Annotated in this window: 55 protein-coding genes and 1 riboswitch (1 of these 56 cut by a window edge); of the genes, 26 read left to right on the top strand and 29 right to left on the bottom strand. The window is 66.3% G+C overall.

What is annotated here, in order from left to right; genetic code table 11:
- A protein-coding gene (locus tag ACIBW7_RS23055) for an ESX secretion-associated protein EspG (protein WP_397049424.1) crosses the window boundary here: on the top strand, window positions 1-706 show its 3' portion. It extends 35 nt beyond the left edge of the window; the window shows 706 of its 741 coding nt (coding positions 36-741); its start codon lies beyond the left edge, outside the window; its stop codon occupies window positions 704-706.
- A 405-nt stretch (window positions 707-1111) separates the two neighbouring features.
- Here ACIBW7_RS23055 and glyA read toward each other — a convergent pair whose 3' ends face one another.
- Both glyA and ACIBW7_RS23045 read right to left on the bottom strand, forming a co-directional pair.
- Entirely contained in the window at window positions 1112-2407 is a 1296-nt protein-coding gene (glyA, locus tag ACIBW7_RS23050) for a serine hydroxymethyltransferase (protein ID WP_397049961.1), read from the bottom strand.
- A gap of 113 nt (window positions 2408-2520) precedes the next feature.
- Window positions 2521-2605: riboswitch (ZMP/ZTP riboswitch) on the bottom strand.
- A gap of 34 nt (window positions 2606-2639) precedes the next feature.
- Window positions 2640-3209 (bottom strand): TetR/AcrR family transcriptional regulator, encoded by a 570-nt coding sequence (locus ACIBW7_RS23045; protein WP_397049422.1) that lies wholly within the window; start codon window positions 3207-3209, stop codon window positions 2640-2642.
- A 95-nt stretch (window positions 3210-3304) separates the two neighbouring features.
- On the opposite strand from ACIBW7_RS23045, the gene ACIBW7_RS23040 reads away from it, so the two are divergent.
- On the top strand, window positions 3305-3751 hold the full coding sequence (locus tag ACIBW7_RS23040; RefSeq protein WP_397049420.1) for a PaaI family thioesterase: 447 nt from the start codon (window positions 3305-3307) through the stop codon (window positions 3749-3751).
- Between the two features lie 12 nt (window positions 3752-3763).
- Window positions 3764-4210 (top strand): nitroreductase family deazaflavin-dependent oxidoreductase, encoded by a 447-nt coding sequence (locus ACIBW7_RS23035; RefSeq protein WP_397049418.1) that lies wholly within the window; start codon window positions 3764-3766, stop codon window positions 4208-4210.
- 313 nt (window positions 4211-4523) lie between these two features.
- Here the strand turns inward: ACIBW7_RS23035 and ACIBW7_RS23030 are convergent, their stop codons facing one another.
- A complete protein-coding gene (locus ACIBW7_RS23030; protein ID WP_397049416.1) occupies window positions 4524-5720 on the bottom strand; it encodes a DUF885 domain-containing protein in 1197 nt (398 codons plus the stop codon).
- A 177-nt stretch (window positions 5721-5897) separates the two neighbouring features.
- Between ACIBW7_RS23030 and coaA the strand changes: the two genes are divergently transcribed.
- On the top strand, window positions 5898-6830 hold the full coding sequence (gene coaA / locus ACIBW7_RS23025) for a type I pantothenate kinase (RefSeq protein ID WP_397049414.1): 933 nt from the start codon (window positions 5898-5900) through the stop codon (window positions 6828-6830).
- A 3-nt stretch (window positions 6831-6833) separates the two neighbouring features.
- Here coaA and ACIBW7_RS23020 read toward each other — a convergent pair whose 3' ends face one another.
- Window positions 6834-7430, bottom strand: a complete 597-nt coding sequence (locus ACIBW7_RS23020; RefSeq protein WP_327093649.1) for a hypothetical protein — start codon at window positions 7428-7430, stop codon at window positions 6834-6836.
- A 29-nt stretch (window positions 7431-7459) separates the two neighbouring features.
- Window positions 7460-8278, bottom strand: a complete 819-nt coding sequence (locus ACIBW7_RS23015) for an isoprenyl transferase (protein ID WP_397049411.1) — start codon at window positions 8276-8278, stop codon at window positions 7460-7462.
- Between the two features lie 93 nt (window positions 8279-8371).
- Here ACIBW7_RS23015 and ACIBW7_RS23010 point away from each other — a divergent pair, with 93 nt between their 5' ends.
- The 3 genes from ACIBW7_RS23010 to ACIBW7_RS23000 all read left to right on the top strand — a co-directional run bounded on the left by ACIBW7_RS23010 (window position 8372) and on the right by ACIBW7_RS23000 (window position 13108).
- Window positions 8372-9061, top strand: a complete 690-nt coding sequence (locus ACIBW7_RS23010) for a hemolysin III family protein (protein ID WP_397049959.1) — start codon at window positions 8372-8374, stop codon at window positions 9059-9061.
- Window positions 9062-9233: 172 nt separating this feature from the next.
- Window positions 9234-11531: an MMPL family transporter gene (locus ACIBW7_RS23005; protein WP_397049409.1), complete on the top strand. Its 2298-nt coding sequence runs from the start codon at window positions 9234-9236 to the stop codon at window positions 11529-11531.
- Window positions 11528-13108, top strand: coding sequence for an adenylate/guanylate cyclase domain-containing protein (locus tag ACIBW7_RS23000; protein WP_397049407.1), 1581 nt, complete (start codon window positions 11528-11530; stop codon window positions 13106-13108). The genes ACIBW7_RS23005 and ACIBW7_RS23000 overlap by 4 nt, the downstream gene beginning before the upstream one ends.
- A 183-nt stretch (window positions 13109-13291) precedes the next feature.
- Here the strand turns inward: ACIBW7_RS23000 and ACIBW7_RS22995 are convergent, their stop codons facing one another.
- The 6 genes from ACIBW7_RS22995 to ACIBW7_RS22970 all read right to left on the bottom strand — a co-directional run bounded on the left by ACIBW7_RS22995 (window position 13292) and on the right by ACIBW7_RS22970 (window position 21753).
- Complete coding sequence (locus tag ACIBW7_RS22995; RefSeq protein WP_397049405.1) at window positions 13292-13816, bottom strand: AAA family ATPase; 525 nt, start codon at window positions 13814-13816, stop codon at window positions 13292-13294.
- A 100-nt stretch (window positions 13817-13916) separates the two neighbouring features.
- Complete coding sequence (locus ACIBW7_RS22990) at window positions 13917-15980, bottom strand: thioredoxin domain-containing protein (RefSeq protein ID WP_397049403.1); 2064 nt, start codon at window positions 15978-15980, stop codon at window positions 13917-13919.
- Between the two features lie 217 nt (window positions 15981-16197).
- Window positions 16198-17787 (bottom strand): MDR family MFS transporter, encoded by a 1590-nt coding sequence (locus tag ACIBW7_RS22985; RefSeq protein WP_397049957.1) that lies wholly within the window; start codon window positions 17785-17787, stop codon window positions 16198-16200.
- A 52-nt stretch (window positions 17788-17839) separates the two neighbouring features.
- Window positions 17840-18307, bottom strand: a complete 468-nt coding sequence (locus ACIBW7_RS22980) for a MarR family winged helix-turn-helix transcriptional regulator (protein WP_397049401.1) — start codon at window positions 18305-18307, stop codon at window positions 17840-17842.
- Window positions 18308-18442: 135 nt separating this feature from the next.
- Window positions 18443-21244 carry an ATP-binding protein gene (locus tag ACIBW7_RS22975; RefSeq protein ID WP_397049399.1) on the bottom strand — a complete coding sequence of 934 codons (2802 nt, stop codon included), beginning with the start codon at window positions 21242-21244 and terminating at the stop codon, window positions 18443-18445.
- Window positions 21229-21753 (bottom strand): hypothetical protein, encoded by a 525-nt coding sequence (locus tag ACIBW7_RS22970; RefSeq protein ID WP_397049397.1) that lies wholly within the window; start codon window positions 21751-21753, stop codon window positions 21229-21231. Before ACIBW7_RS22970 ends, ACIBW7_RS22975 begins: the two co-directional genes overlap by 16 nt.
- A 447-nt stretch (window positions 21754-22200) precedes the next feature.
- Between ACIBW7_RS22970 and ACIBW7_RS22965 the strand changes: the two genes are divergently transcribed.
- Together ACIBW7_RS22965 and ACIBW7_RS22960 are read left to right on the top strand one after the other, a co-directional pair.
- The gene (locus ACIBW7_RS22965) at window positions 22201-23166 is read left to right on the top strand and encodes a helix-turn-helix domain-containing protein (RefSeq protein WP_397049395.1); all 966 of its coding nucleotides are present in this window, start codon (window positions 22201-22203) and stop codon (window positions 23164-23166) included.
- A gap of 43 nt (window positions 23167-23209) precedes the next feature.
- Entirely contained in the window at window positions 23210-24157 is a 948-nt protein-coding gene (locus tag ACIBW7_RS22960; protein WP_397049393.1) for a LysR substrate-binding domain-containing protein, read from the top strand.
- Here the strand turns inward: ACIBW7_RS22960 and ACIBW7_RS22955 are convergent.
- A complete protein-coding gene (locus ACIBW7_RS22955; protein WP_397049955.1) occupies window positions 24109-25011 on the bottom strand; it encodes a serine hydrolase in 903 nt (300 codons plus the stop codon). The two genes, ACIBW7_RS22960 and ACIBW7_RS22955, sit on opposite strands and share 49 nt — an antisense overlap.
- Window positions 25012-25117: 106 nt before the next feature.
- On the opposite strand from ACIBW7_RS22955, the gene ACIBW7_RS22950 reads away from it, so the two are divergent.
- Window positions 25118-25672 carry a GyrI-like domain-containing protein gene (locus tag ACIBW7_RS22950; RefSeq protein ID WP_397049391.1) on the top strand — a complete coding sequence of 185 codons (555 nt, stop codon included), beginning with the start codon at window positions 25118-25120 and terminating at the stop codon, window positions 25670-25672.
- A gap of 21 nt (window positions 25673-25693) precedes the next feature.
- On the opposite strand, the gene ACIBW7_RS22945 is transcribed toward ACIBW7_RS22950, so the two are convergent.
- From ACIBW7_RS22945 to mca, 4 genes are all read right to left on the bottom strand, one after another.
- Complete coding sequence (locus tag ACIBW7_RS22945; RefSeq protein ID WP_397049389.1) at window positions 25694-26260, bottom strand: TIGR03086 family metal-binding protein; 567 nt, start codon at window positions 26258-26260, stop codon at window positions 25694-25696.
- Between the two features lie 235 nt (window positions 26261-26495).
- The gene (locus ACIBW7_RS22940) at window positions 26496-27806 is read right to left on the bottom strand and encodes an FAD-binding oxidoreductase (RefSeq protein WP_397049387.1); all 1311 of its coding nucleotides are present in this window, start codon (window positions 27804-27806) and stop codon (window positions 26496-26498) included.
- 135 nt (window positions 27807-27941) lie between these two features.
- The gene (locus tag ACIBW7_RS22935; RefSeq protein WP_397049953.1) at window positions 27942-28211 is read right to left on the bottom strand and encodes a hypothetical protein; all 270 of its coding nucleotides are present in this window, start codon (window positions 28209-28211) and stop codon (window positions 27942-27944) included.
- Window positions 28211-29077 carry a mycothiol conjugate amidase Mca gene (gene mca, locus ACIBW7_RS22930; RefSeq protein WP_397049951.1) on the bottom strand — a complete coding sequence of 289 codons (867 nt, stop codon included), beginning with the start codon at window positions 29075-29077 and terminating at the stop codon, window positions 28211-28213. The genes ACIBW7_RS22935 and mca overlap by 1 nt, the downstream gene beginning before the upstream one ends.
- A gap of 142 nt (window positions 29078-29219) precedes the next feature.
- Between mca and ACIBW7_RS22925 the strand changes: the two genes are divergently transcribed.
- Window positions 29220-29660, top strand: coding sequence for a DUF4307 domain-containing protein (locus tag ACIBW7_RS22925; protein WP_397049385.1), 441 nt, complete (start codon window positions 29220-29222; stop codon window positions 29658-29660).
- A gap of 297 nt (window positions 29661-29957) precedes the next feature.
- Window positions 29958-30452, top strand: a complete 495-nt coding sequence (gene greA / locus ACIBW7_RS22920) for a transcription elongation factor GreA (RefSeq protein WP_040695247.1) — start codon at window positions 29958-29960, stop codon at window positions 30450-30452.
- Between the two features lie 72 nt (window positions 30453-30524).
- On the opposite strand, the gene ACIBW7_RS22915 is transcribed toward greA, so the two are convergent.
- A complete protein-coding gene (locus tag ACIBW7_RS22915) occupies window positions 30525-31670 on the bottom strand; it encodes a cystathionine gamma-synthase (protein WP_397049383.1) in 1146 nt (381 codons plus the stop codon).
- Between the two features lie 100 nt (window positions 31671-31770).
- Between ACIBW7_RS22915 and ACIBW7_RS22910 the strand changes: the two genes are divergently transcribed.
- Window positions 31771-32946 carry an acyl-CoA dehydrogenase family protein gene (locus ACIBW7_RS22910; RefSeq protein WP_397049381.1) on the top strand — a complete coding sequence of 392 codons (1176 nt, stop codon included), beginning with the start codon at window positions 31771-31773 and terminating at the stop codon, window positions 32944-32946.
- 116 nt (window positions 32947-33062) lie between these two features.
- Here ACIBW7_RS22910 and ACIBW7_RS22905 read toward each other — a convergent pair whose 3' ends face one another.
- A complete protein-coding gene (locus ACIBW7_RS22905; protein WP_397049379.1) occupies window positions 33063-33926 on the bottom strand; it encodes a hypothetical protein in 864 nt (287 codons plus the stop codon).
- A 606-nt stretch (window positions 33927-34532) separates the two neighbouring features.
- Here ACIBW7_RS22905 and ACIBW7_RS22900 point away from each other — a divergent pair.
- Window positions 34533-35006: a DUF4254 domain-containing protein gene (locus tag ACIBW7_RS22900; protein WP_397049377.1), complete on the top strand. Its 474-nt coding sequence runs from the start codon at window positions 34533-34535 to the stop codon at window positions 35004-35006.
- A gap of 95 nt (window positions 35007-35101) precedes the next feature.
- Here ACIBW7_RS22900 and ACIBW7_RS22895 read toward each other — a convergent pair whose 3' ends face one another.
- Window positions 35102-36484, bottom strand: a complete 1383-nt coding sequence (locus tag ACIBW7_RS22895) for a cystathionine beta-synthase (protein WP_397049375.1) — start codon at window positions 36482-36484, stop codon at window positions 35102-35104.
- A 95-nt stretch (window positions 36485-36579) separates the two neighbouring features.
- On the opposite strand from ACIBW7_RS22895, the gene ACIBW7_RS22890 reads away from it, so the two are divergent.
- The 3 genes from ACIBW7_RS22890 to ACIBW7_RS22880 all read left to right on the top strand — a co-directional run bounded on the left by ACIBW7_RS22890 (window position 36580) and on the right by ACIBW7_RS22880 (window position 39312).
- Window positions 36580-37053, top strand: a complete 474-nt coding sequence (locus ACIBW7_RS22890) for a hypothetical protein (RefSeq protein ID WP_397049373.1) — start codon at window positions 36580-36582, stop codon at window positions 37051-37053.
- 78 nt (window positions 37054-37131) lie between these two features.
- A complete protein-coding gene (locus ACIBW7_RS22885; RefSeq protein WP_397049371.1) occupies window positions 37132-38022 on the top strand; it encodes an SGNH/GDSL hydrolase family protein in 891 nt (296 codons plus the stop codon).
- 69 nt (window positions 38023-38091) lie between these two features.
- On the top strand, window positions 38092-39312 hold the full coding sequence (locus tag ACIBW7_RS22880) for an acetyl-CoA C-acetyltransferase (protein WP_397049369.1): 1221 nt from the start codon (window positions 38092-38094) through the stop codon (window positions 39310-39312).
- A gap of 60 nt (window positions 39313-39372) precedes the next feature.
- On the opposite strand, the gene ACIBW7_RS22875 is transcribed toward ACIBW7_RS22880, so the two are convergent.
- Together ACIBW7_RS22875 and ACIBW7_RS22870 are read right to left on the bottom strand one after the other, a co-directional pair.
- Window positions 39373-40218: a Bax inhibitor-1/YccA family protein gene (locus tag ACIBW7_RS22875; RefSeq protein ID WP_397049367.1), complete on the bottom strand. Its 846-nt coding sequence runs from the start codon at window positions 40216-40218 to the stop codon at window positions 39373-39375.
- A gap of 194 nt (window positions 40219-40412) precedes the next feature.
- Window positions 40413-41561: a methyltransferase gene (locus ACIBW7_RS22870; RefSeq protein ID WP_397049365.1), complete on the bottom strand. Its 1149-nt coding sequence runs from the start codon at window positions 41559-41561 to the stop codon at window positions 40413-40415.
- 128 nt (window positions 41562-41689) lie between these two features.
- On the opposite strand from ACIBW7_RS22870, the gene ACIBW7_RS22865 reads away from it, so the two are divergent.
- The 4 genes from ACIBW7_RS22865 (at window position 41690) to ACIBW7_RS22850 (ending at window position 44234) form a co-directional block, all read left to right on the top strand.
- Window positions 41690-42268 (top strand): hypothetical protein, encoded by a 579-nt coding sequence (locus ACIBW7_RS22865; protein ID WP_397049363.1) that lies wholly within the window; start codon window positions 41690-41692, stop codon window positions 42266-42268.
- 64 nt (window positions 42269-42332) lie between these two features.
- A complete protein-coding gene (locus ACIBW7_RS22860) occupies window positions 42333-42737 on the top strand; it encodes a DUF6153 family protein (RefSeq protein ID WP_397049361.1) in 405 nt (134 codons plus the stop codon).
- Window positions 42738-42818: 81 nt separating this feature from the next.
- A complete protein-coding gene (locus tag ACIBW7_RS22855; RefSeq protein WP_397049359.1) occupies window positions 42819-43469 on the top strand; it encodes a DUF305 domain-containing protein in 651 nt (216 codons plus the stop codon).
- Between the two features lie 222 nt (window positions 43470-43691).
- Complete coding sequence (locus tag ACIBW7_RS22850; protein ID WP_397049357.1) at window positions 43692-44234, top strand: hypothetical protein; 543 nt, start codon at window positions 43692-43694, stop codon at window positions 44232-44234.
- A 52-nt stretch (window positions 44235-44286) separates the two neighbouring features.
- On the opposite strand, the gene ACIBW7_RS22845 is transcribed toward ACIBW7_RS22850, so the two are convergent.
- The 3 genes from ACIBW7_RS22845 to ACIBW7_RS22835 all read right to left on the bottom strand — a co-directional run bounded on the left by ACIBW7_RS22845 (window position 44287) and on the right by ACIBW7_RS22835 (window position 45997).
- Window positions 44287-44619 carry a hypothetical protein gene (locus tag ACIBW7_RS22845; protein WP_397049355.1) on the bottom strand — a complete coding sequence of 111 codons (333 nt, stop codon included), beginning with the start codon at window positions 44617-44619 and terminating at the stop codon, window positions 44287-44289.
- 92 nt (window positions 44620-44711) lie between these two features.
- Window positions 44712-44957: a hypothetical protein gene (locus ACIBW7_RS22840; RefSeq protein WP_397049949.1), complete on the bottom strand. Its 246-nt coding sequence runs from the start codon at window positions 44955-44957 to the stop codon at window positions 44712-44714.
- Between the two features lie 89 nt (window positions 44958-45046).
- Complete coding sequence (locus ACIBW7_RS22835) at window positions 45047-45997, bottom strand: GlxA family transcriptional regulator (RefSeq protein WP_397049353.1); 951 nt, start codon at window positions 45995-45997, stop codon at window positions 45047-45049.
- Between the two features lie 178 nt (window positions 45998-46175).
- Here ACIBW7_RS22835 and ACIBW7_RS22830 point away from each other — a divergent pair, with 178 nt between their 5' ends.
- Window positions 46176-46838 (top strand): DJ-1/PfpI family protein, encoded by a 663-nt coding sequence (locus tag ACIBW7_RS22830; protein WP_397049351.1) that lies wholly within the window; start codon window positions 46176-46178, stop codon window positions 46836-46838.
- Between the two features lie 9 nt (window positions 46839-46847).
- Window positions 46848-47291 (top strand): hypothetical protein, encoded by a 444-nt coding sequence (locus tag ACIBW7_RS22825; RefSeq protein WP_357467947.1) that lies wholly within the window; start codon window positions 46848-46850, stop codon window positions 47289-47291.
- Window positions 47292-47299: 8 nt separating this feature from the next.
- Here the strand turns inward: ACIBW7_RS22825 and ACIBW7_RS22820 are convergent, their stop codons facing one another.
- The 4 genes from ACIBW7_RS22820 to ACIBW7_RS22805 form a co-directional block, all read right to left on the bottom strand.
- Window positions 47300-48340 carry a medium chain dehydrogenase/reductase family protein gene (locus ACIBW7_RS22820; RefSeq protein WP_397049348.1) on the bottom strand — a complete coding sequence of 347 codons (1041 nt, stop codon included), beginning with the start codon at window positions 48338-48340 and terminating at the stop codon, window positions 47300-47302.
- 98 nt (window positions 48341-48438) lie between these two features.
- Window positions 48439-49011 carry a TetR/AcrR family transcriptional regulator gene (locus ACIBW7_RS22815; RefSeq protein WP_397049346.1) on the bottom strand — a complete coding sequence of 191 codons (573 nt, stop codon included), beginning with the start codon at window positions 49009-49011 and terminating at the stop codon, window positions 48439-48441.
- Between the two features lie 244 nt (window positions 49012-49255).
- The gene (locus tag ACIBW7_RS22810) at window positions 49256-51307 is read right to left on the bottom strand and encodes an ArnT family glycosyltransferase (protein WP_397049344.1); all 2052 of its coding nucleotides are present in this window, start codon (window positions 51305-51307) and stop codon (window positions 49256-49258) included.
- A gap of 120 nt (window positions 51308-51427) precedes the next feature.
- On the bottom strand, window positions 51428-52651 hold the full coding sequence (locus tag ACIBW7_RS22805; RefSeq protein WP_397049342.1) for a lipase family protein: 1224 nt from the start codon (window positions 52649-52651) through the stop codon (window positions 51428-51430).
- A gap of 181 nt (window positions 52652-52832) precedes the next feature.
- Between ACIBW7_RS22805 and ACIBW7_RS22800 the strand changes: the two genes are divergently transcribed.
- From ACIBW7_RS22800 to ACIBW7_RS22790, 3 genes are all read left to right on the top strand, one after another.
- Window positions 52833-53753: an esterase/lipase family protein gene (locus ACIBW7_RS22800; RefSeq protein ID WP_397049340.1), complete on the top strand. Its 921-nt coding sequence runs from the start codon at window positions 52833-52835 to the stop codon at window positions 53751-53753.
- A 118-nt stretch (window positions 53754-53871) separates the two neighbouring features.
- The gene (locus tag ACIBW7_RS22795) at window positions 53872-54996 is read left to right on the top strand and encodes a metallophosphoesterase (RefSeq protein ID WP_397049338.1); all 1125 of its coding nucleotides are present in this window, start codon (window positions 53872-53874) and stop codon (window positions 54994-54996) included.
- Between the two features lie 34 nt (window positions 54997-55030).
- Complete coding sequence (locus ACIBW7_RS22790) at window positions 55031-56209, top strand: permease (protein WP_397049337.1); 1179 nt, start codon at window positions 55031-55033, stop codon at window positions 56207-56209.
- On the opposite strand, the gene ACIBW7_RS22785 is transcribed toward ACIBW7_RS22790, so the two are convergent.
- Window positions 56189-56767 carry a TetR/AcrR family transcriptional regulator gene (locus ACIBW7_RS22785; protein WP_397049336.1) on the bottom strand — a complete coding sequence of 193 codons (579 nt, stop codon included), beginning with the start codon at window positions 56765-56767 and terminating at the stop codon, window positions 56189-56191. The two genes, ACIBW7_RS22790 and ACIBW7_RS22785, sit on opposite strands and share 21 nt — an antisense overlap.
- Window positions 56768-56796: the final 29 nt, after the last annotated feature.

Raw genomic sequence — 56796 nt, 5'->3', positions numbered from 1 at the left:
CGCGGCGGCCTGGTTCGGCACCGGCCTGGATCGCATGCCCTTTCCGTTCCGCTTCACCAGCCGCTTTCCCGGACTCCATGAATATCGCGCCTACCAGCGGCAATTCCGCGCGGAGCTGGACCGTGAGGACAATGCGTCGCTACAGCGCGCCATCGGGGTGCTCGCCAAACCCGAGTGGCGCATCGAACTGTTCGGCATCGATAACACCCGCGGCGCGATCGAACTGCGCGCCATCGGCTGCGCCACCCGCACCGGACCGGGCGTCATCGCGCTGCAGGCTGCGGCTCCGGATGGTGGCAAGGTACGCCTGCGCCGCGTCCGCGTCGACCAGCTCGCCACCGAACTGATCCGCCTGCTCCCCGATCCGCCACCCGGTACCGCGGCCGAAAAGAGCTACCTCCTCGACGATCTCAACGACGACCGCCCCGATCCGTTCGGCAACTCCCCCTCCCGCGCCATCCAGGACCGCTACCGCCGCTTCTGGCGCCAACCCTGCGACACCAGCGGCACCGTAACCGTCCTGGTCGGCCCCCGCAATGCCGAACCCCTGCGCACCGGAAAACTCCGCTGGATCGACACCAAGGCCGGCCGCTACTGCGAAGTCCCCGCCAACCGCGCCCGCATGATCCGCCCCGCCACCAGCGCCGACATCACCCGCTACCTGGACGACTCCATCGTCCGAGCCAAAGCCCGCGTCGACCACTAGGACCCGCGGGGCGGAGCCGGGCAGAGCCTCGGGCGAGGCGAAGAATTCAAGATGGCGAAGAATTCAAGATCAGGTGACACTGGTGGCGGGGGCTTCTTCAGGCGATGCCGCCATGGATTCCACTTGATTTTGGCTTCTCGGCGGTGGACAGGTTAGCGATCTTCTCCATCGCGTCGATGGCGACCGGGACGTAGGCGCGCTGTTGACCAGGTGGCGGCGGGCCCACACCAGTCGATACGAATCATGCCGCGGCCGAGCCGAACTCGGGGTACGGCAGGAACCGCCCAGAAGTCCGGCGACGGAGCGGCTTTTCGACCGCACTCACGGACGAATTCGCCTGGGAACCCACGCGCACCAACGAATACCGTTGGCGCACAGCTGGATTCCCAGGCGAATAAGAGTTGCTCAGCCGAGCAGGTGCCAGTCCTCGAGGCCGTTGTAGAGCGGCAGGTCCCGAGCCAGCTTGGTGACACGAGCGCGCAGGGCGTCGACATCGGAGCCCCCAGCCAGTGCGGTGGCGATGATGTCGGCGACCTCGGTGAACTCGGCATCACCGAAACCACGGGTGGCCAGGGCGGCGGTGCCGATACGCAGGCCGGAGGTGACCATCGGCGGGCGCGGGTCGAACGGAACGGCATTGCGGTTCACCGTGATTCCGATTTCGTGCAGCAGATCCTCACCCTGCTGACCGTCGATCTCGGAGTTGCGCAGGTCGACCAGCACCAGGTGCACATCGGTGCCGCCGGTGAGGACGCTGATGCCCTTGTCCTTGACATCCGCGCCGCCGAGCCGCTCGGCCAGAATCTTCGCACCGGACAGGGTGCGCTCCTGACGCTCCTTGAATTCGGCGCTCGCCGCGATCTTGAACGCGACGGCCTTGGCGGCGATCACGTGCATCAGCGGGCCGCCCTGCTGACCCGGGAACACCGAGCTGTTGAGCTTCTTGGCGTACTCCTGCTTGGCCAGGATCAACCCGGAGCGCGGACCGCCCAGCGTCTTGTGCACGGTGGAGGACACCACATCGGCGTAGGGCACCGGCGATGGGTGCAGACCGGCGGCGACCAGGCCGGCGAAGTGCGCCATATCGACCCACAGCCTCGCGCCGACCTCGTCGGCGATCTCCCGGAACGCCGCGAAGTCCTGGTGCCGCGGGTAGGCCGACCAACCGGCGACGATCACCTTCGGACGCGAGCTGAGCGCGGTTTTGCGCAGCTCCTCCATATCGATGCGGTGGTCTTCCTTGCTGACCCCGTAGGAGTGCACCTCGTAGAGCTTGCCGGAGAAGTTCAGCCGCATACCGTGAGTGAGGTGACCGCCGTGCGCGAGGTCGAGGCCGAGCAGCCGGTCGCCCGGCTCCATCAGCGCCATCAGCACCGCGGCATTCGCCTGCGCGCCGGAATGCGGCTGCACATTGGCGAATTCGGCGCCGAAGAGTTCCTTGGCGCGATCGCGTGCGAGGGTCTCGACGACATCGACGTGCTCGCAGCCACCGTAGTAGCGGCGGCCCGGGTAGCCCTCGGCGTACTTATTGGTGAGCACGCTGCCCTGCGCCTGCAGCACCGCGCGCGGTACGAAGTTCTCCGAGGCGATCATCTCGAGGGTGTCGCGTTCGCGGGCGAGTTCGCCTGCCATCGCGGCAGCGAGCTCCGGATCGAGCTCACCGAGGGATTGGGTATTGACAGAGGCGGTCGTCTGCGTCACCTGGCCGAGTCTATTGGCCGTCCGCGCCGCGCCGATCAGGGGGTTCTGTGTCTCGGTCTGCATCGCAACCTCCGTGGTCCGGGTGGCCCGGAGTGCGCACCCCGGGGCCATGAGCCCGGCACCCAGGCGCGCGGTGCGGGGCGAGGGTGCTTCCCGGTGGTTGCTTCCACCTCGAGTGCGCCAGTCGCGGTCCCATCATCTTATCCGGGGGCCGCCAACGGCCCGCGATCCGTCAAGCCCCGGGGACGACGGCCCGTAATAAGGCGGTGAGGTGCACTTGCGCGTCGTCGAGCGGCCGAGTGGATTTCAGCGCGCGGGATTGAATGATGGCGCCCTCCAACGCACTGATGACGAACCCGGCCAGCGACCGCGCCTCCTCGGCCGATAAACCCTTGGCGCGCAATCCGTTAGCGATCTGGTCGGTCCATTCGGTGAACACGGTGCCCGCAGCTGCCTGCACCCCCGGCTCGGATTCGGCGAGTGCGGCGCCGACGATCGGACATCCCGTGGCGAACACGGACTTTTCCAGCGTGCGCCGCCACCAGCCGACGAGCGCGACGATCCATTGCTCGGCCGGTCCGGAGCCGGTGATCTTGTCCGTCACTGCGGCGAGACGCTCACCCGCCGTCTTGGTCGCAACCTCGACCAGCTCGCTCTTGCCGGATGGAAAGTGCTGGTAGAGCGAGTTGCGGGAGGCGCGGCTGCGCTCGAGCAGGGCGGCGAGCCCGGCGGCGTGCACGCCCTGTTCGCGCACCAGATCGATGGCGCTCTCGATCAGTCGGTCGCGCGGACCCAAGGTCATCGCCGTCCTCCTCGTCCGTGCTTGCGTGAACCGATCGGTCCATGCTCCAATCATGACAGATGTGGACCGATCGGTTCACCGAAAGGACGGGATTCATGAGCGCACCGACCGATCTGGCGCAGCTGTCGGGACTCGAACTGCTGCGCACCACGATGACGGCCGACTCGCGGCCGCCGTTCATCGGCGATCTGCTCGGCCTGGAGGTCGAGGAACTCGAGTTCGGCAAGGCCGTCTTCGGACTCCGCACCCGGCCCGATTTCGCCAATCCGCTCGGGACCACGCACGGCGGCATCTGCGCCACCCTGCTCGATTCGGTGATGGGCTGTGCGGTGCACACCACGCTCGACGCCGGTGTCGGCTACACCACGCTGGAGCTGAAGATCAACTACATCCGCGCGGTCCCCACCGACGGCCGTCGCCTGATCGCCACCGGCACCACCATCCACGTCGGCCGCACCACCGCCACCGCAGAGGGCCGCGTCGTCGACGACCAGGGCAAGCTGGTCGCACACGGCTCCACGACCTGCGTCATCTTCCGCTGAAGGAGCACAGCTATGAGTCAACGCAGCACTGAAGCCGCCGCGCGCAAGTTCCGTCGGGAACGTCTCATCGGGCGCTATCTCGCCAATCCCGCTGTCGGACTGCTGGATCGAATCGGCATACGCTCCTCGATGCTCGCCGAATTGGAGACCATCGGCGCCAAATCGGGTCAGCCGCGCCGCGTGCCGGTCACCGTTTCGATCGATGACGAGGGCGCGTGGCTGATCTCCCAGCACGGCCACCGCGCGGGCTGGGCGCGAAATATCGCCGCGAATCCGCAGGTCCGGCTGCGCCAGGGCAAGCGCTGGTACACCGGCACCGCGGCCTTCGTCCCCGATGACGATGTGGTCGCCCGCGCCCGCACCTTCGCCAAGGGCAGCGCCGCCGAATCCGCAACGGCCTGGACGATCAAGGCACTGGAATCCGACCCGATCTCGGTCCGCGTCACCTTCACCGCGTGAGGATGTGCCTCGCGCGCGCCGAATGGGTCACGAGCCAGTGCAAGCCGGTACTCCAGCGCACTGTTCCGCAAGAAGCCGCAGGTCGAGCGTGCCCATTGTTCAAGGGGCGCGAGTTTTCGGGGGCAGACAGGCGTTAACGCCAGGGCCGATATCACCGGTTTCACGGGCAAGTCCGTCCACATCGCTACCCCGAGGAGACGCCATGCTGAATCTGGTCTCGGTCCCGACATCGCCTCTCGATGCCCTCCTGCGGACGCTGTCCCAGTTGATCTGCACCATCTCCAGCGGCGGCGGTTGCGTCGTCATCCAGTAATCACATGACGCGCAGTGCACCGGGAGTGAGGGGTTCGTCGAGGAGGCGGCGGAACCGGTCGGCGCGGTCGGCGGCGTCGACGGCGTGGTCCAGCCAACTACCGAGCAGGCGATAGCCCTCCACGTAGGTGCTGATGTAGGCGCGCCAGAGGGGCGAGGACAGGAATCGCAGGGATTGGCGGGCGCGTTCCTGGGTGGTCAGGCTCCAGCGCTGCAGGAATTCGGCGACCTCATCGGCGTCGCGGCGCCGATCGTGCAGCAGCAGCGCGGCATCCTGCCTGACTCCGAGCAATTTGGCCGAAGCATTCGAAAGCTGTTCGGCGCGTTCACCTTCGAAACGCAGACCCAGATCGGCATAGATCTCCTGCGCCCATTTGCCCCAGCCGGATCCGACGATCGAGCGCAGCGCCAGATCCGCCAGCCCCTCCGCCATCAGGCACTGCGGGGTATTCACCAGGAACAACGTCTGCTCGGCCTGGCCGTTCGCGACCAGACCGGCCTCCTTGCGGCAGTGCTCGGTGTGATGTCCGGGATAGGCCTCGTGCGCGATGAGGCCGGGCAGATGCGCCATATGCTGTTTGAGATCGGAGTTGATCGCCACCCGGGAGTGGTAGTTGCCCAGGTAGTAATTGAAGCCGGACCAGGGCTTATCCCCCACCACCTCATAGGTGACGTGCTCGTGGTCGGGCAGTGGATAACGCTCGCGCACCCGTTCCCGCAACGCACTCGAGAACGCCTCGACGCAGACACTCAACCGCTCCGGCGGAATCTCATCGGCCTTGCGGAATGCGGTCACCCGTTCGGCGAGCGGGCCGTCACCGGGCAGCACCTCATCCATCTGCCGGTGCGCGTCGCGGTAGTCCTCGACATCGCCGGGTGCGATATCGACATCGAAGTACGCGCGCACCTCGTCGACGAAACCGATGTCGTCCCCGGCGAACTTGCGTCCGGAACATTCCAGCGCGCGCAGATGCACATCGAGGAATTCGGTCCGCTGCCGTGCCAATCCGGCCGAGGGCAGTTCCGCACGCAATGCCGCCGCCCGCCGCGCCAACTCGCGCGGCTCGGGAGCAGGCGCGTTCTCCACCTCGCGACGCAACGCCGGATCGCCGGTATAAGCGTCGACGAAACCTTCCTCCAGCCGGTCGAATGCCAAGCCGAGCCGCAGGTACTCGGTCACGAGGGGATGCGCTTCCATGTCCGCCGACATTAGCCGCTGAAGGCCATGTCATCGACCGGTTACCACCCGGTATCGGCACCCCCCGTTTCACACGATGTTGACGCAGAGCAGAATTCGGCTATGCGAGAGCTGGACCGAATCTCATGCAGTCGGCGCGCGACGTATGCGTGTTTGCCTGAACGGAGTGTCGGGTAAGTGGCACGAATGAGCGAGCCGAGTCCCTATGTGGAATTCGACCGGAAACAGTGGCGGACCCTGCGTAAATCGACTCCCCTGGTGCTCACCGAGGAAGAACTGATCGGTCTTCGCGGCCTCGGCGAACAGATCGATCTGGAAGAGGTCGCCGAGGTCTACCTCCCGCTCGCTCGGCTCATTCACCTGCAGGTCGCCGCACGTCAGCGGCTATTCGCCGCGACCGCGACCTTTCTCGGGGAGACCCATCCCGATGAACAGGTGCCATTCGTGATCGGTGTCGCGGGCAGTGTCGCGGTCGGAAAATCCACCACCGCCCGCGTACTACAGGCACTGCTCGCGCGATGGGATCACCATCCGCGTGTGGATTTGGTCACAACCGACGGATTCCTATATCCCACCGCGGAACTGACTCGGCGCGGCATCATGCACCGCAAGGGTTTTCCGGAAAGTTATGACCGCCGCAAACTCCTGCGCTTCGTCACCGAGGTGAAATCCGGTGCGGCCGAAGTATGTGCGCCGGTGTATTCACATATCTCCTACGACATCGTGCCGAGCAAGTTCCACTGCGTGACTCAGCCCGACATTCTCATCGTGGAGGGTCTCAATGTGCTGCAGACGGGTCCGCGGTTGATGGTCTCGGATCTGTTCGACTTCTCGATCTACGTCGACGCGCGCATCGAGGACATCGAGAACTGGTATGTGCAACGGTTTCTCACGCTGCGCGAGACCGCCTTCGCTGATCCGAACGCGCATTTCCACCACTACGCGGGCTTCACCGACGACCAGGCGACGGCCACCGCGAAGGAGATCTGGAACTCCACCAACCGGCCGAATCTGGTGGACAACATTCTGCCCACCCGTCCGCGCGCGACGCTGGTGCTGCGCAAGGACGCCGACCACAGCATCAACCGGCTGCGGTTGCGCAAGCTCTAGCCGTCACAGCTTCCAGGCCGCGTCCAGCCGGGCGGCCACATCGATATCGCGCACCGCGGCGATATGCGGTTTGCGGATTTCGGTGGCGAGGTAGCGCGCGACGAAACGCCGGATCTCGTGGTCGACGCTGGCCAGAATGCGCAGCAGCTGTCCGCGTTTGGTGGCGGTGGCCACATTGATGCGCACATCGCTCGGCCGCGGCTCGGCGATATCGATGACGACTCGTAGCGGTTCGGCGGTGCGCACAGTCAAATGCAGGTGGATGTTCCCGTCGATGTGGAAGCGGTGCCGGTCGACGGCGAGATCGAGCAGCAGATCGACATCGAGCGGAATGACCAGCTCGAAGGAGATGACCTCGTCGACGTACCGTTGCAACTTCGGCTCTCCGAGTCGCACCTGCGCGGCGACCTTCGCCAATTTGGCGGGCCCGACGCCGATCGGGCCGAAATCGAAGGCGGCACCGGTCAACTGGGCGAACGCACCCGAGATGCGCTGTTCCGAGGCCGCGTATTCCAGGAAGCGCCGACCGAATTCCGCATAGCCGATATAGGACATCTGCTCCCCCTTCGGCCCGGGCACAGCACTCGTCGACTCGTCCACAAACCGGACGGTACGCGAATGTCGTTGCGTCAGATACCGAAGCGGCGATGTCGAGCGGCGTAGTCGCGCAAGGCGCGCAGGAAGTCCACCCGTCGGAATTCCGGCCAGTAGGCCTCGGTGAACCATATTTCCGAGTATGCGCTCTGCCACAGCAAAAACCCGGAAAGACGCTGCTCACCGGAGGTGCGGATGACCAAGTCGGGATCCGGCTGGCCGGAGGTGTATAGGTGCTGGCCGATGGAGTTCACGGTGATCGACTGGACCAGATCCTCGCCGGTCTCCCCCGCCGCGATCTCCTGGCGGACCAGCTTGCGAACCGCGTCCGCGATCTCCTGCCGACCGCCGTAGCCGACCGCGACATTCACGTGCACACCGTCGCGTCCGATGGTGCGTTCGGCCGCGGTGCGCAGCCGCTTGGCGACCAACTCCGGAAAGCCGTCGAGGGTGCCGACGATGCGCACACTCCAGTTCTGCTCCGGTGCGGACAGCTCCTCGACGACATCGGTGATCACCTCGAACAGGGTCTCCAGTTCGTCGGGATCGCGCTGCAGATTCTCGGTGGACAGCAGATAGACGGTCACCATCTCGATGCCCTCGTCCGCGCACCAGCCGACCAGTTCGGCGATTTTCAGTGCGCCGACCCGATGCCCGTGGGTCACATCGGTGAAACCGTTTTCTCTGGCCCAGCGCCGATTACCATCGCACATCACCGCGACGTGCCGAGGATGTTGTTTGCCGGCCAGCTGCTTGGACAGCCGCGCCTCGTAGATGCGGTATGGCAAACCACGCACCTGACTCGGAAGCTCCACGGCGACCAACCCTACGCCCCAGCGGCGCGATACCGGCATCGACTGTGGTTCCGGGTACAGTGACGAGGTACCGCAACTTACGGTACCGTAGGTTACCGGCGGGTATCACTAGGAGGTAACTCGGTGTCCGAAATGATCGGCACGACCGATGCGACACCTGTCGCGATCCCGGGCACGTCGACACTGATCAAGCCGCGGATGCGGGGCTGGATTCACACCTGGGCGGTCGGCATCGCGGCAATCGCGGTGCTCGTTTTGGTCTCGAAGGCCGCCGGCGTCTCGGCGACGGCAGGCTGGTCCACTCTGGTCTACGGGCTGACGGTGTGCGGATTGTTCGGCATCAGCGCCGTCTACCACCGGGTGACCTGGGCCACCGCGAAGGCGCGCATCCAGATGAAGCGGGCCGATCATTCGATGATCTTCCTGTTCATTGCGGGCAGCTATACGCCGTTCGCATTACTCGGCCTGCCGGGACGAACGGGTCAGATACTGCTGCTGGTCGTGTGGCTCGGCGCGCTGGCCGGTGTGGCGCTGAAACTGTTGTGGCCGACCGCGCCCCGTTGGGTCGGGGTGCCGCTGTATCTGCTGCTCGGTTGGGCGATCGTGCCGGTGGCCGGGCAGCTCAATACGAATATCGGCATCGCGCCGCTGATCCTGCTGCTCATCGGCGGTCTGGTCTACAGCGGTGGCGCGATCCTCTACGCGACCAAATGGCCGAACCCGTGGCCAACCGTCTTCGGCCACCACGAGTTCTTCCACGCCGCGACGGTGCTCGCCGCCCTGTGCCACTACGCAGCGATCTGGTTGGTCGTGCTGCGCTGAGTGCATCCGGGCGCCCCGCCCGTGCACCGGGCACCCGCACAGCGGGCGCCCGGCTCTGACATGGGGCCCGGTGCGTACGAGCCGGGCAACCGGAACATCGTCGGTATGCCGAATTGCTCTTTGCGGCAATAGAGTTGGGGACGGATGCGGATCCGGAAAATGGCGGGGCGATATGGCACAGCAGACGATCGAGACCGGTAGACAGCAGGCGGGGCGAGAGCGGGGTATCGGCTACCGCTGGGGCGTGGCGATGGCACAGCATCGGCGGATCGTCGTCGCGGTGTGGCTGGTGCTGATCGCCGCGTGCGCGGTCGCCTACCCACAGCTCAACGGCCGCCTGGAGGCCATGGAATTCCACGCCGACAAGGCGGAATCGACGCGGATCACCGAACTGCTCGCCGCGCACTATTCCGATCTGGGAGCCGAACAGCTTGCGCTGGTCTTCGAGTCGGAGCAGCGGACCGTCGATGATCCGGCCTACCGGGCGATCGTGGAGCGGGCGGTCGCGGATCTGCGCGATGTGCCCGGGGTGCGGGTCGCGGTTGGGCCGTTCCAAGGGGATCAGAAGTCGCAGATCTCGGCGAGCCGGCATGCGGCGCTCGCGGTCGTGGGGATCGACGGCACGATTCCGGAGCGGGCAGAGCTGGCCGGTGAGCTGCAGGAACGTGCGCAACAGTTCTCCGGGGACGGGGTGACCGTCGGGCTCACCGGCTTCTCACCCGTGCTGCGCGACCTGATGGAAATCGAGGTGGCCGATTCCGCGCAGGCCGAGGCGCTGGGCCTGCCGGTGGCGTTCGTGCTGCTCATCCTGGCGCTCGGCACGGTGGTGGCCGCATTGGTACCGGTCATGGTGGCGCTGAGCGGGCTGTTGCTCGCATTCGGCGGACTGTTTCTGCTGTCGCATGTGATGGCGACCAGTTCGCTGTTGCTGGCCGTCGCGACGATGATCGGCACCGGCATCGGGCTGGACTATGCGATGTTCGTGGTCAGTCGGTTCCGCGAAGAGCTCGCGAAGCCGGGCGGGAGTTCCGCGGCCGGTGTGGCGCATGCCTGCGGGATCGCGATCGCCACGGCGGGTAAGACGATCGTCGCCTCGGGCTTCATCGTGATGATCTCGCTGTGCTCGCTGGTGGTGGTGCGAGCGCCGGTGTTCCGTGGTATCGCCGTCGGCGTGGTGATCGCGGTCGTGGCCGCGCTTATGGTGGCGCTGACGCTGCTGCCCGCGGTGCTGGCGATGCTCGGGTCGCGGGTGAATCGCGGTGCGCTGCCAGCTCGGTGGCAGCCGTTGGAGACCCGGGCGGGATCGGATGCCGATCCGGCGAGCGGGCGGTGGGCGCGGTGGAGTCGGATCGTGATGGCACGGCCGGTGGTATTCGGTATCGCGGCCACGCTGGTGTTGCTGGTGGCGGCCGCGCCGCTGACCGGAATTCGCCACGGCATGGATATGGGCACCGCGGCGATGGGCGATACCGCGTCCGGCAAGGCGAGCAAGGTCGCCTCGGAGAATTTCGCGCCCGGGCTGCTCGCGCCGATCACGATCGTGGTGACCGGTTCCGGTGATACGCCGCTGAACGCCACGGCGACCGGCGACGTGCAGAACTTCCTGACCGCACTCCGCTCGGATGAGCGCATCGAACAGGTACTGCCGATCCAGCGGGACGGGCGGATCTTCGCGATGGTGGTGGCGAAGTCCGCATTCGATTCCACCGAGGCCGATCAACTCGTCCGGGAGATCCGCGACCGGGCCACCGCACTGCCCGGTGACGTGCTGGTCGGCGGTGCGACGGCGGAGTTCGCGGATATGTCCGACGAGATCACGGGGAAACTGCCACTGGTCGTCGCGCTGGTTCTATGCTGCTCGTTCGTGTTCCTCATTGCTGCCTTCCGCAGCATCGCGCTACCGATCAAGGCAATACTGATGAATCTGCTGGCCACCGGCGCGGCCCTGGGCATCACCGTGGCGGTGTTCCAGTGGGGTGTCGGCGAGTCACTGCTCGGGTTCCACAGCACCGGGTTCATCCAGGTATTCCTGCCGACCATGGTCTTCGCGATTCTGTTCGGGCTGTCGATGGACTACGAGGTGTTCCTGATCCGCCGGATCAAGGAGTTCTGGGAGAACTCCCCGCGCACCGCGGCCGATAACGAATACGCCGTGGCGGCCGGGCTCCAGCACACGGCCCGCCCGATCAGTGCGGCGGCGGCCATCATGGTGGTGATCTTCGGTAGCTTCCTCACCGCAAGCGTGCTCGAGCTGAAGCAGGTCGGGTTGGCGCTCGCGGTGGCTGTAGCGATCGATGCGGCACTCGTGCGGTTGGTCTTGGTGCCCGCGCTGATGAAACTGTTCGGAACCTGGAACTGGTGGCTGCCCGGCTCGGGGACGCCCGTGCGCGTCGGGGTTTCGGTGCGCACACCCGCGCCGGCGCAGGCGGGCGCGGCGAAGGTAGCGCCTCCGGACATCGGGGCGCCGTGATCACCAAGCTGATTGTTTGGGCGCTGAAGGCGCGGTGGGGATTGGCGGCGGTGGTGATCGCCGCGAATCTCGGTGGCCTCGGCGTGATCGTGACCGAGCTGTGGCTCAGTGGATTTCTCGGCCGGATCGGTGATGACTGGCGGCGAATCATCGTGCTGGTGTCGATCTATCCAATGGTGGGTTTCCTGGCCGGGGTCGGGCTGGCCGTGCGGGATCGCACCGCGTACTTCGGGTGGCTCGATGAGGGGCGCAAGCCGACCGTCCACGAGGCGCGACGACTGCTGCGCCTACCTATCGCGATCACCGCCCGAGCGCTGGCGATATGGCTGCCCGGCGTGATCGTGGCGGCAGCGATGCTCTCACATCTGTCCGAGCACAACAGCGCGGCGGTGACCGCGGCCCTGTTCACCCTCGGCGCGCTGGAATCGGCCGGGTTCACGTTCCTGATCGTCGACCGGCTGATCCGCCCGACCATTCCGGTGGTGTCCGGAGTGCTCGGCCCCACCGCGCACTGGAGTTCCTCGGTGCTGATGCGGGTCGTGATGACCTGGGCGGTGGCAGGTGCGATGCCGCTGCTCATGCTGATCACGGTGCTCGCCGATCCGGCCTCCGGCGCACCGGACCGCATCCGCGCCGCCATCTACCTCTCCATTGTCGGCATCGCGGCCGGTGTCCTCGCGACCGCGATCCTGGCCCGTTCGGTCGCGATGCCGATGCGTACGCTGCGCTTGGCGCTCGATCGGATCACCAAGGGCGAGTTCGATGTTCGGGTTCCTGTCGGTAGCACGAGTGAGATCGGGCGGCTGGAGAATTCGGTCAATGAACTCGCCGCCAATCTGTGTGAACGCGAGCGGATGCGGGATGTATTCGGCCGTCACGTCGGCGCGGAGGTCGCCGAGCGGGCATTGGCGGGCGGGGTCGATCTGACCGGCGATGTGCGCGAGGTTTCGGCGTTGTTCGTCGATGTCACCGGATCCGTCGAGCTGTCCAGCGGTCTGACGCCGCATGATTTCGTGGCCAAGCTCAATCGACTGCTCGCGATCGTGGTTGCGGCGACCGAGGAGAACAACGGGCTGGTCAACAAGTTCGAGGGCGATGCGGCGCTGTGCATCTTCGGTGCGCCGATCGCATTGCGCGACAATGCGACACCCGCGCTGCGGGCCGCGCGGCGCATTCGTGATGAGGTCACGGCCACCGGCGAACTCGATATCGGCATCGGCGTCGCACGTGGGCGGGTGTTCGCCGGTGATATCGGCTCCGATACGCGATTGGAGTACACGGTGATCGGCGATGCGGTCAATGAGGCGGCCCGGCTGACCACCGAAGCGAAGGAGGTGCCGCGCCGAATCCTGGTGAGCGGTGCGATCATCGAGGCGGCGGCCGAGCACGAGCGCGCCAAATGGGTTCTCTACGACAACATTCTGCTGCGCGGAATGCCCGAAACCACCGCCTGCTGGACCGATGTGGCGGCCGCCCCGACCTCCAATGGGGTCGAACCCGACACCGACGCGGCCGCCATCAGTGCGATCGCCGAAGTACGTACCGCAACAACCGAATCCCGGTCGCAGAAGCACTGATCGCCGGATCGCGGCGCCTCGGCCGGGTTCACGGCACCAGCCGGTCGGGGGCGAGGATCGAATCCGTCGCAATTCGCGATCGCCGTCTCGCGGTGTCTTCAGCCGAGTTCAGACCAACCGGCCGGCCAGCGCGGCTCGAATCCCCGTCGGGATCAATGATCGGTGGACCGCGGTCGCGAGCGTTCAACACAACCAGCCGGTCAGGGCGACAACCTCCGCGGCGATATCGGAGACCTCACGGCCATCGGTGCCGACCCGATGCACCCGATCCGGAGCTTCGGCATCCAGTTTTGCCGCCATCACCCGGCCGCGCTCGATGTGCTCATCCAGCGCACTACCGATCTCCCGGCCCGCGAGCCGCTCGGCCGCTACCGCATCCGTGCAGGTCAGCAGGACCGCGGTGACCTCCGGCTGCTCCCCCATCGCCGCGACGAGTTCACCGAGCACCCCCTCGAACACACTCGCGACATTCGTGTAGACCATCCGCCGATACCCGAGCGCACGGTAATTCGCCCACATCGCAGCAAGATTCCGCTCCGCGAGACCGTGCTCCCAAGGCGCGGGATACGCCAGATCCAGATTGTCCCCCTCGATCAAACAATGCCGCACCCGCGCAGCCGAAAGCCGCGCATGAACCTCGAACGCCACCGTGGTCTTCCCGACCCCGGATCGACCACCGATGAACAAAGCCTGACAACGCAAGGTCACCCACCAACTCTGCCGCAACGAGTCCCGTCATAGTGGGCGCATCGGCGCATCTCGGCATCAACTGACCGCCGATGCGCGGTAGGCAAAGGAGCGGGCGGGGCTAGGGGCGATTCAGGGCGGCGTACAGATCGGATGGGGTCGTTACGGGGAGGTCGCAGACCGAGCCGCGGCAGACGTAGGCGGAGGGGGCGCCGTCGACTGGAGTGCGGTCGGTCAGGAGCGGGACCGAGTTGGTGGTGGCGGCGATGACGACCGTGCCGCCGGGCGCTTCGGCGCGGGCGGTGGCGATCAATTCCGTTGCCGCGGTTGAGGTGTCGGGTAGGGCGATGGCTACTTGGAGGGGGCCGCGGAGAGCGGGTTCGGCGACGGTGAGCCATTGGCCTGCCGAGCGTGGAGCGCGGGCGAGGACGACGGCGCCGCGTTGGAGGGTCTGGTCGGCCAGTTCGCGGTAGCGCAGGGCCGGTTCCGGGGCGCTGGTGGCGGCGGCGGTGAGCAGGGCTTCGGCCAAGGCGGATGCTCCTGCGGGGGTTGCGCCGTCGATGGGATCGCGGGGGCGGGCGACGAGGGTTTCGGCATCGTCGGCGGTGTCGAACCAGCTGCCGGGCGCAGTGTCGTCGGCGAAGTGTTGAATTGCCTTGTCCAGCAGTCGTTGTGCGTGCTCGAGCCAGTCGATTCGGCCGGTGGCCTGGTGTAGGGCCAGCAGGCCGGTGACCAGCCAGGCGTAGTCCTCCAAGACGCCTGGAGACGTGCCGACCACGCCACCGAGCGAGGCCCGGCGCACCCGGCCGTCGACCACATGTTCGGCCAGCAGGAAGCGGGCGCAGCGAGCGGCGGCTTCCACCCAATCATCTTGCCGCAGTGCGGAACCCGCCTCGGCGAGTGCGGTAATCGCCATGCCGTTCCAGGCGGTCACCACCTTGTCGTCGCGGTCCGGCTGTGGGCGTCGCGCACGGGCCTCGCGCAGTGTGGCGCGGGCACGTTCGAAGCGTTCGCGGGCAGTCCCGTTATCGGACAACGCATCCGGATCGACATACCGGGTGAGCACCGAGGTGCCCTGTTCGAAATTCCCGGCGGTAGTTACCCCGAAAACCTCTGCGGCCCAAGCACCTTCGATAGGACCGAGTTCGCCGATCAGCTCGGCGGGTGTCCAGACATAGGTCGCGCCTTCGACACCCGGTCCGCCCGGCTCCAAATGGGTGTCGGCGTCCAGCGCGGACGCGAACCCACCGTGGTCGGTGCCGAGGTCATCGAGAATGAACTGCACCGTCTCGCGAGTAACCCGGTGCGCCAATGACTCCCGCTCAGGGCTTCGGCGGGCGAGATGCGCATAGGCGCGCAGCAATTGCGCATTGTCATAGAGCATCTTCTCGAAATGCGGCACCAGCCATGCGGCATCGACGGAGTAGCGCGCGAACCCGCCGCGCAACTGGTCGTAGATACCACCGCGTGCCATGGCTTCGGCCGTCCGATTCACCACATCGAAGGTCGCGGCATCGCCGGTGCGCTCCCAACTACGCAGCAGGCCCTCCAACAGCGCCGACGGCGGAAACTTCGGCGCACCACCGAATCCGCCGTGCTTGTGGTCTTCATCGCGCAGCACCGCGGCGACCGCATGATCGAGCAGTTCGGCCGAAATCGTCACATCCGCATCGGGCAGCCCGGCGGCCTGCGCACGCAGTGCGTCGGCCACCTGCGCGGAAGCCTTGTCCACCTCATCGCGCCGGGTGTTCCAGGTATCGGTAACGGCCGTGAGCAACTGGGTGAACGACGGCATCCCACCGCGCGGCACCTTCGGGTAGTAGGTACCGCAATAGAACGGCTCGCCATCCGGCGTCAGAAAGCACGTCATCGGCCAGCCACCCTGACCGGTCATCGCCACCGTGGCATTCATATAGACCGCGTCCAGATCCGGACGCTCCTCACGATCCACCTTGATGCATACGAAGTTGTCGTTCATCTGCGCCGCCGTCCGCTCATCCTCGAACGACTCGTGCGCCATCACATGACACCAGTGGCAACTCGCGTACCCCACGGACAGCAGGATCGGCACATCCCGCGCACGCGCCGCGGCCAAGGCCGCGGGATCCCACTCTCGCCAATGCACCGGATTATCCGCATGCTGTCGCAGATACGGTGAGGTCGCGCTACCCAGCAGGTTCACCATCTCAGCCTCTCACGTCCACTCGAACCGACCACTCGAGGAGGTACCCGATTCAGACCGGCCATCACACTCGCGGGGTTGCCGGCGGGATACTCACGCAGGCGAGGATCTCCCGGCCGCTGGCACCGAGCTGGCCGAAATGGACCTCTCGGTACGCCCGCCGCTGGAACAAGGCCCCCGGATCCGCTCCGGGGGCCTTGTTCATTCAGCGCTCGATTCCCTAGCGCAGCGCCGGTTCCGCAACCCTATGCGCGGAGGCCACGTCATCCTCGAGCGTGGAGTCCGCATCCGAATGCATCGGGTCGAGGGCAGGGTCGATATCGACCGTGCGGCGCAGCGGGCGGTTCGGCAGGAACGTGGTCGCGATGAGGGCGACGACCGTCGCGGCGGCGGCGATCAGGAAGATCCGGCCGGTCGCGTCGCCGTAGGAGGCACGCACGATGGTGGCGATGGGTCCTGGGAGGGCATCGAGATCGAGGTTGCCGCTGCCCGAGGAACCGGTCTGAATACCGAGCTCGGCAAACCCTTGCTTGGACAAATCGCTGACCCGGGTTGCCAGCACCGAGCCCAGGACCGAGACGCCGATCGCACCGCCGAAGGTGCGGAAGAAGGCGACGCTGCTGGATGCCGCGCCGATATTGTGCACGCTCACGGTGTTCTGCACGGCCAGCACCAGATTCTGCATCATCATGCCGACGCCGAGCCCGACAACGGCAATGTAGATGCCGACCAGCCACAGGTTGGTCGCGTGGTCGATCGTGGACAGCAGCCCGAAACCGACCACCAGCAGCGCACCGCCGCTGACGACGAAACTCTTCCACTTGCCGAACCGGGTGATCAGCTGGCCGGAGCCGACCGAAGCGGTCAGCATGCCCGCTACCAGCGGGATGGTCAGAACACCCGCGACGGTCGGCGAGTAGCCGCGCGCGGTCTGGAAATACTGGCCGAGGAAGGTGGTGGCGCCGAACATGCCGACACCGACCGCGATCGAGGCGATGATCGCCAGACCCGTGGTGCGTTCGGTGACGATGGGCAGCGGGATGATCGGCGACTTGGCGCGGGACTCGACCCACACGGTCGCGATCAGCAGCAGCACACCCGCACCGACGTAGAGCGCCGATTCCGTGGAGATCCAGGCGTAGTAGTTCGCCTTCCCGGCGAACGACACCCAGATCAGCAGCACCGAAACACCGGCGGTCAGCAGCGCCGCGCCGAGCCAGTCGATGGACACGTCCGCCTTGCGCTCGGTGGGCAGCCGCAGCGTCCGCTGCAGCAGCACCAGCGCGACAACCGCGATGGGCACGCACACGAAGAAGCACCAGCGCCAGCCGAGCGGGCTGTCGACGATGACGCCGCCGAGGATGGGACCTCCCGACATCGATACCGCCATTACCGCGCCCATGTAGCCCGAGTACCGACCACGTTCGCGAGGCGCGACGATGGAACCGATGATCGCCACGACCAGCGCGGTCAACCCGCCCATGCCGATGCCTTGGATGACGCGCGCGACCAACAGCACCGGCACATTGTGCGCGAGTCCGGCGATGATCGAGCCGGCGACGAAGATGACGATGGCCGTTTGGACCAGCAGCTTCTTATTGAACAGATCGGCGAACTTGCCCCAGATCGGGGTGGATGCGGCGTTGGCCAGCAGCGCCGTGGTGATGACCCAGGCGTATGCGGTCTGTGATCCCTGCAGATCGCCGATGATCGTCGGCAGCGCGGTCGAGACGATTGTGGTGCTGAGCAGCGCCGTGAACAGCGCGGCCAGCAAGCCGGTCATCGCTTCGAGGATTTCGCGGTGGGTCATTTCCCGCCGCGGTGGCGCCTGGACTGATGTGGACATCTACTACCTGACTCTCTTACAAAACCGGCTGGTGCTCGTCGGTGCGGTGGATATGTGCGACGAGTGAGTTCCTGAGCTTGTGCACTGCCGCACATGCCTGCTCGGCCTCGTGTTCGTCCCAGTCCGCGAGGGCGGTCTGCAGGCCTGCGGCCCGTGAGGTCCGAACTCGTTGCAGCAGTTCGCATCCCGCGTCGGTGATCCGGACGAGGGAAGCACGACCGTCGGTTGGGTCGGCCTGCCTGCTGATGTATCCGGCGGCGACCAATTCGGCGACGTGCCTGCTCAATACCGACGCGCTGAGGCACAGGTCGACGGCCAGGTCCACCTGTCGGCACGGCCCTTTGACCTCGAGGGTGCCCAGCACCGCGACCCCACCGGGGAGCATGTCCCCTTCTTCGGGATGGATGAGGGCGAGGCGGATCGCCCGGCCGATCAGATACAGCTCCTTGATCAGGCTCTGCGCGGTATCGGGTGAGACTGCCATGCCGACTCCCAGCAGGAGGTTAATTGCTTGCAGTAAGCAACTATATATTGATTGCTTGCGCTAAGCAACTATTGGTCCGGCATCGGCAGGCGAAAGACAGATATCGACTCGAACAGGATCTCGGCGGGCGGCCGGTTACATATGCGGCATGCTCGCGGCGACCTCGCGCCGCGATCGCAGCCCGAGCTTGGCGAGGATGTTCGATACGTGGGACTCAACTGTGCGGCGCGACAAGAACATTTGCGCCGCGATATCGGAGTTGGTGCAGCCTTCGGCAACGAGCGCGGCTACCTTGCGCTCGGTATCGGTCAGCGCCGCCCAGCCGGATTTGGGCCGGTTGCGTCGACCGCGTACACCTCGCCGAATGTCGTACGGTCGCAGGCGCGCGACCGTACGGGCGGTGTCCCACGATGCGCCGAGGCGGCTGTAGATCCCGATCGCGGTGTCCAGCGAACGGCGGGCATCGACATCGCGTCCCGCAGCGGCGAGCAGCACGGCGGCGTTCTCGTGAGCCTGCGCTTGGTAGAGCAGCCGTCCGGACCGCCGGAAGGCCCGGGCCGCCGCCAACAGGCTATTGGAATCGCGCTCGGCCAGACCTCGACACAGTAGCGCTGTCCCGATCCTGGAGGCGGTCGGCTGTCGCGCTACGAGTTCGTCGGCACCGACCACTACCGACCGGGCCGCATCCGCATCGGCGAGGTCCGCGGCCAGTCGGGCGATATCCGGGAAGATGTAGTACAGCGTCGCCGCGGCCGAATGGTCGGCGAGTCGCTCATGGGTGTCGACGAGCAACTTCAAGGCGAGGTCCGGATGGCCGCGGGCCTCGTGCGTCAACGCCTTGGCCCACATATGCAGGTGCGCGTAGCCTGCGCTGCCCGCGAGGTCGTCCGCGATGGGAATACTGTCCACATCAGGCAGGAACGTGCCGCGGTGAATACCGATGAGCGCCGCGAGGCTACCCGCGACCGTCGAGTACCCGAGCACGTCCGGCGCCGCGCCGGCGCCGCATTCGGCCACCGCGTCATCCCAGCGACCGTTCAGCAGGTAGAGCCGTGCCTTGGCGACCAGGTTCGCGGACTGGGACACGCCAGGGACACGGTGGTTGTGCGCAATCGCCTGATTCAACACGTCTTCGGCATCCGTCAGGCGATCGAGCTCGATCAGACAAAGCGCCCGCAGCGCGTATGGATCGATTTGGTCCGGACCGGTACCGACGGTCGAGGCGATGGGTATCCGAGTGCTCAACTCCAGTGCCTCGATGAGATCGCCTCGGGTGTACCGGACCGCGCCCACGGCGCTGAGGCCGTACCCGATAGCGCGGGGATCCCCGCTGGATTCCCCCATCGCGATCGCAATTCGACCCGCTCGCTCGGCCGTATCGAACCGCTCGAGGAATACATTGTCCACCGCGTACATGCCGTGGAAGCGGCCCGCCGCCCCGACATCGAGATCCATTGTGCTCAGCGCCGTTTCGGCGATATCTACGGCATCGGCGATTCGGCCCCGGGCTCGGCAGGCCTGGGCGAGCAGCCAGCGCATTTCGATATCTTCGCCGTACTCCGACCGCGTCGAGAGCGCAACGCGCACTTCGGCCTCCGCCTCGGCAGCTCGACCGCTCCTCAGCAGTGCCTCGATATACCGGCGGATCAGCGGTGGGTTATCGGACTCCGTCGTCGCGCGCCGCAACAGCCGCACCGCCAGCTCGGGCGCTCTGAAAGCCAATTCATCGGCTACCGCTACCAGCCAGTCGACGCTGGTGTCATCGAGTTCGTAGTCGGCGACCGCCAGATAATGTGCGATCCGCTCGATTGACGCGTTGGTCGTCTGCAGTACCCGACCAGCCGTGCGCAGCAGACCAGCGCGCACCGTGGCAGGTAGCTGATCCGACAGCACCCGCCGGATCAAGTCATGCCGGAACACCACTTCGGAGTCGACAAGTGCGAGCACTCCGGTCGCCATCACATCACTGACGACACTCCATACATCCAGGAGAGAGCGGTCAAGAACCGCTGCCAATTCCGTGACGTCGACGACCGGGCCGAGCGCGGCGGCAGTCGCCAGCACGTGCCGGGTCCGGCGCGGCAGAAAGTCCAACCTCCGTGAAATCGCCTGCGCGAGTGTGGCGGACGGGCGCTGCCCGGCGACCGCCTCGGGGATGTCGGCGGTGTCGGCGAGCACCGTGATCGCCTGCTCACGCAGCAAGGCGGCCACCAATTCGGTGATGTAGCGCGGATTTCCGCTCGCACACGCCACCTCCCGCAACAACCCCGGGCCGGGGGTGGCACCGACGATATGCGACACCAATTCCGCCGCTGCCCCGGCGGATAACCCGCCGAGTCGTATCAGCGGGGCGCGGCATGCGAGGAGTTCAGCCGATAGTGCGGTGAACGCCGAGTCCTGAGGCTGTGGGCGGGCACCCAGCAGCAGCAGTAGCGGTAGCTCATCGATGCGGGTGCACAACCGCTGCAACACCGACACGCTCGACGCGTCGGCCCAGTGGACATCGTCCATGATCAGCGCGAGTGGGCCGGTAGCGCACCAGGTCTCGACGTCATCGAGGATCGCCTCGGCGACGACGATCTCATGCCTTGCCTCGGCGTCGCGCGCCCGAAAGTCGCGGTCGAGCAAGGCAGGGATCGGATCTGCGCCTGGCGTGTCGGCGTCGAGCCAGGAGCGCAGCGCGGCGAACGGGACGGTCTGCCGTAGTTCGGTGGCGGCCCCGAGCCGAATATGCAGGCCCGCCGCCACGCACCGCACCCTGGCCGCGTCCAACAGAGACGTCTTGCCGATACCTGGTTCGCCCGTCACCAGCACGACGGCCCCCCGCCCCGCGGCGACCCGTCCCGCGAGCGCCGCCAGCATCTCGATCTCGCCATCACGACCGATGACCACCGAGGTGCCGGATTCCGGGGATGGCCGGGTCAACGAACCTGGCATGCCAGAGCCCGATCACCGATTCCGACTGGATCCGGCACCACCTCGACATCCCCGGAGGGGGAGACGGCAACGGATGGCAAATCCCATTGTCGTGCCGATTTTTCGGCGCGGCAGGCGACATTCCATCCGAACGGCATCAGGTGGACACGTTCCCCGTATTGCCGCAGTTGCGCGGCAAGGTCCGAAAGCACGTCCAGTGTGTCGGCGATGTGGGTGAGGACATCGAGTGGATCGGCCTCCGGCGTGAACCGACTACCCGAGGTTGTGCAGTGCGGGATTCCGGCGATAACGATGTGGGCCGCCTCGCTGACGAGGCACAGGTACCGGATCGCGCGGACGGCCTCGGCGGTCAAGGGACAATCGCCAGGTTCGACGACGACTCGCACTACCAGGCAATCGACGAACCTCTGCGTCGACCCCACCGTCGCCGGGTCGACGGCTACGGCACAGGGGCCGGCCGCCACCAGGACATATTCGAAACTGCGCCAACGACTTCCGACGCCCCTCATCCAAGGGACCTCCCCCGCGGACGCTGCAGAAGGTCGGTCATGCCCGCGTCGGCACCTTCTGGTCGGCGACGCCGCAGAGGGTGTAACAGAGGCAGCGCCGATGTCAGCGGGTCGACAGTGTCATCCGCCAGCACCCGCCCCTGTCCGGTTCCATTGTCGCCGATCACGATTCTGCGCATATGAACTCCTGAATATCGTCCGCAACCAGCAGAATCGGGTCGGCGCCGATGGCCACACCGGCCGATCCTGTCCTCAGCTATCCGGACCGTATCCGCCGCCCGCGCAGACCCGCTTGTCCCGATGCGCATGAGCATTGTCCGAATGCGCAGACCTCGAAACCCGGCCATGCTTGCTCCACCGGTGATCCGGACGGTTCTGCACTAGGCTCTTCCAGAGTTGGGGCCGTCGCCCGGGCCACCGATGATCGTCGAATCGGAGGCGATATTGATGAACCAACCGGTTATCGCCGACTCCACCACGACAAGTGTGGTGGATCCACATGAGCGAGCCGAGTACTGGGCCGATCTGATCAGCACATACCACTGTCGGCTCGGCTACAGATTCCCGAGCAGCACCGACTTCCAAGGGCACACGCAGCTGCGGCGAACCGACGCCTACCAGCTCGTCGGGTGGAAATCGGATGCTGTCACCTACCTTCGCAACCCGAGCCATATCCGCGCCGACCCCGATGACGACTACCGGCTGATCGTTCCGTTGACCGGGCGACTGTCCTTCCGCACCGACGACGGGTACGGGATCCTTGCCCCGGGAACAACGGCCCTGGTTTCCGTCGACCGCCCCTACGCGATGTCCATGTCCGACGGCACGCGCGGGATGATCATCACCATTCCGCGCAAGGAGATCAACCATCGCCTCAACCGCGTCGTTCCACCCGACCACCCGCTGGATCTCACGACCGGGCTCGGGCGGGTGACCGACGGTATACTCCGCGGCCTGCACAGCGAATCCGCCGCACTCACCGATCTCCAATTCGACAGCGTCTCCGAACGGCTGGTGGATCTGCTCTGCATGCAGATCCTCGGCGAACCGGCGAACTCGCCCACCCAGCTCGCCCATGTAGAAGCGACCGCTCGCCGGTATATCCACGACCGTGCCGGAGATCCGGACCTCAACGGCACGCGCGTCGCCGTTGCGCTCGGCTGGTCACTGCGGCAAATTCAACTGGCGTTCAGCAATGCCGGAACCACGCCCAGCGATGTCATCCGGGAAGAACGCCTGCGACTGGCGCGCGACCGCCTGCGCAGCCCCGCCTACCAGCATCGAAGTATCACCGATATCGCATCGGACCTCGGCTTCGGTTCGATGAGCAGCTTCAGCAAGGCCTTCCGCCGTCGCTTCGACGCCACACCCGGCCAGTTCCGCGAGGACCTGCGGGCCGCATCCGACGGCTGATTTCAGCAGCTATCGGCTAGCACGGTCACGCTATCGTCGCTGCGTGGACTCCCTGCGCCAGCTGCGGTACTTCGTCGCCGTCGCCGAAGAACTGCATTTCGGGCGGGCCGCCGAACGCCTCGGCATCGCACAGCCGCCGCTGAGCCAGCGCATCCGCAAACTCGAGCAGGATCTCGGCGCACGGCTCTTCGACCGGGACAGCCGGCGTGTCGAACTCACCGAGGCGGGCCAGATCCTGCTCGTGGAAGCCCGCGATCTGCTCGCCCGCTGGGACCGCGCGCAACGGCTGGTGGGCAAGGCGCATCGGGGTGAGATCGATGCGCTGCGGGTCGGTGTCCCACCCGAACTGGCCGGGCGGGTGCTCGCGGCGATCCTCACCGCATTCGAAAGCCGTGACGTCCAAGTCGATCTACAGGAACTGACCACCGCTGAGCAGATCCGACTGCTCGCCGACCGCCAACTCGATGCCGGACTGCTGCAACATCCGGTCGATGTGGTCGGCCTCGAGCTCGGCCCCGAGGTGGAAACACCACTCGGCGTGGTGCTGCCACGCGACTCGCCGCTGGCCACGCGCTCCGCACTCACCCTCGCCGACCTGGCCGGACTCGGTCTGGTGATCTTTCCGCGGGCCGCCGCGCCCGGACTCTACGACGCGACCCTGCGCACCTGCTGGGAGCACGGCTTCCGACCCACCCGCGTCCAGCACGCCCGCAACCCCGAATTCGTGCTCGGCATGGTGCTTTCCGGCCGCGGCATCGCCTTCGATCAGGGCATGGTCGCGCAAAAGGAACCGCGCGTCGTCTGGCGACCGCTGACCGGTGCACTGAGCTGGCGACTCTCGCTGGCTTGGCCGGCCGCGGCGCCGCATCCACTGGTCCGGGAGCTGGCCGAGTTGATCGTGACGGTCATCCAGGGCGACGGCGCGTCGCGGCCCGCACCCGCTCAGGAGGTAGCGCAGCGGCCGTGGAATGTCGTATTCGGCCGATCGTGACGGATGCGGTGAATCGCCAGCCGCGCGGCCTCGCCGATCGCATGATCCACCTCGGGCAATCGCTGGGCCAGCGTATCCGCCCTGGTGAATACCGCTACGGCATAACGACTTCCACCGGGATAGGCCACCACCCCGATCTCATTGCGAATGGCGGGCAGTGATCCGGTCTTGCCCCACACCGACACCTCGGACGGGAACGCCGCGGCGAGCCGGTGCCAGTTGAGCTGCTGGCCCATCAGCTCGCGCACCCACCGGCACGCGGCGGGCTGGGCCGCGCGGTCCTGGCCGAGCAGGGTGAGCAGCCGGGTCATATCGCGCGGCGTGCTCGCGGTCGTGCGCAGCGGGTCCATGGCCCGGGTGGCGAGCACTTCCGACACGCTCAGGGTCGGGAAGCGCCGCGCGAATTCGGCGGTATCGGATGCGCCGATATCCTCAGCCATGGTCTGCACGACATACCTGGGCGAGCCGACGATCCGCGTCTCGGTGAGCCCCAATTCGCGCACCAGCGAGCGCACATTGTCCAGGCCGACGCGATCGAAGAGCAGGTCGGCGGCGGTGTTGTCGCTCACGGTCAGTGCGAAGAACGCCGCATCGCGCAAGCTGAACTCGACATCGTCCAGACATCCGGCGGTGCCGACGCCACCGAGCCGGTCCGCCGCGCTCGCCCGCACCCGATCGGTCGGGTCGAGCTGACCCGCGACCACCTGACGCGCGAACTCCAGCACCAACGGCACCTTCACCACCGACGCCAGCACCACCGGTTCATCGGCGCCGAGCCCGACCTCACCGGCGCAATCGAAACATCGGGCGTGCACCCAACCGCGCACACCGGCTTTACGGAAGATCTCCTCCACGACTGCCAAACTTCCACACCGGACTGCTCCGAGTCAGCTTGACTCTCCCGCCGATGGAGGGTTCACGCTCGTCACCGTCCGAGATTTCGATACCGAAGGGCTCACGATGAAACTCGATCTGGCCAAGAGCGACCCGCACTACTACGACGCCACCCGGGAACCCGAACTGCGTACCTTCGACACCTACGGCTATCTGACGGTCACCGGCTTCGGCGCACCCGGCGGCGAGCGGTACACCGAGGCGGTGCAGACGCTGTACCGAGCCGCGTACGGCGCCAAGAAGATCGCCAAGGCGGACGACCAGGATTTCGTGGTGCCGAAGCTGGAGGGCCAGTGGTGGGTGAACTCCGACGAACCGCCACTGTCGGTGCCGCGCGAGCAGTGGCAGTGGCAGCTGATGATCCGCATGCCCGAGGTGGTCACCGCGGAGATGGTGTCCGGTGCGACGTTCGAGCGGTTGACCGAGGGGGTGGCGATCCAGGTCATGCATATCGGACCGTATGCCACCGAACCGGAGACGCTGGCCAGGATGGAAGCGTTCATGACCGCCGAGGGGTTGCTCATGAACGGCCGCCATCACGAGATCTACCTCTCGGATCCGCGCAAAACCCCCGGCGCGAATACCCGTACGATCCTGCGTCATCCCGTGCGTCGCGCCTGAGATCTACTCTGCGGCAAGCGGTTACCAGGCTCGTCCGAGATAGCCGAGCAGCCGACGGTGCGCGGGCGCGTCCGCGGGTACCGTAACCTCCTCGTCGAATATCCCCGGCTTGCGGAAACCGTCGAGTCCGCCCATGGCGTGCATGGTGGTCAGCAGTTCGGCGCACAGTTCGTCATCGGCGAGGTCGGGGCGATCGATGGCCACCGCGATATCGACGCCGTGCGCGACGACCTCGGTGAGATGGACCATGGCGGCCGCCGGGCCGGGGAGTTCGCCGAGTGCCATGCGCACGGTGCCGGTCAGGGCGTCGGGGCGATGCCAGGCGGCGCGGTCCACCTCGGCGGCCGCGGCGAACGCGCCCTGCGGGTCGATGCCGAGCCAGTCGTCCTCGAGTCCGGCACCCGCATCGGTCCCGCTCACCCCCGCCGCGAACCGGTGCATATTGCCGACGGCGTGATTGAGCACCGCGTGCACATCCCAGTCCTGACATGGCGTCGGCGCCGCGAGCCGATCGCCGTCGACGGCGGCGACCACGATCGCACCCGTCATATCCAGTGCACGGTCGATCTGTCCGATCACATTGTCCATGGGCATCCTTCGCTCGAAGCGTCAGCAGAAGAGGTAGCACAACCGGGTGACATCCAAACTCGATCCAACGCCGCCCGGATAACGGAATCCAGCACGACAAGGACCCAAAAGGGTTGCGCCGATTCCTTTCCGGATCGAATGCACCGAGATGTGAACGGCCTTATCCAATTCCGCCCAGCAGTGCGGACCGCCAGCCGCTAGGGCCGACGGTCCGCAGTGACGAATGCGAAATCCGTTATCCGAGAACCGGATAGTTGGCGCGGATCAGCGACCGCGGATCGCGCGCCCGCTTGATCTCCCGCAACCGCGCCAATGTCGACGAGTCGAATGCCGCGGCTGCCGTCTCCTCCGGAGTGAGGAAGGTGTAGGGCTTGAGCCCGCTGATGTGCGCACCGATCGCATCGACGATCTCGGCCCGCCGGGCCTTGACCGCGTCGGCGATATGCGGAAGTCCGAGTCCCAATGCGTAGAGCAGATAGGGCTCGGTGACCGGTCCGCGCGCGCCACCGTCCACGCCCGCCCTGGCGAATGCGCCGCCGAGATGACGGATCTGGATATCGACCAGCGGCGCGACCGGCTCGTCCAGCAGGGTCTTGACGACCGCGTCGCCGAGGTCGGTGAGCAGTTCGGCGCGGGAGAGGGATGGGCTGGGATCGGTTGGTTCCGCGGTGATTTCGCCGAGATTCGCCACCGACAGCGCGCCGCGCTTATCGGCGAGCGGCCCGTCGATCGCGTCCAACCGGGTCAGCAGGGACCGACCGACCTCGGGATCGCCGAGGTAGGTGACATCCACCGCGACCATCGGCGGCGCATCCAGGAACTGGAACCGGTGGAACCACACCGACAGTTCGTCGGGTGCGTCGGCGGTGATCTCCTGGAATGCTTCGAAGACTTCCGCCGTGCGCGCACCGTGCCACATCACCCGCCCGCCGTAGAGTCCCGGCGCCGGGAAGAGGTCGAATTCGATTGCGGTTACCACCGCGAAATCGCCGCCGCCGCCACGCAACGCCCAGAACAGCTCCGGATCATTCGCGGCGGTCACCCGAGTTCGTGCGCCCTCGGCGTCGACGATCTCGAAGGCGCGCACCGCATCCGAGGCCCAACCGTGCTTGCGGCCGAACCAGCTCAGCCCGCCGCCGAGCGTGTATCCGGTGACGCCGACCACCGGATTGCTGCCTGCGAGTCCGGTGAGTCCGTGCGCTGCGGCCGCGGCCTGCACCGAGCCCCAGTTCGCGCCCGCGCCGACCTTCGCCACCCGCCGCTCGGCATCGATCTCGACACTGTCCAGTCCCCCGGTGCGCAGCAGGATCGCGTCCTCCACCCCGCCCGCGGCGCCGTGCCCGGTCGGCTGCGCGATCACCGGCACCCCCGTTCGACGAGCGTGTGCCACGGCCACCGCGACGTCATCCGCGTCGCTGGCCCGCACCACCGCGGCGACCGGCTGGGTGACCGTCAAGGTCCACGGCCGCGCCGCCGCCTCGAAGCCCGCGTCACCGGGCACCAGCACCCGGCCGGATAGTTCAGCGCGCAGATCCTCGAATGTCATTGGTATGTCCTCACTTCGCAGCTGTGCCCGAAAGCACCTGCGGCCCGTGGATCGTGCCGCGACTACCCCAATGACGAAACAGGAGCGGCAAATGTAACAGCGGCCGCCCGAGATTCTCGGACGGCCGCTGCGAAATCAGGTTTTATCAGGCCCTTCGTCGGACTCGACGTCCTTCCTGTCGAGCCGGGCGATACCGGGTTCGGTGCCCTCGTCGGCCGCCTGATCCGGTTCCGGATGTTCGGGCTCGAAGGTCGCGGGCAGGCCCTTGATATGCCGGTTCATCGACCGCACCAGCAGGATGGTCCCGGCGAGCAACACCAGAATGATCACCAGACCGAGCGGCGACGCCTTGCCGAATTCGGGTCCGGTGGGCGTGCCGGGAGATTGCGCGAGGAGAACCAACATCACCGGTGCTCGTCTTCGATACCGGCGAACAGATCGGTCTCCGGCCGCGCGGAGTCGACCCTGGACTTGGCCAGTTCGAACTCCTCGGTCGGCCACAGCCGCTGCTGCATTTCCATCGGAATCGCGAAGAACGCGCCGTTGGGATCGATCTGGGTGGCATGCGCGCGTAGAGCGTCATCGCGCTGCGGGAAGTACTTGGCGCACTCGATCTGGGTGGTCACCCTGGTCATGCCGTCCGGACGGCCCTGCCGGTAGGCGCGCGTCCGTTCCAGCCACTCCTGCAGCGGAAACGGCTCACCGATCCGCTCGTATTCGGCGGCGAAGACATCCAAGCGGGCCATGGTGAAACCGTGGTCGTAGTAGATCTTCAGCGGCTGCCACGGCTCGCCCGCATCCGGGAAACGCTCCGGATCGCCCGCCGCGTCGAACGCGGCCATCGACACCTCGTGGCAGCGGATGTGATCGGGATGCGGATAGCCGCCGTTCTCGTCATAGGTGGTCATCACATGCGGCTTGAATTCGCGCACCACGCGGACCAGCGCCTCGACGGCTTCTTCCAGCGGGACCAGCGCGAAGCAGCCCTCGGGTAGCGGCGGCAGCGGATCGCCCTCGGGTAGGCCGGAGTCGACGAAACCGAGCCAGGTCTGACGCACACCGAGCGCGGCGGCCGCGGCCTCCATCTCCTCGCGCCGGATCTCGTCGATCCGCTCCAACACGCCGGGGGTGTCCATCGCAGGGTTGAGGATGCTGCCGCGTTCGCCGCCGGTCAGCGTGACGATGAGGACATCGTGGCCCTCGTCGGCATACCGTGCGGTCGTCGCGGCACCCTTGCTGGATTCGTCGTCGGGGTGCGCATGAACCGCCATGAGCCGAAAGCCACTCACGTCTCGTTCACCTCATCAACCACCGTCATACCTCGTACTCTCCGCCGCCGGGGTCCGATCTGCCTGTCCCTATAGTTCCATTCGACAGACTTTTGTTCCGACGTACCCCCCGGAGTGAGACGGCATGAGTGAAACGCCCGGTGACACGCCGATCGAGCGACGTGCCGACCGGTACGGAACCACGCCACGCCCGACGCGCCGCTGGATTCCGTTCGCACTCGGCGCGGTCGTGCTCGTCGCGGGCCTCGGGGTCGCCTACGTGGGCTTCCAGAAGTACGGACCGGAGGATATCGACGCCGAACAGCTCGGTTACACCGTCGTCGACGACTCGACCATCTCGGTCCATCTCAAGGTCACCCGCAAGGATCCGCAGCAGCCGGTGGTGTGTTTCGTCCGCGCGATGGCCAGGGACGGGTCCGAATTGGGCCGCCGCGAGGTGCTGATCGAACCGTCCGGCAGCGGCACCATCGAGCTGACGACCACCGTGCGCGCCTCTGCCCGGCCGGTGTCGAGCAGCATTTACGGCTGCAGCGATGATGTGCCGAAGTATCTGCGGGCGGGCTGATTCCGGGCAATACGCCACTGAGCGGTCTGCAAAATGAACGCCGACCTGCATGTTTGTGATTCATGCTAAAATAGCGTGATACACGGTTCCGGGGCTCGGAGCCGTGTTTGCTGCATTGGCGGCCAGCGCTGTCAGTTCCGGGTTAGTGAGTTTGCCGGACCTGAGGCCTGTCGGGGTTCGATGAACTTCCCCAGGATGGCACTAGCCGTCGGCTGGTGCGTGCCCGCCCCCTGTGGGCACTGCAGCGGATCAGGGAACCCGGCCTCGGCCGGGAACAACTACTAGGGAGTGATCGAGATGACTGAGACGCAAGTGACTTGGCTGACCCCGGAGTCGCACGACAGGCTCAAGGGTGAACTCGACGCGCTCATCGCCAATCGTCCGGTCATCGCCGCCGAGATCAACGAGCGCCGCGAAGAGGGCGACCTCAAGGAAAACGGCGGATATCACGCCGCGCGTGAAGAGCAGGGTCAGCAGGAAGCGCGCATCCGGCAGCTGCAGGAGCTGCTGAACAACGCCAAGGTCGGCGTCGCGCCCACCAAGTCCGGCGTCGCATTGCCGGGTTCGGTCGTCAAGGTCTATTACGACGGTGACGAATCCGACACCGAGACCTTTCTCATCGCAACCCGCGAAGAGGGTCTCAACGATTCCAAGCTCGAGACCTACTCGCCGAATTCGCCGCTCGGTGGCGCGCTCATCGATGCGAAGGTCGGCGACACCCGTGAGTACACGCTGCCCAACGGCAAGACCATGAAGGTCACGCTGGTCAGCGCCGAGCCGTACCACAGCTGATCTCAGGCCCGAAGCCATGAAGAACGGCCGCATCCGGAAAGTACGGATGCGGCCGCTCTTCGTTTCCATAATCTAGTTCGCCAGTGCCTGTTCGACGTCGGCCAGCAGATCGCTGACGTCCTCTATGCCGACCGAGAGCCGGACCAGATCGTCCGGCACCTCGAGCTGCGAACCAGCGGTGGAGGCGTGCGTCATGGCGGCCGGATGTTCGATCAGCGATTCCACGCCGCCGAGCGATTCGGCGAGGGTGAAGATCTTGGTGCGCGAGCACAACTCGTGCGCGGCATCTTTGCCGCCGTTGAGCCGCACCGAGATCATGCCGCCGAAGCGCTTCATCTGCTTATCGGCGATGGCGTGGCCCGGATGCTCGGCCAGACCGGGGTAGATGACCTGTGAGATGGCCGGATGCCTGGTCAGGAATTCGGCAATGGTTTCGGCGTTGTCGCAGTGCCGATCCATCCGCACCGCGAGGGTTTTGGTGCCGCGCAGGGTGAGGTAGGCGTCGAACGGGCCGGGCACCGCACCCGCACCGTTCTGCAGGAAAGCGAATGCCGCATCGAGTTCCGGATCGTTGGTGATCAACGCACCGCCCACGACATCGGAGTGTCCGCCGAGGTACTTGGTGGTCGAATGCGTGACGATATCGGCGCCGAGCAGCAGCGGCTGCTGCAGGTACGGCGTGGCAAAGGTGTTGTCCACCACCAGTTTCGCGCCCGCGACATGCGCGACCTCGGCGAGCGCCGGAATATCACCGATGCTCAGCAGCGGGTTGGTGGGGGTTTCGATCCAGATCAGCTTGGTGTTGGGGCGGATCGCTGCGCGCATCTCGTCGACATTGAATACATGCGCGGGCGAATGCTCGATGCCCCACTGGCTGAACACCTTGTCGATCAGCCGGAAGGTGCCGCCGTAGGCGTCGTCCGGGATGACGATGTGGTCACCGGGGCGCAGCGTCGCCCGCAGGGCACAGTCGGTGGCGGCCATGCCGGAGGCGAATGCGCGTCCGTAGCGGCCCGATTCGAGCGCGGCGAGGTTCGCCTCGAGCGCGGTCCTGGTCGGGTTGCCGGTGCGGCCGTATTCGTAGCCTTCGCGCAACCCGCCCACCCCGTCCTGGGCAAACGTCGAACTCGCGTAGATGGGCACGTTCACCGCACCGGTCCGCGCTTCGGGTTCGTATCCGGCGTGCACGGCTCTGGTGGAGAATCCCAGCTCACTCATGGGGTCAGCCTAAACCCGGGCGATCGGCGGGCTATCGGCCGGATCATCTGTTGTGACCCGATCCCGGCTTTCGCGACGGCGACGGCGGTAGGTTGAGCTCATGCTGAGCGTTGATGAACTGTTCGCGATCGATGCCCTGTTGACCGAGGACGAGCGCGAGATCCGCGATACCGTCCGCACGTTCGCGAATCATCGGCTGCGGCCGCAGATCGCGGAATGGTTCGAGGCCGGGACATTCCCGGCCCGTGAGCTTGCGCCGGAACTCGGCAATATCGGGCTGCTCGGTATGCACCTGGACGGCTACGGATGCGCGGGCCTGTCGGCGACCGCCTACGGTCTGGCCTGCCAGGAGCTCGAGGCGGTCGATTCGGGTGTGCGCAGCATGGTTTCGGTGCAGGGTTCACTGGCCATGACCGCGATCCACAAGTTCGGCTCCGAGGAGCAGAAGCAGCAGTGGCTGCCGGATATGGCGGCCGGGCGCGCGCTCGGCTGCTTCGGACTCACCGAACCGGATTTCGGCTCGAATCCGGGTGGCATGCGGTCCAGGGCCAAGCGCGACGGCACCGACTGGGTGCTCAACGGCTCCAAAATGTGGATCACCAACGGATCGGTGGCCGATATCGCGGTGGTGTGGGCGCAGACCGAGGACGAGGGCAGGCAGGTGGTGCGCGGCTTCCTGGTCCCGGCGGACGCGCCCGGATTCACCGCGCGCGAGATGCATCACAAGTTGTCGTTGCGCGCGTCGGTGACCGCGGAGCTGGACTTCGACGACGTGCGGCTGCCCGCCGATGCGGTGCTGCCGCAGTCGCGCGGACTGAGTTCCCCGCTCGCGTGTCTGAGCGAGGCGCGGTTCGGTATTATCTTCGGCGCGCTCGGCGCGGCGCGCGACTGTCTGTCCGCGACCATCGAGTACGCGCGGACCAGGGAGGTATTCGACAAGCCGCTGGCCGCCTACCAGCTGACCCAGGCGAAGCTCGCCGATATGGCGCTCGAGTACGGCAAGGGCCAGCTGCTCGCGCTGCAGGTCGGCAGGTTGAAGGATCGTGGCGAGGTGCTGGCCGAGCAGATCAGCGCGGGCAAGTTGAACAGCACCCGGGAGGCCATCGCCATCGCCCGCGAATGCCGGACCATCCTCGGCGCCAACGGCATCACACTGGACTATCCGGTGCTGCGGCATGCCAACAATCTCGAGTCGGTGCTCACGTATGAGGGCACGGCCGAGGTACATCAGCTGGTGCTCGGAAAGGCGCTCACCGACTCGAATGCGTTTCGGTAACAAACCTCGCCCGCACGATTGGCCTCTCGACATTCGCCGCCAACAGCGCATGGTGACCACTCGTCCAACCCGGTGACAGCCGCTGGCCCGGCCCGCGGTGGGCGTCGGGGAGGGAGTCAGCGCATGTCGCGGGGGTCGTCGTATCGCATGTATTCCCCGGTCCGGGAGAAGCCGCCCTGGTGCGAGTAGTCGTCTTGGATGGCGTCTGTCCAGCCTTGGCCGCGAGCGGCTTGCTGGTCCATCCAGATTTGTTCGCGGACGGCGTCTTCGCGGCCGCGCTGGTAGGCCTGGGCGTGGCCCCTGACGGCGGGCATTTCGCTTTCGAGATCGCTCATCCAGCCTTCCCAGCGCTGCTGCATGGGACGGATCATGCCGCCGCCGTCGACCACCAGGATGCCGCCGCTGGTGGCGAGCACGGCAATGAGGATCGGCATGGTTACCGAGGTCGCCACCCCGACCTGGTCGAGTGCGGCGACGATGCCGGCACCCCAGATGAATACCGCCCCGATCCGGCCGATCATTGCCCCATAGGACAGGCCACCGAGCATATTCGTGACCATTTCGCGCACGCCGTGCGCGATGGCGCCGGCGACCACCACGATGACGATCGCGACAGCGGCTTCGGGCAGCCAGGAGACGATGCCACTGAGCGTCGCGCTGACCGGATTCGGGCCGAACACCCCGAAGCCGAGTTGCAATGCGATCAGCAGGATCGCGTAGTAGGCGAGTTTCGCCAGCAGATCCGAGGCGTCTTTGCTGCTGCGGGCGAGCATCTGCTCGAGACCGCCGCGGTCGACCAGTCGGTCGAAGCCGACCCGATCCAGCACGCGAACCACGATCGCGGCGACCATCTTCGCGATGATCCAGCCGATGAGCATGATGACCAGGAATCCGGCCAACTTGGGGAGAAATGTCGCGATAGAGCTCCAAGCGTCGGAGAACCCTGTCTGGAAATCGCTAGCCGGACTGGACGTGTGCACGGCCCTTCCCTTCGCTATCCGATTACGCCGAGGCGGTTTGCCGAAACGGCTTCGAGGCCGGTTATACACCGCGCCCACCACCCGGATTGCCTATTTGCGAAGAATTTGCCACGTTCGGACAATCGGGGCACAACAGTCAGGCATTGTCCGATATATTCCCAGCCACCCATGTGCCGAACCCGCACTCGGATCAGCCGCAACGGACGCGCGCCACTATGAACCGTCCATAAAGTTGCGAATTCCGAGAGAGGATGCGGCGGCGAGATAGGGTGCGGCAGTCGGGAGACCGTCCAGTCAGCCGTACTGCCGCCGGATGCCCGATGCCCGATGCCCGATGCCCGATGCCCGATGCCCGATGCCACGAATCCTGGTGTACGACCGGCACATTCACCATTGCGGACTGGTCGGCCTAGTTTCACAACGCGAATTACACCGTGTAGAGAACATTGTTACTGCCTGTCATCGCTGTGCCATCTCGACGTCACCGAATTGCCAAGGGACGAGGCGCAAGCTGTATCGCATCGAAATGTACGTGGAGGTACACGATGCACGCGCTCTTATCCGACCCCGCCGTCCGGTTGATCTCGATCCCGTTGGGAGCCAGTCATGTTCGTGCGTAGTAGCGCCCCGATCATCGGGGGCGCGAGAGCGCTGCCGGATCAGCGTGAATTGGTCGCCGCCTTCGGCGGACATCCGGTTGAGCCTGCTCGGGAGCATCCGCTCATTCCGCTGGCACACGCACTCGCGGACCTGCACCGGCAGCGGCACGGCGATCCGCTCGCGACTGCCGGAATCGATTGCCGCCGAGCCGAACTCGTCTCCGCCATCGATACCTGGGTGATCACCCGGGTGCCGCAGCGGCGCTCGACCGCACATATCCGCGCCGAATCCATCGGCGCGACCATGGATCGAATGGCCGCCGCCTACGTCCACGCCAGCCACCTACTGCATACCGCCGAAAAGGTCGCCGACGACCGCGTCCACGCCGCCTGGTACCGCCTCGCCCTACTCGCCGACCACTGGACCGACCTCATCATCGGTGCCGCCCAGGACAACTCGCGCCCCCGCCGAACCGCGTAGCGCGATCAAGATCAGGTGGCACTGATGGCGGTGGCTTCTCGACCGATGCCGCCATGACTGCCACCTGATCTTGATCCAGTGGTTGCGCGACGGAGTTAGATCGAGCCTGTGCTGAGGAAGCCGAGTAGGTCGTGGCGGGTGATTACGCCTACGGGCTTGCCGTCCTCGACCACCATCAACGCATCGGTATCCGACAACGCCTTGGTCGCGGCCGAAATCAGCTCACCCGAGCCGATCAGCGGGAACGACGGGCTCATATGCTGGGCAACCGAATCCGTCAGTTGCGCACGGCCTTCGAAGACCGCCGACAGCAGATCCCGCTCGGTCACGCTGCCCGCAACCTCGCCCGCCATCACCGGCGGCTCGGCGCCGACGACCGGCATCTGCGAAACCCCGTACTCGCGCAGGATCTCGATCGCATCGCGCAGGGTCTCCGACGGGTGGGTGTGCACCAGATCCGGCAGTGCACCCGACTTGCCGCGCAGCACATCGCCGACCAGCGGCTCCGCCGCGCCGTCCATCCGATCACGGAGGAAGCCGTATGAGCTCATCCACTGGTCGTTGAAGATCTTGGACAGGTAGCCGCGGCCGCCGTCGGGCAGCAGTACGACCACGATCGCATCCGGATCACGTCGGGCGACCTCGATGGCCGCGATCACCGCCATACCGCAGGAGCCGCCGACCAGCAGGCCCTCCTCGCGCGCGAGCCTGCGGGTCATATCGAAGGAGTCGGCATCGGAGACGGCGATGATCTCGTCCGGCACGGCCGGGTCGTAGGCCGAGGGCCAGAAGTCCTCACCGACACCCTCGACCAGATACGGCCGACCGGTGCCGCCGGAGTACACCGACCCCTCGGGATCGGCGCCGACGACCTGCACCTTGCCGCCGGAGACTTCCTTCAGGTACCGACCGGCGCCGGTGATGGTGCCGCCGGTACCGACACCGGCCACGAAGTGGGTGACCTTGCCGTCGGTATCGCGCCAGATCTCCGGGCCGGTGGTCTCGTAGTGGCTGTCCGGACCGCCCGGGTTGGAGTACTGGTCCGGCTTCCACGCGCCATCGATCTCGCGGACCAGCCGGTCGGAGACGCTGTAGTAGCTGTCCGGGTGGTCCGGGGGCACCGCGGTCGGGCACACCACGACTTCGGCGCCATAGGCACGCAGCACGTTGCGCTTGTCCTCGCTGACCTTGTCCGGGCAGACGAATACGCACTGGTAGCCGCGCTGCTGTGCGACCAGCGCGAGCCCGACACCGGTATTGCCGGAGGTCGGCTCGACAATGGTGCCGCCCGGCCGCAGTGCACCGGAGGCCTCGGCCGCCTCGATCATCTTCACGGCGATGCGGTCTTTGGAGCTACCGCCCGGATTCAGATATTCGATCTTGGCCGCGACAATGCCTGCGTTGGGGCCCACCACCGAGTTCAATCGAACCAGCGGCGTATTGCCGATGAGGTCAACGACGTGATCAGCGATGCGCATGCCCCCTATCGTTGCAGAAGGGGTCGGTATCTGTGCGCGCGCGTCTAGCCCGACAAATCGCACATGACGGTGATCACTTCCCTAGGATCGCAAATATGAAGCAGCCGAACATCGCTCGCGCCGCGACAGTTCTGGCCGGAGCGGCAGTGGCCGCCGGAGTCGTCGGGGCTGCCCCCGCCCAGGCCGCGACCGTGCAGTTCCCGCAGGTGCCGACGCTGGCGCGCGGCGGCCTCTGCTGGACGACCATCCGCACCTGGGCCGACACCAGCGCGCAGTGGCCGGGCCGGGCCGTCCTCAATGTGCGCGCGGATCCGGCGGTGGGGCTCGGCCCCGGTGACTATCCGCTGGCCCCGCTGTGTGAGGTCCGCACCACCGTCGCGTGGCGCAATCTGAACACCGGCGCGACGGGCAGCTACGACAACAACGTGGTAACCGGCCTCTACGGCAGCATTCAGTACGCCCTGTTCCAGGACACCGGTCCGGGACGCGTCGAGGTCACCGTCACCACCGACACCGCGAGCGTCCCCGCGCACGGGTGGTTCGACGTTCCCGACGCCCCGCCGGCCTGAGCCCGAACACATTCCTGCGACGAATTCGACGCGCCCGCCCGGCTGCCGTAGCGGCGTGAAATCGGTAAATTCGTTCGGGTGAGTGCTCCTCGCATCGGATGGAAGACCGCGGCAGTGACGAGTGCCGCAACCGTATTGGCCGGTTCCGGCGCCGGGACCGCATGGTGGGCAACGTATCGGCTGCTCATGGCACAGGCCGGGGTCGCGCGCGGGGTCATCGGGCGCGATACCTCGAAACCGCCCCAGGCCGACGGCATCTACACCGCGGGCTGCCTCGCGCCGCAACCGTGGCGCACCGGTCTGCATGCCGATGTGCATCTGATGGTCTTCGGCGATTCCACCGCGGCCGGGGTCGGCTGCATATCACCCGAGGAAGTCCCCGGCGTGCGCATCGCCCGCGGCCTCGCCGAGACCACCGGACAGCGAATCCGGTTGAGTACCAAGGCCATATCCGGTGCGACCTCGAAAGGGCTGGCCGGACAGGTCGACGCGATGTTCATCGCCGGACCGCCACCGGATGCGGCGGTCATCCTCATCGGCGCCAACGATGTCACCAAGAAGCACTCCATCCGCGCCTCCGCGCACCGGCTCGCCGCCGCGGTGGCCCGCCTGCGCCGTGCCGACAGCATCGTGGTGGTCGGCACCTGTCCGAATCTCGGCACCGTCGTGGCAATTCCGCAGCCGCTGCGGACCGTGGTGCGTAACTGGAGCATCCGCTTGGCCCGAGCCCAATCGGTCGCGACCACGATGGCCGGTGGTATCCCGGTGGCAATGGGTGACCGGCTCGCCTCGGAGTTCCGTGCCGCACCCGAGCAGCTGTTCTCCGAGGACGGATTCCACCCTTCGGCGGCGGGTTACGCACTGGCGGCCGCGCTGCTGCTCCCCGTCCTGATCGAGGCACTCGAGGACGCGACCCCGGGTTCCCGCCCAATAGGACGCGACGTAGATTCGATTCGAACGCACAAGTAACAAACGGTTCGAAGACCGCGTTTCGGACACCGTCCTGGCGCACCCTGACCGTCCAACAAAGGAGTCCTCATGCCCGAGGCCGTCATCGTCTCCTACGCTCGCTCGCCGATCGGCCGCGCCGGAAAAGGCTCGCTGGTGAGCATGCGGCCGGACGACCTCGCAGCCCAGATGGTCCGCGCGGCCCTGGACAAGGTTCCCGGCCTCGACCCCACCCAGATCGACGATCTGATCCTGGGCTGCGGCCAGCCCGCCGGTGAGGGCGGTTTCAACATGGCCCGCAACGTGGCCGTGCAACTCGGCTACGACACCCTGCCCGGCGTCACCCTGAACCGCTACTGCTCCTCCTCGCTGCAGACCACCCGGATGGCCTTCCACGCCATCAAGGCCGGTGAGGGCGACGTGTTCATCTCCGCCGGTGTCGAGACCGTGTCGCGGTTCCCGAAGGGCACCGCCGACGGCTGGCCGGACACCCACAACCCGGAGTTCGCCGAGGCCGAGGCCCGCACTGCCAAGCGCGCCGAAGGTGGCGCCGACCTGTGGACCGATCCGCGTGCGGCCGGCATCCTGCCCGACGTCTACATCGCCATGGGTCAGACCGCCGAGAACGTCGCCCAGTACACCGGCATCACCCGTGAAGATCAGGACCATTGGGGCGTGCGCTCGCAGAACCGCGCCGAGGAGGCCATCAAGGCCGGCTTCTTCGAACGGGAGATCACCCCGGTGACCCTGCCCGACGGCACCGTCGTCACCACCGACGACGGCCCGCGCGCAGGCACCACCTACGAGAAGATCTCGCAGCTCAAGCCGGTGTTCCGCCCGGACGGCACCATTACCGCCGGTAACGCCTGTCCGCTCAACGACGGTGCTGCCGCGCTGGTCGTCATGAGCGACACCAAGGCCAAGGAGCTGGGCCTGACCCCACTGGCACGCATTGTCGCCACGGGTGTCTCGGGCCTGTCCCCCGAGATCATGGGCCTCGGCCCGATCGAGGCGGTCCGCAAGACCCTGAAGACCGCCAAGATGACCATCGACGACCTCGACCTGTACGAGATCAACGAGGCATTCGCCGTCCAGGTCCTCGGTTCCGCCCGCGAGCTGAACATGGACCTCGACAAGCTGAATGTGTCCGGTGGCGCCATCGCCCTCGGCCACCCGTTCGGCATGACCGGTGCCCGCATCACCGCCACCCTCATCAACAACCTCCAGACCCACGACAAGCAGTTCGGCCTGGAGACCATGTGCGTCGGCGGCGGCCAGGGCATGGCCATGGTCATCGAGCGCCTGAGCTAGTTTCCGCGGAACGCAAAGGCGGCCACCGGGATTCCGGTGGCCGCCTTCGTGTTGACAGGGCTAGTCGTTGTTGAAGTAGCTCAGCAGGCGCAGGATTTCGATGTAGAGCCAGACCAAGGTGACGGTCAAGCCGAGGGCGACGCCCCAGGCGGCCTTTTCCGGGGCTTGGGCGCGGATGAGCTGGTCGGCGGCGTCGAAGTCGAGCAGGAAGCTGAATGCGGCGACCGCGATCACGACCAGGCTGAAGACGATGGCGAGGGGGCCGCCGTCACGCAGGCCGAGGCCGCCGTCGATGAAGAAGCTGGCAATCAGGTTGCCGACGATCAGGACCAAGATGCCGATCATCGCGCCGAAGATCATTCGGGTGAAGCGCGGGGTCACGCGGATCGCACCGGTCTTGTAGACCACGAGCATGCCCGCGAACACGCCGAAGGTGCCGAGCACCGCCTGCGCGATCATGGCACTGCCGCCGACGCCACCGAATTCGATATTGGTGAACATGAACGACAGCGCGCCGACGAACAGACCCTCGAAGACCGCGTACAAGAGCACGACGACCGGGTTGTCCATCTTTCTGGCGAAGGTCGCGACCAGCACCAGCACGAATCCGATCAGACCACCGCCGATGACGAACAGCGGCGCCAGCGAGGTGTTCGCGTTCGTCAGGCCGTAGGAGATGATCGCCGAGAGCGCGAGCACACCGAGTGTGATGGCGGTCTTGGTGACCACATCGTCGATGGTCATGGCCCGGGTCGCCGGGGCCTGCTGATACTGGGGGTACTGCGGGTACTGGCCGTACTGCTGGGTCGTCTGGCCCGCGCCCGTCACCCCTGACCCGAAGTTGGCATAGCCACTGCCCTCTTGCCGAGGAAGTTGACGAAAAACCGGATTGCTAGTGGTGCGCACCGTGAATGCCTTTCTGGAGTCGTGGCTCACGTCGCCGTGGCCGGCCGCTAGCGACTGCTTGCAGGTCGCTCGAAAAGATCAGTCCCGAGCCGTCTCATGCGAGCCGGTCGCTCGATATCCAACTAGGTTGTCCAACGTCTATCGACCCGGCCGAGTTCCCGAGCGACCCTTCGGTACGGACAATTCGGACTCTACTACCGCTGGACGTCGCGCAGCCCACGCACGGATCGCGTCACCGTGAATTTCCGATTGCGGCCGATCACTTCGGTCTGCCCGACCATCCGCTGGACGACGCCGCGATAGTTCAGATGTGAGTTGTAAACCGTCCACAGTTCACCGCCGGGGCGCAGCACCCGACCGGTTTCGGCGAACATCTTGATCGCCGATCCGGTATGCACGGCGGCGCCGACATGGAACGGCGGATTGCACAGCACCAGATCGGCGCTGTTGTCGGCGGCCGAGGACATGGCGTCGTCGCGCACCACGGTCACCTGATCGGCGACACCGTTGACCTCCGCCGTCGCCCGCGCCGACGCCACCGCGGCGGCCGACTGATCGGTGCCGACCACCCGGATGCCGGGCCGGGACTTGGCCAGCGCAACCGCCAGAATGCCGGTGCCGCAACCGAGATCGATGGCATCGCGGGCATCGGGCTTCATCCACTTGAAGTGCTGCAACAGGAATCGGGTTCCGATATCCAATTTGGCGCCGGAGAACGCCGCGCCGTGCGCGACCACGTCGATATCAATATCGTCGATTCGCTCGCACACCGGAAATGGCGGCGCGGCAACAGGTTTCGGCCCGCTCACCAATAGCGTGCGGGACTTCTGGCGCCCCCGGCTCGCGCGCACCTGCGTGAACGATTCGGCCAGTACATCGTTCATGGATTTGGTCAGATATTTGTCGCGCCCGCCCGCGAATACAGTCACCTCGGGATCCGCGTAGCGGGCGATGGCGTCGGCGACCTCGGTCAGTCCGGCGAGCATGCGGGGTAGTCGCAGCAGCACGACCTTGGCGTCGGCGAGCAACTCTTTGGAAAGCGGGTGTGCGGTATAGCGATCCGCGAGACCGAGCGCGCGGGCATTGTTGGCCAACGCGAGTTCGCCGGTGAGCAGGTCCTGATGGACACGGATATCGCGCAGATCGTGTCCGGCGATCGCGCCGAGGGTGAGCGCGCCGTAGGCGTCGCCGATCACAGCGATCCGGCCGCTGCCAGCGACATCGATGGCAGCGGCGGCGGCGTCGAGAATCAGCCGGTCGGCGGCATCGACGGCGTAGAGGTTCAGCGCCTCCACATCCGGGTACCGCCGCAGCCGGCCAAGCACATCCTCGACATCTCCCACACCTCAAGTGTGCTAGATCGTTGCCGATGGATCGCGTCCGCCCCGGCATGTCGGCGACACTCCGGTCTCAAACACCGGGTCATCGCAAATCCCCGACGGCGCGAACCGCGGCCAATACCATCAGCAACATGCGTAACAGGATGGCGCTGTTGGTCGCCGCCGCGGCGACGGTGCTCGTCGGCTGCGGCGACGGCGGGTCCAGCTCGAACACCACGACCACCGCGCCGACCACGACCGGCACATTCACCGATGCGCCCGACACCGCACCGCGCGATGCGGGGCCCAAGCGCGGGACTCCGTCCACCGACGCGGGCGTGACCGTATCCGGCATCCGGATCGGGCACCATGCGGGCTTCGATCGCGTGGTCTACGAACTCGGCGGTGCGGGCACGCCCGGCTGGATCGTGCAGTACACCGCGCAGGCCATCCAGGACGCCAGCGGCAAGGTCGTCGATGTCGCGGGCCGTTCGATTCTGGAGGTCCAGATCACCGGGTCGGCGTATCCGTTCGACAATGGCGTGACGCCGTATTCGGGTCCCGATCCGGCCACCGATCCCAGTGCGCCGGTAGTCGCGGGGGTGTACCGGAGCGGGGTCTTCGAGGGCACGACCCAATCGTTCATCGGGGTGAATACCGATCGCCCGGCCTTCGAGGTCAGCACCCTGACCAATCCCACTCGGCTGGTCATCGATATCGCGAATACCTAGCCCGTGCCCGATACGGCCAGGGGGTATCAGCGGGCGACGCCCGGGCGCTCTCTAGAATGACGCTGTGGTCGAATCGCAGCCGCCTTCGCGCACCACCGGGCTCGTCCGGGTGCTCGGTGTACTGGTGCTGCTCGCAGGCATTGTCGCCATGCACGCCGGAGTTTTCGCGGTCGCGCCCGCCGATGACCACCACACGATGGCGACCATGGCACTGCCCGTCGACCACAACGCGGCCGCCGGGCCGGACTGCACCGATGACGGTTGCGGCCACGCACACGGCGGCATGCACGCCTGCGTCTTCATCCTGACCGCCGTCGCGGTCGCCCTGATGCTTGTCCTGCTCTACTGGATCACCCTCGATCGACCGGGTGGCGGTATGTCGAAACCGCGCCAGTGGCGGCCGATACGCGAACGCGCACCACCGTGGACCGTGCTGTCCCTGGCCGAATTGTCGATTCTGCGGATCTGACAGACCCACCGCGCCCTAACCACGGGCGCGGCTGCCGCCTGCCCGAAAACCGTTCATTCGCAATTCCTCAGGAGCACAGACATGTTCATCACCCGTAGCCGAATCACCGTCGCCATCGCCGCAACGACAACCGCCGCAGCGCTTTTCGCCGGGGGTTGTAGCAATGACAACTCCATGCCCGGTACGGATCACGGCTCCGCGTCGGTGAGCTCCGGAAAGCCCGCTGCCCGAAGCGATTTCAACGACGCCGACGTGACCTTCCTGCAGATGATGTACCCGCACCACGCGCAGGCGGTCGAGATGGCGCGGCTGGTGCCGAGCCGCACCGGGAACGAGCAGGTGCGCGCGCTCGCCGCGGATATCGAGAAGGCGCAGTCACCGGAGATGGAGCAGATCACCGAGTTGCTGGAGAGCTTCGGTAAGCCCGCCCCCACCAGCTCCGCCCATGGCGGGCACAACATGGAGATGACGACCACCATGAATATGCCCGGCACGACAATGCCGGGGATGATGTCGAACGAGCAGATGAACGCGCTGGCAGCGGCTTCCGGCGCCGACTTCGACCGGCAGTGGCTGGAGCTGATGATCGATCACCACACCGGCGCGATCGCCATGTCGAACACCGAACTCGGCGGCGGCGTCAATCCGGACGCGAAGGCTCTCGCCACCGCCATCGTCGCCGCCCAGCAGGCCGAAATCGGCACCATGCGCGGGCTGCTCGGCCAGCGCTGACACAGCGTCGCGGAGCACACCGGGGCCCATCGCGTTCCGGTGCGCTCCGCACCGACCACGCGGTTCCTGACCAGTGCTTTTTCGGCCGTTCGATATCGGTTGGTCATCGATATCGGTTCGGTCGGCTGACGTCGACGGTCGCGAACAAGTACGGTCTTTACGTCCGGCTTCCTACGCGCCTCCAGCGGCCGGATGTTCGGAGGGGAGAGAGGGGAAACCGACATGCGACGACTAGAGCGGACGGGCCTCGTCGCCGCGGCGGCAGCGACCGCGGTGGGTGTCCTGACCATCGGCGCGTGCTCGAAGCAGATCAACGGCAGCGCGCAGGTCAACCAGACCGAACTGGCCGCATACGCCTCCGAGGTCACGGCGTCGTCGGTGGCCGCATCCTCCTCCCGCGCGGCGGCGGCCGAACGTGCGGCCGGCACCGCCTGCGACACCTTCACCAGCGCGAACAGCAGTTCGATCCACACCTTCAACGACTACATCGATGCGAGCAACAACAAGGGCGTCAACGATCCGGAGACCAACGCCAAGGCCAATGACGCCGTCACCGCGCTACGCAATAACGCCCGGACCATCGACTCGAAGCTGACCTCCGACGTGCCGTTGGCCGTCGCCGGCCCGCTGCGCAGCTACCGCGACGACACCAATGCCCTGGCCGACACCCTCGACCGGCGCGCACCGACCGATACCCTCAATGCCGCGATCGATAAGTTCAACGCCACTAAGAATGTCGCCGAGGACGCCTGTAAAGCCTACTGATGCAGTCTATTTCGCGATCCCGTCACCTGCGGGACGGGATCGCTGAGCTGAATCAAGCGCCGGGCGGGGCGGTGGGCTGCCAGGGAGCGGCCTGCTCCGGGGTGCGCGGCTGCGGACGGCGGCCGCGCCGCTCGAAGAGCACGAGGGCGATACCGGTCAGCGAAGCGACGATGGCGACGAGCGCGAAGATGAACGCGGTGCCCGGAAAGCCGACCGCCCCGATCACCGCGGCGACGATGGCGACGAGTCCACCGATGATCAGCAGGACGAACCCGGGCCAATTTCTGGCGTCCGCCAAGGTAATTCCCGGCTGCGGCTCGGTCGCGCGGGCGATATCCGGAGCGTCGTCGAGCGGGGGAATCTCCCACGGCCCTTCCGCTGTCATGGTGTTACCTCACATTTCGCTGTCAGGCTGGGTGCTTATGCCTGATGCCTATAAGGTGCCCCCGATGTGACGATCCGAAACAGGCAGGTGGGCTAGCCGACGGCACGGCCGAGCAGTCGCGCGAGCGCGCGAGTGAGCTCGTCGGCCGGATCCGGCGGAGTAATCGGCGCACGCCGGGCGATGATCTGATCGGGTCGCACGAGAAGTGCACCGCGGTCGGTGATTCGGACTTGCTCCGGCCAGTCCTGCGCGTCGATCACCACCGCGGGAAGGGGCACGAGCAGACGGTCGGCAACCTCCTGTGTCGAATTCGGGCTCGGATGTGTGCTCGATGGGATCGCCGCGCGGGTGCGCGACGCCGCGGGTGGTGGCGCCCCGCCGAGGTCGTGCTCTGGCCCGGCTGGAATCGACTGTTCGCCAGTTGAAGTCAGCGGACGCGACTCTGGAAGGCGGTGCGGTAGGTGTGCGGGCTGGTGCCGACCACCCGTTTGAAGCGGTCACGGAAGGCGGTGGGCGAACCGAAGCCGACCTGGGTGGCGATGCGGTCGACCGGATGGTCGGTGGCTTCGAGCAGGTACTGGGCCTGGCGGATGCGGGCGCGGTGCAGCCACTGCAGCGGGGTGGTTCCGGTCTGTTCGCGGAAGCGGCGGTTGAGGGTGCGCGGACTCATACCGGCCTGGGCCGCAACATCTTCCAGGGTGAGCGCGATCGCGGCATGCTCTTCCAGCCAGCGCAGCAGCGGTTCCATCGACGCACCCTGCGGCGTCGGCGGCTGGTCGTGCACGATGAATTGCGCCTGTCCCCCTTCGCGTTCCAATGGCATGACCGCGAGGCGGGCGGCGTCGGCGGCCACCGCGGAACCGTGATCGCGGCGAATCATGTGCAGGCACAGGTCGATTCCGGCGGCGGCACCGGCGGAGGTAAGGAATTGTCCGTTGTCGACGTAGAGCACGTCGGGGTCGACATCGATGGCGGGATAGCGGGCGGCGAGGGTCGGGGCAGCGAGCCAGTGCGTGGTGGCGCGGAGCCCGTCGAGCAGACCGGTGGCGGCGAGGATGAATGCGCCGACGCAGATCGAAGCGATGCGGGTGCCGTTGGCCGCCGCAGCGCGCAGTGCCTCGATGACATCGTCCGGGACCGCAACGGTGGGGTCCGCGCAGCCGGGAAGCACGATCGTGTCGGCCTCAGCCAATGCCTCCAGCCCCCAGCGTGCCTTGATGGTGAACAGTTCGGTCTCGACGGTCGGCGCGGCCGCGCAGACGCGAACCCGGTAGGCGGGGCGGCCGTCGGGCAGGCGACTGCGGGTGAAGGATTCGATCGGCGTGGAGAGGTCGAAGGGCAGGACCTGGTCCAGCGCGAGGACGGCCACGGTATGCATGCCGATACCGTAGGCGAGCGCGTGGTTCCCGCCAATGGGTGTGACCTGCGACATTGCCGATTTATGCAGATCAGCATGATTGGCGAGAATCCGTTGACATATGGCAATTCCGCCAGTTCCCGCACCGCTCGGCGATCATTACCGTCGGCAGCACCGACAAGATGAAGGAGCTGCTACGGTGCTCGCCCAGTTCGTTTTATTCGACGGATTCGATCCGCTGGATGTCATCGCGCCGTTCGAGGTGCTCGATTCCGGACGGCTGCTCACCGACGGCGAATCGACGATCGAATTGGTCTCCGCCGAGGGCGCGCGCCAGGTGCCGAGTGGCATCCCCGCGATCTCGCTCGAAGCCACCGCCCGATTGGATCCGGATCGCGCGGACCTCGTCGTGGTCCCCGGCGCGGTCGGCAAGCTGCCTGATGGTCCGAATGATCAACGGCCGGAAACCATTCCGATGATCCTCGCCCGCAGCCTCGGGACCGATTTGCCCGCCCTGCTGCGAGAAGCAGTCGAGCGCACGGATACGACCGTGGCCACGGTATGCGGCGGCTCACTGCTCCTCGCAATGGCGGGCCTGATCAAGGGGCGTTCCGCGACCACACATCGCCTCGCAATGGACACCCTCACCGCCACCGGCGTCAATGCCATCGACGCCCGCGTGGTCGACGACGGCGACCTGATCTCCGGCGCCGGCGTCACCTCCGGCCTCGACCTCGGCCTGTATTTGGTGGAACGCGAACTGGGGCCGCGCATCGCGAATGCGGTGGAGAAGCTCATCGCCCACGAGCGCCGCGGCACGGTCTGGCGTAATACGGGCCACACCCCCGCCATCGCCATCTGAGCGCCGCGCGTGACGAAACTTCTACTCTCCCTGCATGTTCTGGCGGCCATTATCGCCATCGGCCCGGTAACGGTGGCGGCAAGCATGTTCCCCGCCACCGTCCGCCAGGTACAGACCGACCCACATCGCTTGGCCATCGCACGCAACCTGCACCGCATCTGCCGCGTCTACGCCACCATCGGCCTCGCCGTTCCGGTCTTCGGGCTGGCCACCGCCGCCGGCCTCGGAGTCCTCAGCGATATCTGGCTCACCGTATCCATTGCCCTGACCGGCGTGGCCGCCGGAATCCTCGCGCTGGCGATCCTGCCCGACCAATCCCGCATCCTCGCCGCCTTGCCGCAGACCATCCCCGCCACCGCCCAATTGGCCATGCTCACCGGCATCTTCAACCTCCTGTGGGCCGTGGTCACCGTCCTGATGATCGTCCGCCCCGGCTCGACGACCGGGGCGTGACCAAAGATTCAGTGCGGCAGTGGGTTTTCGGGTACGAGGACGACTTTGCCGGTGACGGTGCCGGATTCGGCGAGCTCCATCGCGCGGGCGGCCTCGGTCAACGGAATACGAGCGGCCACCTGCGCACGCAGGCTGCCCGCTGCGGCCAGCTCGAATACCGCGCCGAGATCCGCGGCCATCGCGGCGCGGAACCGGGTGCGGTTGCGCCGGCCCGCCCAGATATTGAAGAAGTGCGCATTCCGCTTGTTGGGCAATAGGTTCCACCAAATCAATCGGCCCATCAGCGCGAGCACCGGGAGGCGCGAGTTGCCCGGATCGTCTTTGGTGGACGCGGTGCCGTAGGAGACCAGCGTGCCGTGCGGTGCGAGCAGGCTGAACGAGTCGACGATCCCGGGGCCTCCGACATGATCGAAGACGGCGTCGACCCCGCCCGGCGCAAGCGCTCGAACCTGCGCCACCACATCGCCGCGGTAGTCGATCGCCTCCGCGCCCAGCGCCGCGACGGCCTCGGCATGCCGTGCGGACGCCGTGCCGATTACCCGGATACCGGCGTGGCGGGCCAGCTGCACCAGTGTCGAGCCGACGCCGCCGTTGGCGCCGTGCACCAGAATGGTCTGACCTGTGCGAGCCTTGGCGATACGGTGCAGCATCTGCCACGCGGTGATGCCGTTCACGACAAAGGTCTCGGCCGCAGCGGGATCCAGGCCATCGGGCACCGGAACCAGATCCGCAGCGGCCAGCACGATATGACTCGACCAACCGCCGATCTTGGTCAGTGCGGCGACGCGTCGTCCGAGCAGCGCCGGATCGACCCCGGGCCCGATCGCGGTCACCGTGCCGACCAGGTCATAGCCGGGCACGAACGGGAAGGGCGGCTGGTCGTAGTACTTCGCGCGGCGCATCTGCTGTTCGGCGAAGGAGACGCCACTGGCCTCGACGGCGATCATGGCCGCACCGTCGGCCGGTGCGGGCAGCTCGCGGTGGGTGACCTGCAAGCCCGTCGGGTCGACTGGGCCGGGCAGCAGAATCTGGGTTGCCTGGATGTTCATGGGTTTGCCTTTCGGTTCAGAGTGAGTGACTGAACAGTCACCTCGTGGTCAAAAAGAGTGCCCCCGCAGGGGCAACGGCCGTTCGAACAACTACACCATCACGTCGTCGGATCGACGTGCCGAATACCGACACTCAGCATCCGCGCCCAGTCGGCATCGAGACCATCGAGCCCGAGCGTGGTGATGAGATGACAGAGCTGGCCGTAGGCGATGAAGCGCTGCACCGCCGCGTCATCAGCACCGGAGCGCGTCTTCGCGAAGGTCGTCACGCGCTCGAGCCCACGGCGCACCGCCTCGGCGACCTCCGGAATATCGACCGCCGATTGCGCATGCACCTGCAGCAGCAACAGATTTCGATCGGCGATCAACTCCGCATACGCCGCGCCCATTTCGTGCAGGACGGCATCGGGTTCGGCACCATCGACCCGCGCGGCACCCGCGGACAGCGCCCGCTCCACCAGCTCGTAGCACCGGTCCAGCGCCGCGATGAACAGCGCGATCTTGCCGGGAAACAACTTGAATACGTAGGCGGGCGAGATATTCGCCCGCGCCGCAACGGTATTGATGGGCGTCCCGTGGTATCCGGTCTGCGCGAATTCGGCGATCGCGGCATCGACCACCGCCTCGCGCCGGATCTCCGACGTAGAAAGAACAACTCCGCGCCTACTCATGTGAGTGACTATACACTCACTTTTCCTGTTGCTGTCAACCCGCACGTGTCGCCAGACCAGCGCCGAAGCCAAATCTGAAGTGGCACAAGGGCTTCAACCAGATCAACTCCGTCGGCAGTGCGGCGATACCGCTTCGAATCGGTCTCGACAATGTTCACCTCGCGCAATTCGCGCAGCCGATCGTTCAGTACGCTGACCGAAACCCCGCCGGCCCGTGGGCGCGGCGGTTTCCGGCGGGCACCCCTCAGTTCGGTGGCGCGGCCAGGTCGTAGACCGCGACATTGCCGATGTGGACGGCCTGGTAGTGCGCGGCCACCCAGTCGCCGATGTCCTTGTGGCCGATGGGTCGCCACGGCTCGTCTTCCGGGGCCGGTGTCGCGGCATCACCCTGGTTGCGCACGCGCCAGGAATCGGGCAGCTGCACTTCCTGTGCCAGGTAGTAGCGGACCTGTCCGGTGCGGACCAGTTCCTGGAACTGATCGAGGGTGGGCACCGGATCCTCGGAGGTGAAGCCGCCGATCGCGATAACCGCTGTGCGGCTGGCCAATTCGAGGGAGGCCGCGGTCGAGGAGCGGTCCACGGCCGCCGACCAGCGGGTCGTGGTGTCGCTGAGCATGCGCACCACTTGCGGCTCCGCGATGTTGCCGCCCATGATCCGGCCCACCTGGGATTGCTGTTGGGAATCGGGCTTGCGTGCCTTGGCCGGACCGACCGTCGGGCCGCCGCCGGTATGCGACTGCGGCAGCGTCGCCACCGCGTATGCCGTCGAACCACCCAGACCGGCGATGACGCCCGCGATCACCAGCACGGAGGTCACCCGGTCCCGCAGGCGCCGTCGCCCGGCCGCCGGAAGCGATGCGACGACCAGACCGACCGCCGCGAGCACCGAGATCACGATGATCGTCCAGCGCAGCCACGGCTGCCAGTCCGAATTCCGCTGCAGGACAACGAATGCCCACACTCCAGCGGTGAGAATGAGTGCGGCGGAACCGATTCGACCGAATGCGTCGGCGCGGCGGCGCCACATCTCGTGCACACCCAGTGCGAACATTCCGGCCACGGCGGGCCCGATCGCCAACGTGTAGTAGGCGTGCATGCCGCCCTTCATGGTCGAGAAGGCGATGCCGTCGATGATCAGCCACAAGCCGAAGGTCAATGCCGCGCCCCGGACCAGATCGGTGCGTGGTGCGCGCCACCGGGATGCCAGTACCAACACGAAGGCGAGGATCGCCGCGGGCAGCAACCAGGAGATCTCATAGCCGATTTCGCCGGTGAACAGCCGGTCCGGACCCGAACCGAATCCGCCGAAGCCCTGTCCGCCTCCGGCATTGTGCGGCATTTCGTAGCCGGGTGGCAGCTCGAAGTGGTTGCCGCCCTTGTGGTTGCGACCGAGGAAGCGGGCGAACCCGTTGTAGCCGAGCACCAGATCCATGAAGGTGTTATTCGTCGATCCGGCCAGATACGGCCGCGAGGATTCCGGCCACAGGATGGTCAGCACCACGAACCAGCCGGATGAGACAACCAGCGCGGCCGCCGCGGCCAGCAGATGCCACAGTCGCGTGCGCAGTTCGGTCGGCGCGACGATCAGATAGGCGATGCCCAATGCGGGCAACACCATCAATCCCTCGAGCATCTTCGCCAGGAATGCGAAGCCGAGCGCGACACCGGCCAGCATCAGCCACCGCACACTCGCCTGCCGCAGTGCTCGGATCGTGCAGTACGCGCCCGCCGTCATCAGCAGGACCATCACCGCATCGGGATTGTTGAACCGGAACATCAACGCCACCACCGGTGTCACCGCGAAGACGGCACCGGCGAGCAGTCCCGCGCCGCGGCTCTGCGCCGCCCTGGTCACCGCGCCATACATCAGCGCGACCGTCGCGACGGCCATGAGCGCCTGCGGAATCAGCATGCTCGCACTGCTGAACCCGAACAGCTGACCGGAAAGTCCCATCACCCACTGCGATACCGGCGGCTTATCGACCGTGATGAAATTCCCGGGATCCAGCGAGCCGAACAGCAGCGCCTTCCAGTCCCGCGAGCCCGACCAGGCCGCCGCGGCGTAGAAGCCATTGCCCATGGCATTGACGGTGATATTCCACAGATAGGCCACCGCCGTCGCGATCAGCAGCACCGCCAGCCCGATGCGCTCCCACCGTCTGATCGGCGGCAACGCTGTCGCGGGTGCGGGCGGGGTCGTATGAGGCGGCGTCGTATCGGGTGGGGTCGTATCGGGTGGGGTCGTATCGGGTGGGGTCGTATCGGGCAGGGACGCCGGGGCACTGGTCGCTGTCACCTGGGGAGTATCACAGCCGTCCCGGTGGCCCCCCTTTGTGTTTCCTGTCAGTCCGCTGTGAGCCTGCCCCTAACCCTGTGACCATGGGATTCGGGCCGCCAGGTGCGGTAACTGATCTGTTCAGGTCGCCGGAATTTCGCGTTGGAACCAGTCGAGGATTTGCGGGAGGGCGACGCGGGCGGTGGCGGAGTGGTCGATATCGCCGAGATCGGTGAGGGTGGCCCGGTCGGTGCGCATGGCTTGCAGACAGTGTTCGGCATTGGCGTAGAGCACATTTCGATCGCCGGTAGCGGCGTATAGGTGGACCGGAACGCGCGGGGTCCAATCGCAGGTGCCGTCGCTGGCGGCCACCGCATCGCGCGCGGTTCCGGTCGGATCTTGTGCCAGGGCAAGGAACTTCGGCGTCAGCAAGAGTTCGGGGCGCACGGGTAGGGCGGTGCCGATGGTGATCTCGTTCTGCCGTCCGTCGAAGAGTTGTTCGATGCGATCGGCAATCGGTTCCTGGAAGGCGTCGACGGGCCGGTCGTAGAGGTGGTAGATCCGGTTCATCGCGGTGATCCAGTAGGCGAGATAGAAGACCGCGACCGCCGGGAGGACCCGGCCCTCGATGGCGCCGGGCGTCTCGACGTACTGAACGTCGTAGGGGCCGCTGATCGGTGCCAGGGCGGCAAGTCCGAGGCCGGGGGCGGCACCGCCCTGTAGCGCTTTGCCCAGTGCCGTCGCGGCCTGGCCGCCCTGGGAGAAACCGGTGACGAGAACATCGGGGTCGAGGTCGTGCTGTTGTCCGGCGGCCATGGTGCGGGCGGCGCGCAGCAGATCGACCGAGGCGCTGACCTCCGAGGGCGCATGGGTGTAGGGATGCGCGCCAGGGCCTTCGCCGAGGCCGAGGTAGTCCGGCGCGACAGCCGCGTAGCCCGCCGCGGCGAACATGATGGTGCGGGCCCGATCGGCACGCGTGTCGTTCACCGAGGGCGCATCGCTTTTCAGCACCAGCGTGCCGTGCTCATAGGTGACGACGCGCAGCCGCCGAGACTCGGTGCGCGGCAGGACGACAAGGCCGCTCGCCGTGGTCGGGTCGCCGTCCGGAGTGACGGTTCGGTAGACGACACGATAGGCATCGACGCCATTGCCCGCGGAAGTGCCGATATTCGCGCTGGCCAGATAGGTCGTTGTCTGTTCCGCCGACAGCTGCGCGACCGGCGTGGTGCTGACAACCTCGCCGCGCGCGACCGCCGGTGCGTGATCGGACCCGCAGGCAGGGGCCACGAGCAGTACCGCGGCGAGCAGTGCGATTACCGAACGCGGTGTGCTGCGCATGAATTCGGGTTCCTCTCGAAAGGCCACATGGACCATCGTGACACCGCCGACTCGTATTTCCACGACTCGCCAGCCGACCGAGCGTATTTGCTAAACATTCGCTGCCATGTTATTAAGCAGGCGATGGTCAGCCGTTTCGGCCCAGATCACCGAGCCGATGGCGTGTTTCGTTTGCAGGTCCCGATTTGTGAGCGAAGGAGCGTTTGCGGTGTTTGCGAAAAGTTCGCGTCTTCTCCTACCGATTATCGTGCCCGCGGTACTCATCGGCACCCTGTTCGGCGTGTGCACCCCGGCGCACGCCGACGATGCACGTCCGGACGGGAGCGTGCCACCGGCCGGTGCCAATGATTGGACCTGCCGCCCGGCGGCGGCGCATCCACAACCCGTTGTCCTGGTTCACGGCACCTGGGGAAATCAGAATTCGTGGGATGTACTCGCACCGCAGCTGAAAGCGCAGGGCTACTGCGTATTCTCGCTGAGCTACGGGCGCGCGATCTCCAGTATGCGAGGTGCACAACCCGGGGTCTACGGCACCGCGGATATGCGCAACTCGGCCAGGGAAATCGCGCGATTCGTCGACGAGGTGCGCGCGGCCACCGGTGCGCCGAAGGTGGATATCGTCGCGCATTCCCAGGGCGGTCCGCTGGTGCGGCAATTCATGCGGTTCGACGGCGGTGCGAATCAGCGGAATCCGGCGGAGAACAAGGTGGACCATCTGGTCACCATCGCGGCGACCAATCACGGCACCACCGCGGAAGGGCTCGGCTTCCTGCTGCCGACCGGAAGTGCGCAGGCGCCGATCCTCGGCCTGATCGCGAGATATCTGGGCACGGCCGCGGCGCAACAGCTGATCGATAGTGAATTCCTGCGCAGCCTCAATGCCGGAGGCGATACCGAGCCGGGAGTCAAGTACACGGTTATCGCCAGCCATCTCGATCGAGTCGTCACTCCGCCCGAGACCACCTTTCTCACCGCCGGAATCGGGGCCGCGGTCGACAATATCTGGGTGCAGGATCTGTGCCCGGACGATGAGTTCGACCATGGCACGCTGCCGGAATCCCCCACCGTCGGCTACGTAGTGCAGAAAGCACTCGATCCATCGTATGGCGGCCGCCCCTGCCCGGGCTGACCTGCCCGGATCGGGGGCGCCGACGCACTTGCGTCAACGCTGTTATCGTCGATAGCGCCCATGGTGCTCCGGTGGTGGGACCGTGCGCCGCACCATCCCCCGCGAGGAATGAACTTTCGTGAAATACGTTCCGCGTATCGTCCTGTTTCTGGCGATTCCCGCCCTGCTTTTTCTTGTTCCGTGGTGGACCTTGATCGGCGCCACGACCGACGGGGCGCTGTTCTGGCTCGGCTCGGCGGTTTTCCTGGCCGGTTTCGTAGGTCTGCCCGCGGCGATGTTCCTCGGCCACGGTCCGCGGCAGCACGACGCGGCGTCCATCGTCGGCGACACCCTGCTCGGGCTGATGTGGGTGGTTTTCAGCTGGTCGGTGATCGGCAATGTGGTCGGGCTCGGATTGGCCGTGAGCGGGGTGGACGATCCGGCGCGGTCCAGGATCGTCGCCGCTGGGGTATTCGTGATCGCCGCCGCGCTATCGATCTGGGGTGTGCTCGAGGCGCGCCGGGTGCCTCGGGTGCGCACTCTGGATGTCGCGATCCGCGGACTCGGGCAGGCGCTCGACGGACTGCGCATGGTGGTCATCACCGATACCCACTACGCCGCACTGGACCGGTTGCGCTGGTCGGAAAAGGTCGTCGATGTGGTGAATGCCCAGCAGCCCGATATCGCTTGCCACGCAGGCGATCTCGCCGACGGCTCGGTCGAGAAGCGGCATCCGCAGGTCGATCCGCTCGGCAAGATCGAGGCTCCGCTCGGCAGGTTCTACATCACCGGCAACCACGAATACTTCGGCGACGCGGCGGGCTGGATCGAGCATATGACCTCGATCGGCTGGCAGCCGCTGCACAACCAACACGAGACGATCACCCGCGGCGGTGACCGGCTGGTGCTCGCGGGCATCGACGACCCCACCGGCGTCGGCCTGTCCGGACACGGGCCCGACCTCCCGGCCGCCCTCGCGGGCGCGGACCCGGACGCGCCCGTCGTCCTGCTGGCCCATCAACCCAGGCAGGTCATCGAGGCCGCAGCGGCGGGGGTCGCGTTACAGATCTCCGGTCACACCCACGGCGGCCAGATCTGGCCGTTCCACTATCTGGTCCGCCTCGAACAACCCGTGGTCGCCGGTCTCAGCCGCCACGGCGAGCACACCCAGCTCTACACCAGCCGCGGCACCGGGTTCTGGGGTCCGCAATTCCGGGTCTTCGCGCCCAGCGAAATCACCGTCCTCGTCTTGCGCAGCGCCTGAACGAGAGAGTTGCCGCGTAGGGGTATAGCTTCGCGTGGTGGACGCTATCTGGCACGCGCTATCCCTGGCCGGGTCGATGACCTGGGAGATCCTCTGGGCTCTTGTTCTCGGCTTCGCGCTGTCGGCCGTGGTGCAGGCGGTGGTGCGTAAGTCGACCATTCTGCGGCTGATGGGCGATGATCGGCCGCGCACCCTCGCCATTGCCGCGGGGCTCGGCGCGGCCTCCTCGTCGTGCTCGTATGCGGCCGTGGCGCTGGCTCGTTCGCTGTTCCGCAAGGGGGCGAATTTCACCGCCGCGATGGCGTTCGAAATCGGTTCGACCAATCTCGTCATCGAACTCGGCGTCATCCTGGCGCTGCTGATGGGCTGGCAGTTCACCGCGGCCGAATTCGTCGGCGGTCCCATTATGATCGTGCTGCTCGCGGCGCTTTTCCGATTGTTCGTGCGGTCCAAGCTCGTCGAGGAGGCCCGCCGCCAAGCCGACCGTGGACTCGCCGGATCGATGGAAGGCCATGCCGCCATGGATATGGCGGTTGCCGCCGAAGGCTCCTTCATACGAAGGCTGCTGTCGCGGCCGGGGCTCACCGCGGTCTCCCATGTTTTCGTGATGGAATGGGCCGCGATTCTGCGCGATCTCGTCATCGGTCTGCTCATCGCGGGGGCGATCGGCGCATGGGTGCCGGAAACGTTGTGGCAGAACTTCTTCCTCACCGATCATCCACTGCTGTCGGCCATTTGGGGACCGATCGTCGGGCCGCTGGTGGCGATCCTGTCCTTCGTCTGCTCGATCGGCAATGTCCCGCTGGCCGCGGTGCTGTGGAACGGCGGCATCAGCTTCGGCGGCGTGATCGCCTTCATCTACGCCGACCTGCTGATCCTCCCGATCCTCAATATCTACCGCAAGTACTACGGCACCCGCATGACCCTCACCCTGCTCGCCACCTTCTACACCGCCATGGCCGGCGCCGGATATGTCGTCGAAATCCTCTTCGGCGCAACAAATCTCATCCCCACCGAGCGCAACGCCATGGTGATGGCAGAAGGAATCCGCTGGAACTACACCACCTGGCTCAATATCGTCTTCCTCATCCTCGCCGCCGCCTTGATCACGATCTTCGTACGCACCGGCGGAATCCCGATGCTGCGCATGATGGGCGGCTCCCCCGACACCGAGCACGACCATGACCACCGATCACCGCACGGCGGCATGTAATCCGTTCGCGGTAACCGAAACCAGCCGGGCGACAGCGGCTTCCGTGCCGAGTTCGGCCGCGCCGCCGAGTGCGTGCAGACAATAGTTGGCCAGTTCGTCGGCGGGTACGTCGTCGCGGAGCTCACCCGCCTCGGCTCCTTCTTCGATCAGCTGCCGGATCATCTCGCGTAACTGCTGCTGCGCGTTGACGATCTGCTCGTCGGGGTGCAGGAATCGCACCAATTCACGGTCGTGGCTGCGGGTTTGCTGTGCGATATGGGCGTAGGCGGTGAGTACCGCGTCAAGGCGTTCGCCGATATTGCCCGCACCGTCGCGAATGCGCGCGAGTTCGCCGATGTGCGTATCGATCTGGCGCGCGTGCCAGGTGCGCAGGATGGTGTCGACATCGGAAAAATACTTGTACAGCGTCGCCCGCCCGATGCCTGCGCGCTCGGCCACCTGCGACATCGTGACCGCCCGCAGCCCGCGCTCGAACACCAGCGCCGCGGTGCCGTCCAGGATCGCGTCCCGGACCTGCTGACGGTGCGCCTCGATCGTTTCGTTCCACAGCTTCGGCACCTCCCGACTATACAATTCGACTTTGGTCG

The organism is Nocardia sp. NPDC049526 (assembly GCF_044465765.1).
Lineage (GTDB): Bacteria > Actinomycetota > Actinomycetes > Mycobacteriales > Mycobacteriaceae > Nocardia.
The sequence above is the reverse complement of the archived record's forward strand: the minus strand, read 5'-3'. Positions and strand labels throughout refer to the sequence as shown.

Coding starts and splice junctions, on each gene's coding strand:
- ACIBW7_RS22975 (WP_397049399.1), bottom strand. CDS start 21,244: ATGCCAGGTTCGTTGACCCGGCCATCCCCGGAATCCGGCACCTCGGTG.
- ACIBW7_RS22970 (WP_397049397.1), bottom strand. CDS start 21,753: ATGAGGGGCGTCGGAAGTCGTTGGCGCAGTTTCGAATATGTCCTGGTG.
- ACIBW7_RS22835 (WP_397049353.1), bottom strand. CDS start 45,997: ATGCATACCGTGGCCGTCCTCGCGCTGGACCAGGTCCTGCCCTTCGAC.
- ACIBW7_RS23035 (WP_397049418.1), top strand. CDS start 3,764: ATGAGTCAACGCAGCACTGAAGCCGCCGCGCGCAAGTTCCGTCGGGAA.
- ACIBW7_RS22895 (WP_397049375.1), bottom strand. CDS start 36,484: ATGCGCATCGCTGATCACGTCGTTGACCTCATCGGCAATACGCCGCTG.
- ACIBW7_RS23040 (WP_397049420.1), top strand. CDS start 3,305: ATGAGCGCACCGACCGATCTGGCGCAGCTGTCGGGACTCGAACTGCTG.
- ACIBW7_RS22940 (WP_397049387.1), bottom strand. CDS start 27,806: ATGACATTCGAGGATCTGCGCGCTGAACTATCCGGCCGGGTGCTGGTG.
- ACIBW7_RS22985 (WP_397049957.1), bottom strand. CDS start 17,787: ATGACCCACCGCGAAATCCTCGAAGCGATGACCGGCTTGCTGGCCGCG.
- ACIBW7_RS22855 (WP_397049359.1), top strand. CDS start 42,819: ATGTTCATCACCCGTAGCCGAATCACCGTCGCCATCGCCGCAACGACA.
- ACIBW7_RS22945 (WP_397049389.1), bottom strand. CDS start 26,260: ATGGACAATGTGATCGGACAGATCGACCGTGCACTGGATATGACGGGT.
- ACIBW7_RS23045 (WP_397049422.1), bottom strand. CDS start 3,209: ATGACCTTGGGTCCGCGCGACCGACTGATCGAGAGCGCCATCGATCTG.
- greA (WP_040695247.1), top strand. CDS start 29,958: ATGACTGAGACGCAAGTGACTTGGCTGACCCCGGAGTCGCACGACAGG.
- ACIBW7_RS23030 (WP_397049416.1), bottom strand. CDS start 5,720: ATGGAAGCGCATCCCCTCGTGACCGAGTACCTGCGGCTCGGCTTGGCA.
- ACIBW7_RS22820 (WP_397049348.1), bottom strand. CDS start 48,340: ATGAACATCCAGGCAACCCAGATTCTGCTGCCCGGCCCAGTCGACCCG.
- ACIBW7_RS23015 (WP_397049411.1), bottom strand. CDS start 8,278: ATGCCGGTATCGCGCCGCTGGGGCGTAGGGTTGGTCGCCGTGGAGCTT.
- ACIBW7_RS22815 (WP_397049346.1), bottom strand. CDS start 49,011: ATGAGTAGGCGCGGAGTTGTTCTTTCTACGTCGGAGATCCGGCGCGAG.
- ACIBW7_RS22910 (WP_397049381.1), top strand. CDS start 31,771: ATGCTGAGCGTTGATGAACTGTTCGCGATCGATGCCCTGTTGACCGAG.
- ACIBW7_RS22845 (WP_397049355.1), bottom strand. CDS start 44,619: ATGACAGCGGAAGGGCCGTGGGAGATTCCCCCGCTCGACGACGCTCCG.
- ACIBW7_RS23005 (WP_397049409.1), top strand. CDS start 9,234: ATGGCACAGCAGACGATCGAGACCGGTAGACAGCAGGCGGGGCGAGAG.
- ACIBW7_RS22980 (WP_397049401.1), bottom strand. CDS start 18,307: ATGGCAGTCTCACCCGATACCGCGCAGAGCCTGATCAAGGAGCTGTAT.
- ACIBW7_RS22915 (WP_397049383.1), bottom strand. CDS start 31,670: ATGAGTGAGCTGGGATTCTCCACCAGAGCCGTGCACGCCGGATACGAA.
- ACIBW7_RS22925 (WP_397049385.1), top strand. CDS start 29,220: ATGAGTGAAACGCCCGGTGACACGCCGATCGAGCGACGTGCCGACCGG.
- ACIBW7_RS23010 (WP_397049959.1), top strand. CDS start 8,372: ATGATCGGCACGACCGATGCGACACCTGTCGCGATCCCGGGCACGTCG.
- ACIBW7_RS22965 (WP_397049395.1), top strand. CDS start 22,201: ATGAACCAACCGGTTATCGCCGACTCCACCACGACAAGTGTGGTGGAT.
- ACIBW7_RS22880 (WP_397049369.1), top strand. CDS start 38,092: ATGCCCGAGGCCGTCATCGTCTCCTACGCTCGCTCGCCGATCGGCCGC.
- ACIBW7_RS22950 (WP_397049391.1), top strand. CDS start 25,118: ATGAAACTCGATCTGGCCAAGAGCGACCCGCACTACTACGACGCCACC.
- ACIBW7_RS22890 (WP_397049373.1), top strand. CDS start 36,580: ATGAAGCAGCCGAACATCGCTCGCGCCGCGACAGTTCTGGCCGGAGCG.
- ACIBW7_RS22865 (WP_397049363.1), top strand. CDS start 41,690: ATGCGTAACAGGATGGCGCTGTTGGTCGCCGCCGCGGCGACGGTGCTC.
- ACIBW7_RS22990 (WP_397049403.1), bottom strand. CDS start 15,980: ATGGTGAACCTGCTGGGTAGCGCGACCTCACCGTATCTGCGACAGCAT.
- ACIBW7_RS22935 (WP_397049953.1), bottom strand. CDS start 28,211: ATGTTGGTTCTCCTCGCGCAATCTCCCGGCACGCCCACCGGACCCGAA.
- ACIBW7_RS22850 (WP_397049357.1), top strand. CDS start 43,692: ATGCGACGACTAGAGCGGACGGGCCTCGTCGCCGCGGCGGCAGCGACC.
- ACIBW7_RS22900 (WP_397049377.1), top strand. CDS start 34,533: ATGTTCGTGCGTAGTAGCGCCCCGATCATCGGGGGCGCGAGAGCGCTG.
- mca (WP_397049951.1), bottom strand. CDS start 29,077: ATGGCGGTTCATGCGCACCCCGACGACGAATCCAGCAAGGGTGCCGCG.